Below are 57,322 nucleotides of genomic sequence, written 5' to 3'. Positions count from 1 at the left end.
TGGCTAAGGGCCTGCGTCATCAGGGCGTAGCAGCTTTAGCTGCACCAATTGCTTTCCGCACTCTGGACGATGTATTTGCCCGTGCAGCTGAAAAAAATGAAGAGCCATTTATTCTGTTGCTTGATGAGCTGCAGGATCCGCAGAACGTGGGTGCGCTTATCCGCAGTGCTGACGCTGCAGGCGTACATGGTGTATTGATGCCGCGTCGTCGCAGCTGTCCGCTCAACGCTGTTGTTGCCAAAATTTCAGCTGGTGCGGTGGAATATGTACCGGTTGTACAGATCGGCAATATTGCCCAGACCATCGAAGAGCTTAAGCAGCGTGGCTGCTGGGTTGTGGGCGCTGATATGGATGGCGTTGATTTTTATGCCGCCAATATGACCGGGCCGATTGTACTGGTGATTGGCGCTGAAGGCAGAGGCTTAGGCCGACTGGTTAAACAAAAATGTGATGATGTTGTCAGCATTCCGATGAATGGCGGCGTTAATTCACTGAATGCATCAGCAGCAGGTGCTGTTCTGATGTACGAGGTAGTGCGTCAACGACATCAATTCTAAAGAGGTGAAGGCATGGGCGAATATCTGATAATTGATGGGTATAATGTAATTAACGCCTGGAAGGATTTTGCCCAACTCCGCCAGGAAAACCTGGAGCATGCACGCGAGCTTTTGGTAGCGGGTGTGGCAGAATATGCTGCCTTTAAGGGGTATCGTGCCATTGTAGTTTTTGATGCGCAGGAGGTGGCAGGCGTTGCCGCATCCGAAAAGATTCATGGCATTGATGTTGTGTTTACTAATGAAGGTGAAACAGCAGATTCCTGGATTGAACGACGTACTTATGAGCTGCGGCACGTACAGGCCAAGGTTTTTGTTGTCACCAGTGACTATGCTGAGCAGATTAATATTTTGGGAGCAGGTGCCTACCGTATTTCCTCCCGAGAATTCCGCGAGCAGTATTATAAGGCTAAAAAGGAAATTGCCAATCGTCTGGCTGTCCCCAGACGCGCCTTAAACAGAAACGAGCTTGGTGGCAGGGTGAGCGGTCATGTGCTGGCGCATTTGGAAAAATTGCGCCGGGATAAAAGTTGACGTAAAGCACTGCTCGGGATATAATAAAAATACTAACGCTTTTGTTATGAAAAATTTGCGATAACTGTTTTGCAAGACAGTGGCAGATAGATAAATAGACGGAGGATATGCTATTGATGGCTACAGATACTGTAATGCAAAACGATCCTAATGACGCTTTTGCAAAAATGACTGATGAGGAAATCGTTTTAGAATCACAGCAGCATGATAATGTTTTAGCACAGGAATATCTGCTGCATAAATACAGAAACTTCGTCAGAGCTAAGGCTCGCAGCTATTTTTTAATAGGTGCAGAGCGCGAAGACATCATTCAGGAAGGCATGATTGGTCTGTATAAGGCTATTCGTGATTTCCGTGCTGACAAGCAGGCTTCGTTCCGCGCGTTTGCTGAGTTGTGTGTAACAAGGCAGATTATTACAGCGATAAAAACTGCTACCAGACAGAAGCATATTCCTCTCAACTCCTATGTATCGCTTAACAAGCCGATTTACGAGGAGGACAGTGACCGTACATTGCTGGATGTCATCAGTGGTGTTAAGGTTGCTAATCCGGAGGATATGATTATCAGCCGTGAGGAATTCAGCGATATTGAGAGCAAGATGAATGAAATTCTCAGTGACCTGGAATGGAAGGTTCTGATGAGCTATCTTGATGGCAAATCCTATCAGGAAATTGCTGCTGAGCTGGGGCGTCATATCAAATCTATTGATAATGCGCTGCAGCGTGTAAAGCGTAAACTTGAAAAATATATCATCAGCAAAGGAGACATTACTGACCTGCGTACAGTTTACAGCGGACTGCTGGCGATTGATCCGTATGAGCGTTTTAAGAATAAAAATTCCTGAAACTGCGGATAATTGATAAAACTGTAACAAAAATATACATCATTTTGAAATTTTCAGAATGGTGTTTTTTTATTAAGAGGATTTTACGCAAGTACAGCGAATAGATATATTAACAAGTTAGTAAAGCAAAATTGACACTTCGGTGTTAGAGGAGGTTTTTCAAATGAATCAAGTTGAAGAATTAGTGAAGGTTGTAGCAGAGGCTCAGGCCGACAAAGGAAATGTTGTTATTGTTACCGGTAAACCGGGCAGTGGCAAGAGCAAAGTTTTACGTGAAGCTGCAGAATCTCAAAAATGGACCTACGTTGACTGCCGTATGCTGATCAGCGAAGAGTTTTTGGCTATTCCGGCTGCTGACAGAGGTTTGTATGCTCCGGATATGTTTGCGGACATTCTGGCAAGCTATAATGCTGATGTTATCATCCTTGACAGACTGCAGACCTTGTTTGTACCCGTATTCCACATCAACACTGACAGCCTGATGCGTAAACTGAGCAAAAAGTTTACCATCGTAACCGCATGGCCCGGATACATTGATAACGGTAACCTGTGCTATGACAAATTTGATGGCACTGAAGCTATCCGTATCAGCCCCGATGGCTTTAAGATCTGGAACGTAGAAGGTTAATAGTTAATAAGCGGAGGCTTGATATGGAGCAGAAAAAACGTCGCTTTGCTGTTTTGACCGGCGGAGGTGACTGCCCGGGATTAAACGCTGTAATACGTGCAGTTGTAAAAACCTTCCTGCAGAACGATTGTGAGGTTTATGGCGTACTCAATGGCTTTAATGGTCTGATAAACGATAATCTGAAATTAATGGATTATGCTGCAGTATCCGGCATTTTGCCGCGTGGCGGAACAATTTTAGGCACTACGAACCGTGATAATCCCTTCCATTTTGCTGTTGAAGAAAATGGTGAGCTTGTATATAAGGATATGCGCGAAAAGGTTGTTGAAAACCTGCGCAAATACGATATAGAGGCCTTGGTTGTTATCGGCGGCGACGGTAGCCTGAATATTGGTGCTGAGCTGGCGCGTGAATGCGATATTAAGGTTGTTGGTGTGCCTAAGACTATTGATAACGATTTGCCTTGCACGGAGCGTACCTTCGGCTTTGACACTGCTATGGCGATGGCTACAGAAGCGCTTGACAGGTTGCATACTACAGCTGAATCGCATCACCGTGTTATGGTGCTGGAGGTCATGGGCCGCTATGCTGGCTGGATTGCTTTGCACAGTGGTATTGCCGGCGGTGCTGACGTTATTTTGCTACCGGAAATTCCTTATAAGCTGGAACCGGTGATTGCTAAGATTCAGGCACGTAAGGCTGCCGGCAAGAATTTCAGTATTGTAGTTGTTGCTGAGGGAGCACGTCCTGAAGGTGGCGAGATGTCAATTGCACGTATGGTTGAGGGCAGCTTTGAGCCAATCCGCCTTGGCGGTGCAGGCGAAAAGGTGGCGCAGGCCATTGAAGAGCAAACTGGCATTGAATCGCGTTGCACTGTATTAGGTTATTTGCAGCGTGGTGGTTCGCCTACAGCGTTTGACCGTGTACTGTCGACGCGTTATGGCGTGGCAGCGGCGGAGGCTTGCCTGAGACGTGAATATAATGTTATGGTATCCTTATATCATGATCAGATTGTTACCGTCTTTATTCAAAAGGCTGCTTCCAAACCGCGTCAGGTTCCTGTAGACAGCGAAATAATTCGCACAGGACGCCAGCTGGGATTGTGCTTTGGCGATTAATTTAAACTTGATTAATAGATTTAACCCCAGATTAAGATAAGAATTTTACATTACAGAGGATGGTGTTAGCGCCATCCTCTGTTTTTTATCAGGAAGCTTTAAGAAGTGTGAAAAATTTTAAAAAATAGTGAGATTTAATTGCAGTTAAGCGCGATTCAGAGTATAATAAAAAGGCTTAGTGTTTGCGAAAGGGAGTAAATCATGGACTTAAATTTAATTGCCGTTATTGTGGGTATTGTTGAAGGTCTGACTGAATTTTTGCCGGTTTCTTCTACCGGTCATATGATTATTGTCGGTCATGTATTAGGATTTGAAGGACAGCTGGCAGATGTTTTTGATGTGTTTGTACAGTTGGGCGCTATCTTATCTGTTGTTTTTATTTATAAAGAGCGTTTTGCCAGATTCTTTACTAAAGATGGCTGGGATATCAACAAGGGGCTTTCTGTCTGGCACGTAGCTGCCGGTATCGTGCCTGTTATGCTGGTAGCCTTCTTTCTGTATCACTATATCAAGGAGTATCTGTTTTCTCCTTTTACGGTAGCAATAGGCCTTTTCCTGGGCGGTCTGCTGCTGATGTTTGCGGAATATAGAACTAAAGGCCGTGAGGCTGAACTTGTTGATGATGTTGATAAAATTTCTATCCGTCAGGCAGTATGGGTTGGCATTTATCAATTCCTTTCCCTGTGGCCTGGTTTTTCCCGCAGCGGCAGCACTATTGCCGGTGGTCTTTTGGTTGGTCTTACTCGCAGTGCCGCAGCAAATTATACCTTTGTAATTGCTGTGCCGCTGATGTTTGTGGCCTGTATTTATGATCTGATCAGAAACCTTCAGTATCTTTCTGCAGGTGATCTGCAGGTATTGGCAATAGGCTTCGTTGTGTCGTTTATCGTTGCTTATATTTCGGTATTATGGTTCCTGAAATTTTTGCAGAATTCCAAGCTGACCAGCTTTGCCGTTTATAGAATACTGCTGGCCGGTGTAACCTACTGGTATTTCTACATGTAAGCCTGCTCTAAAATCTTTGTTTGCGAAAGTATTGACAAAACAGGCTTTATCCTTTATAATAATAAAAGAATTTTGTGCTGGCATAGCTCAATTGGCAGAGCAGCTGATTTGTAATCAGCAGGTTGTGGGTTCGATTCCTATTGCCAGCTCCAATGAATTTTCGCCGTCAGATGTTTATCTGGCGGCGTTTTTGTTTTTCCTGTAAAAAAATAACTGCTAATTCACAGCGAATTAGCAGTTATTTGCTTTACAGCTTATTCTTCTTCAGCAATTTTTCCTTTGAGATCGTGGTCGGTCATTGCGCAAACGCAGGAGTCGGACCAAACGTTTTCAGCGGTTTCAACCATATCGATGATGGTGTAAATCGGCAGGATGATACCCATGATACCGATAGGAGCGCCAATGCCGCTCATCAGAGACAGGGTGAGGAAGTAGCAGCCCATCGGTACGCCTGCGTTACCAACAGCAGCCAGTACAGATACCAGCAGCCAGGTAAGCATGGTGGTCATGGACAGCTCAAAGCCTGCATTCTGCATAACGAAAATGGAAGTGATCAAAATGAAGGCAGCGCAGCCGTTCATGTTGATGGTGGTGCAGATAGGCAGTACAAAGCGGGAAACAGCTTTGTTAACCTTCATGTTTTGTTCAGCGGACGCCATAGTTACAGGCAGGGTGCCTGCGGAGCTCTTGGTGAACAGTGCAACAGCGACTGCCGGAGACATTTTCTTGAATACATCAATCGGGTTCAGGCCTCTTGCAAGCAGGAAGATAGGCAGAACGATGAAGAACTGTACACAGTTGCTGGCCATGATAACCAGAGTATATTTGCCCAGAGCGCCAACGATTACGCCGGCTTCAATCTGTGCGGAAAGCTGACCTGCGAATGCCAGAATACCGAGAGGCAGTACGAACAGCAACGCTTTAATAAGAGTGAACAGCAGCTCCTGGAAGCCTAATACTGCTTTCAGCAGAGCTTCTCTGTTTTCGGTTTTAGGCATAAATGCCAGACCTAAACCCATAGCAGCAGCAATCAGCATTACGGAAAGCACGTTGCCTGCGAGGAACGGCTGCAGCATGTTGTTAGGAATAACATTTAAAATGTGGTCATAGTAGCTTAACTTGCCAAGATTTTGCGGTACATTGGACATGCCGCTGCCAACAATTTCTGCCGGCAGGTTGCCGGGAGCTACCCAAAGGTAAATAGCAAGACCGATGCCTGCTGCACAAACAGTAGTCAAAAAGGTGTAAACTACAGCGTGACCAAAAATCTGACCGGTTTCTTTTTTGCTTCCCAAAGCAGCCAATGTAGTAATTACGGCTAAAGCAATGGTAGGTACGGCGATAAATTGGAAGAGGCGTGTGTAAACGGTAGCGATGAAGTTGAACAAGTCATTCAGGGGTTTGATTCCTAAATAACCGAGAATGGCACCGACTACCAGTGCGCCCATCCAGATAATAAATTGACTTTTGTTGTTTTGTGATTTGTTTTGATTTATCACTTTTTGTGCTAAATCCTTCACATCTGCATTTTGCTGCATTATATCCCTCCTAAAATAGGTGCTGTCAGATTTTTAGAATTTCTGTCAGCCAATACTCCCTAGGTTGCTTTGTGGCATACCTAAAGAATATTATAGCATTTTCTGAAAGATTTGTAAATTTCAATTTAGCAGTCATTAATGATATTTGAATATGGGATGTTTGTATTTAGGCTTACTGTTATTTATTGCAGCAAAGCACGTTTTAAGAGCAGTAGGATGTATACTTAGGTCAGAACAAGACGTTATGACGCTGAAATAGCATTTTCATTGCATTTTCATGCCGTTTATGGTAATCTATAGTATATTAAAAACGTATAATTTTTTACATAACTGCTATATAAGCAGCATGTTTATTTTTGAAGGAGAGTGAAGGATTGATGCAAAATAATGCACAAGAAATGGTGCTCGTAATTGACTTCGGCGGGCAGTATAACCAGTTAATCGCAAGACGCGTACGTGAAAGCGGTGTGTACTGCGAAATCGTATCCTATAAGCATAGCCTGGAAGCAATTAAGGCTAAAAATCCGAAGGGTATTATTTTTACCGGTGGTCCTAACAGCGCTTATCTGGAGGATTCTCCTACTATTGATCCGGAAATCTATACCTGGGGCGTGCCTGTTCTGGGCATTTGCTACGGCAGCCAGCTGATGATGCATATGCTCGGCGGTCATGTATGCGTAGCTCCCGAGCGCGAATACGGCAAAACTGTTGTTGATCTTGACACCACCAGCCCGATGTTTGCTGGCCTGTCTGAGAAAAACGTATGCTGGATGAGCCATAACGATTATATCGAAACTGCAGCTCCTGGCTTCAAGATTGTTGCAAGCACTCCGAACTGCCCGGTTGCTGCTGCTGAGGATGAAGCACGTAAATTGTATTGTGTACAATTCCATCCCGAGGTTCTGCATACCGAAAACGGCACCAAGATGCTGAGCAACTTTGTTTACAATGTTTGCGGCTGTGCAGGAACCTGGAAAATGGATTCCTTCGTAGAGCAGACTGTTGCTGAGCTGAAAGAAAGAATTGGTGACGGCAAGGTTCTGTGCGCTCTGTCCGGCGGTGTTGATTCCAGCGTTTGTGCTGCTATGCTGGCTAAGGCTATCGGCAAGCAGCTTACCTGCGTATTTGTAGATCACGGTCTGCTGCGCAAAAACGAGCGTGAAGAGGTTTGCGCTGTTTTCGGTGAAGGCGGTCAGTTCGATATCAACTTCATCTGCGTTGACGCACGCGAACGCTTCTACAGCAAGCTGGCTGGCGTAACTGCTCCTGAAGGCAAACGTAAAATTATCGGCGAAGAGTTTATTCGCGTATTCGAAGAAGAAGCTAAGAAAATCGGCGCTGTTGACTATCTGGCACAGGGCACCATTTATCCTGACGTTGTAGAAAGCGGCCTCGGCGGTGAATCTGCAACCATCAAGAGTCATCACAATGTTGGCGGCCTGCCTGACTTTGTTGATTTCAAGGAAATTGTTGAGCCTCTGCGCGACCTGTTCAAGGATGAGGTTCGTCAATCTGGCCGTGAGCTTGGCCTGCCGGAAAATCTGGTAGCACGTCAGCCGTTCCCGGGACCCGGTCTGGCAATCCGCATTATCGGCGATGTAACTCCGGAAAAGGTTGCTATCGTACAGGATGCAGATGCAATTTATCGCGAAGAGGTAGACAAGCTGCCGATGAGCGAGCGTCCGAGTCAGTATTTTGCAGCTCTGACCAATATGCGCAGCGTCGGCGTTATGGGTGACGAGCGTACCTATGATTATGCTATCGCTCTGCGTGCGGTAACTACTACCGACTTCATGACTGCAGAAGTAACCATGCTGCCGCCGGCAACTATTACTACTGCGGCTAATCGTATCGTTAATGAGGTTAAGCACATCAACCGCGTACTCTTTGACTATACCACCAAACCGCCTGCGACTATTGAGTTCGAATAATATTAATAAAGCCCAGAAGCCTTATAAATCGAAGGTTTCTGGGCTTTGTGCTTGCAAAATGCTTGCAGTTTGAGGAAAATGCAACGAATAAACAAGCAAGGAGCCGATAAGGCTCCTTATTTTTTGCACTTTGTATGAGCATTTGAAAATCAACCATTCGGAGTTCCAATTCTTGCTCAATTTCATCAGCACGGTTAAGTAAAAATGCTTTTGTCGTTTCATCTGGAGAAAATTGAGCTTCATCTCTTAAATGGTCGATGATTACTTTACTATCTGCCAATTCCTTTAGAAAATGCTTAAATACAGGAGAATCAAAGGATATGCTCAGAGTATTTATGTCAAATTTTCCATCAGCATCTTTGTTACCATGAAACTGAACTTTGCCAACTTTGGAGATAGCAAATAGATAATGTGCAACTTCTCCAATGGTTTCTAAATGAATGTTTTGAAAAGAGGTGATACTAATATTTGGCTTTTTCTTTTTGTCAAGAGTTTTGAAAAGCTCCTTTTTTTCAGTGTCAAGACTTTGGAAAATCTCTCTTTTTGACTGTCAAGTACTATGGGTACAGTATAAGAGTACATCAATGATTTACAAAAGAACTATTATTGGAATAAATTTTTGGAACGAAAACGCCAAAAAGAATCCTATGTTTTGGAAAAAGGAATTGAAAATATTATGGCGTGGAAATCGCAGCTTCATACATTACTTGACACCGAAAATCTGTAGGTCAACATTATTAGCAAGCATGGGGAAATTATATACACTCGTGCCATTTTCCCACTTGTTAGCCGCTACAATGGGGAACTGCCCCTGATACCACCAGCCATAACATTTTGCAAAACGGCAAAACGATTATCTCACAAACAGTGCAACAAAAAATAAATCGCTGACAAGCAATTTTGTAATGTCCTCACGGTGAGGAAGTTTTGAAAGGAGAGTTCACTATACTGATAGAACGTGCAGTTGAAATACGATGATGAAATATGATAAAATAAAATTGACAAATCGGAATTTATTAAGGAGGATATGGATGAAACTGTTTTTATGTTCGCACTTTTCAAGTGTAGGAAGTTTGATAAAAGAAGAAATTGATAACAAGAAAGTCGCATTTATTCCCACAGCTTCGCTGCGTGAAGGCTATACCGGTTATGTCGGCTCGGCTCGAAAGCTATTCAATAAACTGGGAGCAGCCGTAACGGAAATTGATATTTCAACGGAGGCTTATTCAACGATACAGTCTGTTTTTGAAGATGCGGATGTGATATATTTTACCGGCGGAAATTCTTTCTTCCTTATGGACCAGCTCCGTAAAACGGGAACGGATGAGCTGTTGAAGAAAGAATTGGCAAAGGGAAAACTGATGATCGGTGAATCGGCAGGTGCGATTATATGCGCTCCAACTATCCAATATATTGAACAAATGGATGAAAAGCCGGAGGACTACTCACAAGAAGATGATGCAGGGCTTGATTTGATTGATTTCTATGTTCTTCCGCATTATCTTACAGCACCATTTAAGAAAGTTACCGAGAAAATAATGACTGAATTTTCGGATTTGAATCTATGCCCAATTAACAACCGTCAGGGAATTGTAATTGATGGTGAAGGTTCAAAGGTTATTTGCAAAGACTAATTTGAAAATTCCAGTTTGTTGAACCAAATAAAAGTGGACTTGACTTATTCAAATCCCAAAAGCGATGTGTTTAAATTTTACATGCATTGCTTTTGGGATATTCTCTTTAATGCTTTCATCGGCTTGTTCAAGCCATAGTTCTTCGGTTTCTTTGTCAAATGCTTTCAGTTTGGCATGCTGTTCCGGCGATAAGCCCTTATATCGTTTCTCAAAATATTCTGCTCGTTCTTCCGGTGTTTCTTCTAGGTCTGTGAAGCCTGCAACATCTGTTGGGAAATAGTAAAAACTAATCCCTTAGCTGTGGGTAGAAAACTCATAGCTAAGGGATTTTTGCGTTTGTACATATTTATACGCTGGTCATATCCTGCTTTTTGCTTTACAATAATATTAAGATTGCCCAAGAGGAAAAGTGTTTGATAAAGCAGCTGCAGATAAATTATTATATGTATGCACAAAGCAAAGGAGGACGAAAAATGTCAGATAAAATGGAGGTTTATTATTTCAGTCCCACGGGAGGAACGAAGAAGGTAAGCGATATTTTTGCCGCTGCCGTAGGCAAAGAGGCAGTATGGCATGATTTGGGAGATAAGCAAACGCCGACGGAGCAACCGCAGGGTGAGCTGATTATTGTTGCAGCACCTGTATTTGCCGGACGAATTCCTTCTGTCGTGCGCGAAAAAATAAAAACGCTTGCCGGTGAGGGAAAGCAGGCAGTAACCATCGCTGTTTATGGTAACAGGGCCTATGAAGATGCTTTGCTGGAGATGAATGACATTCTGATTCAAGGCGGCTTTACGGTAATAGCGTCTGCAGCATTTGTGGCGCAGCATTCTATTGTGCCGGAGGTTGGCGCAGGCAGACCGGATGCGGAGGATATAAAAGAAATCCGTACATTTGCCGAAGCTGTGAAACGCAGTACTTCCGCAGAAAATGTTCATGTTCCGGGCAATCGCCCCTATAAACCGGGGATGAATGTGGCGGCAGCGCCGCTTTCGCTGCCATTCTGCACAGCGTGCGGTGCATGCGCAAAAATCTGCCCGACGGATGCTATAGCAAATGAGGACGGAAAGATGGCTACGGATACAGCAAAATGTATTCTTTGCATGGCCTGTGTTCATGCATGTCCGAAGCAGGCAAGAATTCTTCCGCTACCATTGCAGCAAAAAACCGATAACATGCTTGCTGCATTCAAGGATGTCAGAAACAAGAATGAGGTGTTTTTCTAAGAGCTTTTGCTTATATGCGCTTTAACGGCTTTTTAACATACAGAAATGCCGTTGCTTTTGCCAGCAGGCGCAATTTATGCTACAATATAATATCATGATTATTTAAGAGCGGAGAGTAGCGATGATAGCTAAAATAATTATAAGCGCCAACGAAGACGAAACCCGTATGGGGTTGCTGGAAAACGGAATATTGATGGAATATCTGGTAGAGCGCAAGGAAGAGCAGCATCTTGTAGGCAGTATATTTAAAGGCAAGGTCTGCAATGTAGTCCGTGGCATTCAGGCTGCCTTTGTTGATATCGGCCTGGAGCAAAATGCATTTCTGTATCTGGGCAATAAAAAGAATGTTACAGAAGGACAAAGCCTGATAGTGCAGATATCTAAGGATGCACGCGGTACTAAGGGACCTACTGCTACCCGCGAAATTACCTTGCCAGGACGCTATGTGGTGTTGCTGCCGCAGGCGGATTATGTGGGCATTTCGCGTAAGATTACCGATAAGGAGGAGCGCGAGCGTCTGAATACGATTTGCGAGGGCGTGCGTCCTGCAGGTATGGGAATTGTGGTGCGCACGGCGGCAACCGGTGTTGCGCGTGAGCTTTTGGAGCGCGATGTGCAGGAGCTGGCGGCTGACTGGAAGGTGTTGGCGGCACGTGAGCGTGTAGCGAAGGCTCCTTGTCTGCTGAGGCGTGAGCTTGATCTGCCTATCCGTATTGTGCGCGACTATCTGCGTCCGGAGCTGACGGAGATTGTGATTGATAATCTGCCGATTTATAAGCGTGTAGAAGAGCTGCTGACCGAGATGCCGCAGGCACAAGATATCAGGGTGACATTGTATCAGGGACTGGAGGATATCTTTGAATATCACAAGCAGGGAGAAGCAGTTGCCGGCATAAGCGACAGACAGGTGACGTTGCCGAGCGGCGGTTACCTTGTTATCGACCACACTGAGGCGATGACGGTTATTGACGTTAACAGCGGTAAGTTCAGCGGTCGTGAAAATCTGGAAGAAACGATTATGCAGATTAACCGTGAGGCGGCGTTGGAGATTGCGCGTCAGCTGCGTTTACGTGATATAGGCGGCATTATCGTAGTAGATTTTATTGATATGCATACCGATAATCACAAAAGAGAGATTATGAACTCTCTGCAGCAGGCGCTGAAGGGTGATAAAATGCATCCTAAGGTGCAGGATATCACGGTGCTGAATTTGGTGGAGATTACCCGCAAAAAATCGCGTCAGAATTTATCAAGTGTATTATATACTCCCTGCCCGGTATGCAACGGCAGCGGACGTGTGCAGAGCAGAGAAAATCTTTCTTTGGAAATTAAGCGTCGTCTGCGTACCTTACTTAAGCGCCGCAGCAGCTCAAAGAATCTTTTGATTACCGCTAATCCCTGGCTGGCAGAGTGGCTTGTAAGCAAGGATTTGCGTGCCTGGGAACGGGAATTGGCCTGCACCTTGAAGGTTGAGGCAGATGCTTCCCTGCATGTAGAAAGTTTTATGATTTTAGACAACAGTGGTGTTGACAAATAGCAGACATTAAGGTAAAATATTCCAGTATGGACTGATTTGGTCCGTCCCCAACCGCGCAGAGAGGTTCTGAAAATCCCTGGCGTCAGGGTACCGTATTTGGCGAGTCTATCATTAAGGGAGGTGCAATAGATGTACGCAATTATCAAAACCGGTGGCAAACAATACCGCGTAAGCGAAGGCGAAACTCTGCAAGTTGAAAAACTGAACGCAGAAGTTGGCGCTGAAGTAGTTTTTGAAGAAGTTCTGACCGTTGTAAATGATGCTGATGTTAAGATTGGCAAGCCCGTAGTTGAAGGTGCAAAAGTTGTTGCTAAAGTTGTTGAACACGGCAAAGCAGACAAAATTTTCGTTTTCAAATACAAAGCTAAATCCAACTACCGTAAACGTCAAGGTCATCGTCAACCGTTCACTACTGTTGAAATCACCGCTATTAACGCATAATTTTTATGGTAAGTGTTGATTTATTCAGGAACAAGCAGGGTATGATTACCGGCTATAAGGTCAGTGGTCATGCAGGTTACAGCGAAGAAGGCTCAGACATTGTCTGCAGCGCGGTTTCCGCTCTGACGCAGGCTCCCTTGCTTGGCTTGGAAAAACATTTGAAACTCAATCCGTCCTATGTCGTTAATCAGGAGGACGGAATCTTCGAGGTAGCATTGAACAGTGCTCCTACCGACCTGACAGAGGCTATATTGCAAACCATGATTTATGGAGTGGAATCAATAGCGCGTCAGTGTCCGCAATATGTTCGCATTCAAGAACATAGGAGGTGAAAGTAATGTTTGAAATTATTCTGCAATTACATGCACATAAAAAAGGTACTGGTAGCTCCCACAACGGTCGTGACTCTAACGCACAACGTCTGGGTACCAAAGCTCATGACACCCAGCTGGTAACCGCTGGCAGCATCATCGTTCGTCAACGTGGTACTAAATTCCATCCGGGCAACAATGTTGGCATGGGCAAGGACTACACTATTTATGCTAAGGTTGAAGGTCGCGTTAAATTTGAACGCAAAGGCCGCGACAAACGCCAAATCAGTGTATATCCTGTTGAAGAAGCAGCAATGTAATCTTCATAAAAATTACTCCGTAACCCTTGGGTTACGGAGTTTTTTGTATTTCCGGCACTAGATGAAAAAATGCTTCCCCGCAAAGGGAAGCATTTTGGTTTTAGTAACAGATTATTTTGCCGCGCGGTAGATATTTTCCATATCTTCAATAGTCAGCACCTTAAACTGGCCGATGGTGCGCGTATTCATGAAGCTGCATTTATATGCCAGCTCTTTGATTTCCTCTTCTGTAAGGTCCTTGCCTGTCAGTTCGTGAATGCTGGTAGGCATACCGATATGACGGAAGAAGCTTTCCATTGCAGCGATACCTTCCAAAGCTGTAGCTTCGGGATTGCGGAAGTTGTAGGGAATATGGAAAACGTTAGCTGCCAGCTGGGCAAAGCGGCCGATGTTTTCTTTATAAACATAGCGTGCCCAACTTCCCCATACTGCTGCAAGGCCTGCGCCGTGAGCAACGCCGAACATGCTGCTCAGCTCGTGCTCCAGCTGGTGGCAGGACCAGTCGCCGAAGGTGCGGTCACCGGTGGTTTCGTTGTGTGATAGGGTACCGCTCCACATGATTTCGGCGCGGGCGTCGTAATTATCCGGCTCCTTGAGTGCAATTTTAGCATAGCGCATAACATTGCGCAGCAATGTTTCGGCGATGCCGTCGATTAGTGCCAGCTGATGTGTGGCAGGAGCGGTAAAATAACGCTCCAGGGTGTGCACCATGATATCAGTGCAGCCGCTGGCTGTCTGGTAGGCAGGCAGCGTATAGGTAAGCTCAGGGTTCATAATAGCGAATTTACAGTAGCCGTAATCGGTAGAAAGGCCACGCTTGAGCATACCGTCTTCGTTGGTGATAACGCTGCAGTTGCTCATTTCGCTGCCTGCTGCCGCAATAGTCAGCACAGCGCCGAGCGGAGCGCAGGCGGTAATCTCTTTTTTCTTAGCATAATAATCCCAAACATCTCCAGGGTTAGCCAGGCCGTAGCCAATGCCCTTGGCACTGTCGATAACACTGCCGCCGCCGACTGCGAGAATAAAATCAACGTTCTCCTCACGGCAAAGCTCTACGCCCTTCTTAACCATGGAAAGCTGCGGATTAGGCACAACGCCTCCAAGCAGTACGTATTCCAGCCCTGCGTCCTGCAGGCTGGCGCAGACGCGGTCCAGCAGACCGCTTTTCCTGGCGCTGTGACCGCCGAAGTGTACGAGTACCTTGTGGGCACCGTAATATTTACACCATTTACCTGCTTCATTTTCGGTATTTTTACCGAAGATTATCTGTGTAGGTGCGTGAATCTGAAAATGATCCATAATATCAGCTCCTTGCGAGTAATAAATTAGCATTGACTAAATGCGATAGAATAATAACAAAAAAGACTGCCTAGTGTCGTAGGCAGTCTCTCTCAAAACAAATCTGGAGAGGACTGAAATACGGCTATCAGAAATCTCTCGTTCTTTGCTTATTATAGGAAATTATTTTTTCTTTGTCAATTTATTTTAAGTGTAAGGCTTAGCGCTTCTTTAATCCCAGTATTTCTTCCGGCAGTTGTGCCAGCGTAATGGCTGCAAAAACCAGAGCACAGCCAAAGATTTCACGGCTGCTCATAGCCTGTTCCAAAATAAGCCAGCCGCTTACCAGTGCGAAGGCTGATTCCAGACTCATCAGCATGCAGGCAACAAGGGAGCTGACATGTTTTTGACCGACAATCTGCAGCGTGTAGGCTACACCGCTGGACATGATACCGGCGTAGGCGATAGGTGCCCAGCCTGCAATAATATTGCTCATGGATGGTGTTTCGAAAATAAACATCAGCACACCGTTGACAACGGTGCAGGTCATAAATTGTATGAGTGACAGGCGCACGCCATCAAGATTTTTAATGATATTTTCTATGGCGATAATCTGTGCGGCAAAGCAGAAAGCGCAGATGAGGGTGTATAAATCACCTTTGTTGATAGAGAAGCCTTCGTTGATGCAGATGAAGTACATGCCTACGGCTGCTACAAAAACGCTGAGGCCCTGCAGCAGGGAAACGGAGCGACGGTAGAAGATATAGCTCAAAACAGGTACCAGAATGATATAGAGTGCTGTAATAAAGCCGCTTTTGCCTACGGTGGTGTACATTATGCCAAGCTGCTGGAAAAAGCAGGCGAGTGAGAGGAAAAGACCACAGGTGATGCCGCCCTTAAGCAGACGTTCTTTATAAATAGGGTCATCACTGCCTAAAACAGTAAAGCGCTTACCTGCCACTTTGTCGAACAATAGACAGCAGCCAAATAAAAAGACAGTAGCTAAAACACTGCGCGCGCAGTTGAAGGTTAACGGTTCGGCGTAATCGCCGCCGACGCTTTGCGCGATAAAGGCAGTACCCCAGATGAAGGCACACAAGGTGAGCATGAGAACGCCGCGTGTACTGTGATTATTTGCTGATGAATTATTCATAAACAACACCCCTATAACAAAACAATAAGATGAAGATAATTATACCATATTTTGCAATGCGTGTACAAAGGTAACAGCTTGAAAAATCGCTGCTGAAGGGATAATTTTTAGCTGTTTTTCTGCGGAACATTTCCTCTCGCAGGACTTTTTTGTAAAGCGATTAGCTGAAAATAGGAAAAATAAGGCGAAATGCTAAATTGGCGAAAAAATCGTCTACAAAGAATTTTATCAACATATTGATGAATTTATCTTTGACACCTACGACATATTGTGGTAGAATAAAGCTACAGAAAATGCTACGCTGAACCGTAGCTGTTTTTTATGATTAAGACAAGGCTTTGACCGTTACGGTCAGAGCCTTGAATAACGTATAGGTGTATTTTAAGAATAACTTATGGATTTTTGCTCTTAGTTATTATACGAAGATATTGATTTATAACTTTGATTTTTACAAGAAAGGATGCTGAAAGGTTATGAAAGTAATTAAGCGCGATGGCACAACAGTAGATTTTGATGCCGCAAAGATTGTCGTTGCTATTCAAAAAGCCAATGCTGCCGTAGAACCGGAATTTCGTATTGAGGAGGATAAAATCCAGGAAATTGCGGATAGCGTACAATCTCGTAACCGTATGCGCCTGCTTGTAGAAGACATTCAGGATATGGTAGAGCATAGCCTGATGGATGCCGGTAAGTTTGAATTGGCCAAGCAGTATATTATTTACCGTTATAAACGTGCTTTGGTGCGTAAGGCTAACACTACCGACGATTCTATTCTGTCCTTAATCCGCAACAGCAATAAGGACGTAATGGAAGAGAACAGTAATAAAAATGCAACGATGGCTGCTACTCAGCGCGACCTGATTGCCGGTGAAGTTTCCAAGGATTTGACAAAGCGTATCATGCTGCCGGCAAAGATTTCCAAGGCGCATGAAGAAGGCGTGCTGCATTTTCATGATGCTGACTATTTTATTCAGCCTATTTTCAACTGCTGCCTGATTAATATCGGCGATATGCTGGATAACGGCACGGTTATGAACGGCAAAATGATTGAAAGCCCTAAAAGCTTCCAGGTTGCCTGCACCGTTATGACACAGATTATTGCATCCGTTGCTTCCAGCCAGTACGGCGGTCAGTCTGTTGATATCCGTCATCTGGGCAAATATCTGCGTAAGAGCTACGAAAAGTTTAAAAAGAGCATCAAGGAAACCTCCGGAGGCAACATTGATGACGAAACTCTGGAGCGTCTGACAAATGAGCGCCTGCGCTACGAGCTGAAGGGCGGCGTACAGACCATTCAGTATCAGATCAATACCTTGATGACCACTAATGGTCAATCTCCGTTTGTTACCCTGTTTTTGAATCTGCAGAAGGATGATCCGTATCTGAAGGAAAACGCTATGATTGTGGAAGAAATTCTGCGTCAGCGTCTGCAGGGCATTAAAAATGACAAGGGCGTTTATGTAACCCCGGCCTTCCCGAAGCTGGTTTATGTTCTGGATGAGCATAACTGCCTGAAGGGCGGCAAGTACGATTACATTACACGTCTGGCAGTAAAATGCAGCGCTAAGCGTATGTATCCCGATTACATCAGCGCCAAGAAGATGCGTGAAAACTACGAAGGCAATGTATTCTCCCCGATGGGCTGCCGCAGCTTCCTGTCTCCGTGGAAGGATGAAAACGGTAACTATAAATTCGAAGGTCGCTTCAATCAGGGCGTAGTTTCTCTGAACCTGCCGCAGATTGGCATTGTTGCCAAAGGCGATGAGCAGAAGTTCTGGAAACTGCTGGATGAGCGTCTGGAGCTGTGCTTTGAAGCTCTCATGTGCCGCCACAATGCACTGAAGGGCATCAAGAGCGATGTCAGCCCTGTACATTGGCAGTACGGTGCTATTGCCCGTCTTGGTAAGGGCGAAACAATAGACAAGTATCTGGAAAACGGTTACTCTACTATCTCTCTTGGTTATATCGGTCTTTATGAGCTGACCAAGCTGATGAAGGGCGTAAGCCATACCGATCCTGCAGGCGAGGATTTTGCCCTGCGCGTTATGAACCGTCTGCGCGGTGCCTGCGATAAATGGAAGGCACAGACTGGCCTTGGCTTCGGTCTGTACGGTACACCGGCAGAAAGTCTTTGCTACCGCTTCGCACGTATCGACAAGGAACGTTTCGGCACGATTGAGGATGTTACCGATAAGGGCTACTATACTAACTCCTATCATGTTGATGTACGCGAGAAGATTGATGCTTTCAGCAAATTTAAATTTGAAAGCCAGTTCCAGAATATTTCCTCCGGCGGTGCGATTTCTTATGTAGAAATTCCTAATATGCGTCACAACACCGAAGCATTGGAAGAGGTTGTCAAATTCATTTATGATAACATCCAGTATGCAGAGTTTAATACCAAATCCGATTACTGCCATGTTTGCGGCTTTGACGGTGAAATTACCATTAATGATGACAATGAGTGGGAATGCCCCGCATGCCACAACAAGGATCACTCCAAGATGACGGTTATCCGCCGTACCTGCGGTTATCTGGGAGAGAACTTCTGGAATGTAGGCAAGACCAAGGAAATCAAAGCCAGAGTAATGCATCTGTAATTTGCGAGGTGAGGGCGTATGAATTACGCAGAAATAAAAAATCTGGATATTGCTAACGGACCGGGTTTGCGTGTATCGTTGTTTGTCAGCGGTTGTACGCATCATTGCAAGGGCTGCTTTAACCCGGAATCCTGGAATTTTAATTACGGCCAGCCTTTTACGGAAGCAACGCAAGAGCATTTGTTGGAGCTGTTGGATAACGAGCATATCCGCGGTCTGTCGCTTTTGGGCGGCGAACCCTTTGAGCCTGCTAATCAGGCAGCACTTTTGCCGTTCTTGCGTAAGGTAAGGGAACGCTTCCCCAAGAAGGATATCTGGTGCTACAGCGGTTATAATTTCGAAAAGGATATGCTGACCGGTAATCTCGGTCCTTGGGAAATCACTGAGGAAATGTTGTCCTACATTGACGTACTGGTAGACGGAGAATTTAAGCTGGAGCTGAAAAATCCTAATCTGCGCTTTCGCGGCAGCGAAAACCAGCGTGTAATCCTGGTGCAGGAATCGCTGAAGGCAGATGGCATTGTACAATGGGATGATGGCGAAGGCTTAAGCATCTAGCAATATACAAAACAATAAACAGCAAAGCTTCCCGGCATAAAGATGCAGGGAAGCTTTGTGAAAGAAAATAGCATTGTCGGTCTTAGCAGGACTGACAATGCTATTTTAGTTGTGTGCGTAATGATTGTGGGATAACTGATTCAATAAAGGCTTTAACTATTGCCGGATCAAAATCAAGGCCTGCCTTGTTCTGCAGCTCGATGATAGCGTCGGCGTGAGTTTTTTGCCAATGCTGGGTGCAGGGGTTAAGGTTGCGGTCATAATAGTTGGCAACAGCAACTATGCGTGCACCGATAGGAATATTTTGTCCCTTAAGGCGTTTGGGATAACCTGTACCATCCCATTTTTCGTGGTGGGCGCGGATGATATCGCTGATGGTATCAAAGCCGGGAATGTTCTCCAGCATGCTGGAGCCTGCAATGCAGTGACGTTTATAAATAGACTGCTCGCGCGTAGAAAGAAACGGCAGCTTAGCCAAAATAATATTGGGTACGGAAAGCTGACCGATATCGTGCAGCAGTGCTGCTGTTTTTATCTGCGAAACCTCGCTGGCAGGCAGACCTAGCTTAGCTGCCGTGCTGGCAGAATAATTGGCAACCTGCTGGCTATGCAGATAAATTTCCCTATTTTTAATTTCCAGCATTCTTAAATAGAACTCGCAGATATCCTTCGTCAGGCGAGCATCTGCAAAGTCCAGGCATTGTGGTATAGCAATCATAAAGCATATTTCCTTTTTATCCGTTCAATATCGAGTACAAATAGTATAGCACTTTTTGACAAAAGATAAAAGTATGCAGGCCGATTGACTTGCAAAAAAATTTTTTAGCCATTATAATAAATAGGACAACTCAGGTCTGTGGTTGCAAGTCGATGCCAGTTGCAGGCGAAACGATCCACGTAAGCAGCAGAATTTTGCTGTGAGCACGGTGCAGCTTAGAAGTAAGTCCTGCCGCAAAAAAATTATGGGCGAGAGAGGTAGTAGTGGGGAGCGCAATGCTTAGGAGCGAACCTTCCAGCAGGCGAGTGTGGGGGCGAAAACCAGGTCAGCTGAGTTGTTTTTTTGTTACCTAAATTACAGTTTGCTGCATTTTGAAAAAAAATGCAGCAAATTTTTATTTTTATACCGATTTTTTTCATAAAAATACTTTACCTTGCGGGAATTTAGGTATATAATGTACGTATCTCAAAATGGCTTACAATATCGAAAGGGGAAATTGATGATGAAGAAGATTTTATTTTTAGTTATGGCAGTTTTGGCTGCTGCGTCTATGATGATTGCCGGCTGTGGCGGTGGCGATAAAAAAGCCGCTGAACCGGAAAAGGTACTGCGTGTTGGTACAGAACCGACCTTTGCACCTTTTGAATTCCAAAAAGAGGGCAGCAAAAGCTATGATGGCTTTGACATGGATCTGGCACGTGCTATCGGCAAGCAAATGGGCTACAAGGTTGAAATTGTCAGCATGGGCTTTGATGCTTTGATTCCGGCACTGAACTCCGGTAACATTGATGTTGTTGCTGCAGGCATGAGCATTAACGAAGAGCGTCAAAAGGCTGTTACCTTCTCTGAGCCTTATTATACTTCTGGCCTGATCGTTATGGTAAATAAGGACAACAACGAAGTTAAGAGCGTTAAAGATCTGGAAGGCAAACGTATTGCCTGCCAAATCGGTACCACTGGTGAAAAGAATGCAAGAAAAGTTGCTAACGCTAAAGTAACTGCTTTCAACACTAATGATGAAGCTGTTATGGAACTGAAAAACAAAGGCGTTGATGCGATTATCAATGATAGTCCTGTTGTTGGTTATTACCTGGCACAGGGTGGCAACAACAGCATGAAGACTGTTGGTGATATCATGGAAGCAGAGCAATATGGTCTGGCTGTAAAAAAAGGTAATGATAAGCTTGCGGGCGAAATCAACAAGGCTTTGGCTGAGTTGAAGAAAAATGGTGAATATGACAAGATTTACAAAACCTGGTTTGGTGAAGTAAAGAAATAATATTTTGTTCACTACGGAGCACGACAGGGTTTAATTGCCGGACGTGCTCCGTTTGATATTAAAGAATTAGAGAAGAAAAAATGAGGGGGACCAACAAATGAAAAAGGTATTAGTATTTTTAATGATGGCTATTATGGCCTGCAGCATGCTGCTGACCGGCTGCGGCGGTGAGGAAAAAAAGGCTGCTGACAGCGCAAAGGTTTTGCGTGTCGGCACTGAGCCTGTATTTGCACCGTTTGAATTTCCTAAAGAAGGCAGCAAGGATCTGACCGGCTTTGATATTGAACTGATTGAAGCTCTTGGTAAGCAAATGGGCTACAAGGTTGAAATGGTAAGCATGGGCTTCGATGCTCTGATTCCGGCGCTGAATTCCAACAATATTGATGTTGCTATTGCCGGTATGACCATTACCGACGAGCGTAAAAAGGTTGTTGATTTTACTGAATCCTATTACACCTCCGGTCTGATGATCATGGTACGTAAAGACAGCAATGTAAAATCCATCGATGATTTGAAGGGCAAAACTATTGCCTGCCAAATCGGTACTACCGGTGAAAACAAATCCAGAACTGTTGAAGGCGCTAAGGTAAAGGCATTCAATACTCAGGACGAGGCTTCTCTGGAGTTGAAAAACGGCGGTGCTGATGCTGTAATCGGTGATGCACCGGTTATTGAATACTATATGACCAAAGCAGGCAAGAACTTTGCTAAAACTGTTGGTGAAAGAATGGAAGCTGAGCCTTACGGTATTGCTGTTAAAAAAGGCAGCAAGCTGGCTGGCGATTTAAATAAAGCTTTAGCTGAATTGAAAAAGAGCGGCGAATATGATAAGCTTTATACTAAATGGTTTGGAGAGAAAAAATAAGCAGTAGTTATCTCCGGCCTGAAACTAAGAATTTAGAAGGGATTGGGAGAATATGAATTTTGAGCTTATGGCAAATTCGTTTCCGCTTTTGCTGGCCGGTGCCGCTATTACCGTAGAGATTACGGCGATGAGCGTTACCTTCGGTCTGTTGATTGGCTGCATGATCGGTATTGCGCGCTTGTGCAGCATTAAGCCGTTGCGTTATTTTGCCAATGTTTATGTCGATTTTATCCGCGGCACCCCGCTGTTGGTACAAATCTTCCTCGTGTATTTTGCATTGCCGAATATTATCGGCAGCCGTGTTGATCCGTTTGTGGCAGCAATTTCCGCCTGCTCTATCAACAGCGGTGCGTATGTTGCCGAAATCTTCCGTGCCGGCATTCAGTCTATCGACAAGGGCCAGATGGAAGCAGGACGCAGCCTTGGTATGACCTGGGCGCAGACTATGCGCTATATCATCATGCCGCAGGCCTTCAAGCGCATCATTCCGCCTCTGGGCAATGAATTTATTGCGATGCTGAAGGATTCCTCTCTGGTTTCCGTTATCGGCTTCGAAGAGCTGACTCGTCGCGGTCAGCTGATTATTGCCCGTACCTACGCTTCCTTTGAAATCTGGATGGCTGTAGCTATTATCTATCTGATTATGACCTTTGCCGTTGCAAGGTTTACCGGTTATCTGGAGCGGAGGTTTGACACGAAATGAGCAAGGAAATGATTGTAATCAAAGATTTGAAGAAAAGCTTTGGTGATTTGCACGTACTCAAGGGCGTAAACTTGACGATTGCGGAAAAAGAGGTTGTTGTTATCATCGGCCCCAGCGGCAGTGGTAAGAGTACTCTGTTGCGTTGTATCAACTTTTTGGAGGAGCCTACCGGCGGCAGCATCGTTATCGACGGTATTCCTCTGAACGGTGAGGCTAATATCAACGAAATCCGTAAGGAAGTCGGCATGGTATTCCAGCGCTTTAATCTGTTCCCGCATATGACTGTTATGCAGAATCTGATGCTGGCACCGATGAAGGTGCGTGGCGTTTCTAAGGATGAAGCAGAAAAGACTGCGCATATGTACCTGAAAAAGGTTGGCATGGAAGACAAAGCCAACAATTATCCCGACCAGCTCAGCGGTGGTCAGCAGCAGCGTGTTGCTATTGCGCGTGCGCTGTGCATGAAGCCGAAAGCTTTGCTGTTTGACGAGCCTACCAGTGCTCTTGACCCGGAAATGGTTAACGAGGTTCTGGACGTTATGAAGCAGCTGGCTAACGAAGGCATGACCATGGCTGTTGTTACTCACGAAATGGGCTTTGCCCGTGAGGTTGGCGACCGTGTATGCTTCGTAGACGGCGGCAAAATTTTGGAAGAAGGAACTCCTGAGGAGATTTTTGGCAATCCGAAAGAAGAACGCACCAAAAACTTCCTGTCTAAGATTTTATAATTACTTGATTTTTATTAAAAGCACATCTGTAAAGGTGTGCTTTTTTCAACTAATCATCATTTATGGAGTGATAACTATGCAAATGCAATTCGACGGAAAACAATATCCCTACGCTTCGCGCCGTCGCGTAGTTTATGGCAGACGCGGGATGGTTTGCACCTCGCAGCCATTGGCATCTCAGGCCGGCCTGCAGATTTTGCAGCAGGGCGGCAACGCGGTAGATGCCGCCATAGCCACAGCAATTTGTCAGACCGTAGTGGAGCCTACGAATAACGGTCTGGGCAGCGACTGCTTTGCGATTGTCTGGGTAAAGGATAAGCTTTATGGCATCAACGGCAGCGGTTATGCGCCGCAGAACCTGACGGCGGAGGTAGTGCGTGCTGCAGGACATACAGATAAAATGCCGTTCAGAGGCTGGCAGGCTGTGACGGTTCCGGGGGCGCCTTCAGCCTGGGCGGAGCTGCACAAGCGTTTCGGTCGTCTGCCCTTTGCACAATTGTTTGCACCTGCTATTGATTATGCGGAAAACGGGTATCCTGTTTCGCCGATAGTAGCACGCTTCTGGCAGGATGGAATTGAGGCACTTGCGCCGTATAAGGATAATCCTGCTGTGGCACCTTGGTTTGCAACATTTGCGCCTCAAGGGGTGGCACCGCGTACAGGCGAGCTGGTGCGCTTGCCTGACCATGCCAAAACACTGCGCCTGTTGGCGGAAAGCTATTGCGAAAGCTATTATCGCGGTGAGCTTGCCGAAAAAATTGTCGACTTCAGCGAAAAGACCGGCGGTTGCCTGACTTTGGCGGATTTGGCTGATTATCGTGCTGAATTTGTTGAACCGGTGCATATTAATTACCATGGCTATGATGTGTGGGAGATGCCGCCTAACGGTCACGGTATTACGGCGCTGATGGCTTTGAACATATTGAAGGGTTTTGATTTTGACGGACGTGACAGCGTAGCAACGCTGCATAAGCAGATTGAGGCTATGAAGCTGGCCTTTGCCGATGGTATGCAGTATATTGCCGACCCGCGCTATATGCGCACGAAGGTAGAGGCGATGCTGAGCGAGGAATACGCTGCCAAACGCCGTGCGCTGATTGGCGAGCAGGCCTTGCTGCCGGAAGCAGGCAAGCCCTTCTGCGGCGGTACTGTTTATCTGTGTACTGCAGATAATGAAGGAAATATGGTTTCCTTTATTCAGAGCAACTACAAAGACTTTGGCAGTGGCGTTGTGCTGCCTGGTTATGGCATCAACTTTAATGATAGAGGAGCAGGCTTTAGCCTGGACGAATCTTCGGATGATTTCCTGCTGCCGCGTAAGAAGCCTTATCATACAATTATCCCAGGCTTTTTGACTAAGGACGGTGAAGCAGTTGGTCCGTTTGGTGTTATGGGTGCCTATATGCAGCCGCAAGGTCATGTGCAGGTGTTGATGAATACAATTGATTTTCTGCTGAATCCTCAGGCTGCGCTTGATGCGCCGCGCTGGCAGTGGATTGACGGACGCGAGGTGTGGCTGGAGGACCGCTTTGCGCCGGAGGTAGTGGAGCAGCTGCGCAAGCAAGGTCATGAGGTGCGCGTTATGAGCGATTACACCAGCTTTGGCAGGGGCGAAATCATTTGGCGCTGCCCTGACGGCGTACTGGCGGGCGCAACGGAGCCGCGTGCGGACGGAACAGTGGCTGCCTGGTAATTTTATAAGTTTTGGTGCATTAATATGATACTTTTCGCTGCTTGCAGTATACATGTAATTATCATCAAGCTGCTCTTCTGAGAATGGGCATGCGTAGGATACTGCAATAGTAACCTTGCGGTAACTAGCGCACGTGAAAGTGCGTACTTTACAGGACTGCAATTTGGTACTATGATATGTATAGATGATGCGCATTGCATCACAAGGAGGTTAACAGATCATGACACAAGAAACTTTGAATTTTGTAAAAGAACAAACTGAAGCTTTGATTGCTGCTCCGAGCTGCAGCGCTGAAGCAAAGGCTGCTGCCGAAAAATGGCTGGCTGCTGTTGGTACTGCGGAAGAAGCAGATGTAACCAAGGCTTATATTGCAGAGCTGGAAGCAGACATCATGCCGATTGATGGCCTGATTGCTTTTGCTGGTTCCGAAGCAGGCGTTGGCGTTTTCGGCGCTGAACTGGCTAAAAATATTTTGGCACATGCTAAGGAAATCAAGGCTGCCGGTGCTGCCTATTGCGATTGCCCGGCCTGCGCTGCCTGCAAAGCAATTCTGGATAAAAAGGCTGAGCTGCTGTAATTAATCTTCAAAAATAATATTAACCGCCCGTGTCTCAGGTGAAGGTGAGATGCGGGCGGTTATAATTTTCTTTCAAAAAAATGCTGCTTGCGGTATAATATAAAAAATACTGAAGGAGGGAAAAGCATGGATAAGTATATAATTATGAATAAAAATATTCCGTTGGTTAAGACAACGATGTCCGCTGCAGGTTACATAACCGAAGTGCTGCAGGTATATAATCCAGAAGCCTTCCCTGTAGGTATTTTTACCGATGATTTCAATAAGCTAGTGGATAGATTAAATCAATGGTGGTGTAGCCGTATTATTCCTGCCAGTCGCGACGGATTGCGGTATATTTTGCATTTGTATGATGTAGAATCTCCGGCGGTTTTGAGCAAGCGCAGCTTGGGGTTGAGTCTGTCCGATCAATATTGGCTGAAGCCTGTTGGCAGTGAGCTGACATGGCAGGAGGTTAACTTTTTCATTAACGATTTAGGAGAAGCTTTTTTCCAAAAGGAATCCTCCAGGCCTGCAATAAACCCATTTACGCCGGATGCTTCAAGCAATGGCTGGCTAAAGAAAAAATGGGTAAAAATTCATGGCGTTACGTATCTTGCCAAAGCAGGTTCCGTGCCGCTATTGCAGCAACCATATAATGAAATTGTTGCCGCTAAGGTAGCGGAGGCTTTGGCGATTAAGCATGTTCCCTATAAGCTTATTATAGAGGATAATCGCCCGCTGTGTCTGTGTCCTAATTTTATTACTACGGAAACAGAATTTGTGCCTGCTTATTTTGTAAAGGATATTCTTCCAAGGTCTAATAATGATTCTGCTTACGGACATTTCCTCAGATGTTGCGACTATTTGCAAATACCTGATGTTGCAAGCTATTTGCAACAGATGCTTTGCCTGGATTACCTGATTGAGAATAGCGACAGGCATTATGGTAATTTCGGTTTTATCCGTGATGTTGATTCTTTGAAGTTCCTAGGTCCGGCACCGTTATTTGATAATGGTACAAGCCTGTGGTGTGAATCCTTGAATAGCGAAATAGGAACAGCGCTACCTGCTATGCCGTTTAAGGATTCGCAGAAAAAGCAGCTTACCTTAGTTAAAGAGTGTTTTGTTGATATTAATGGTATTGATGCTTGCGCTGAGATAGTACGCAATACCTTATCGATAAGTCCGTATTTGGATAAAGAGCGCGTTACGCGTATCAGCGAAGCAGTTGCTAATCGTGCGCGTGGACTGAAGAATTATTTGAGCAAGCTAAACTGAAAATGAGCATCAAAAAACCGCTAAAGCCTTTCAAAAGCCTTAGCGGTACTTTTCTGTTTGGTGCGCCTGAGAGGAATCGAACCTCTGCACACGGTTCCGTAGAAATAGTATGCTTGTTATGTAACGAATTTCAAAGCTATAAACTGCTGGTCTTTAGCTGTTGGATATAGTATAATAAACATAGAAAAAGTGCTACCGATAGGCGGTTGCCTTTAGAAAATGTTAGTTGAAAATAACCGCTCGTTTTCCTAGGACGGGGCGGTTATTTTTTTACCGAGTCGGTGCGCCTGAGAGGAATCGAACCTTTGCACATTGTTACAGAGAAATAGCAAGCTTGTATTGTAACGATTTTCGAAGCTATAAACTACTTGTCTTTAGTTGTTGGATATAGTATAATAAACATAGAAAAAGTGCTACCGATAGACGGTTGCCTTTTAAATCATGTAGTTAAAAAATAACCGCAAGTTTGGAGACTGGGCGGTTATTTTTTTGCGTTTTTACCGAGTTCATAGCCGAATTTGACACAAGCCAAACCGAAGCCTAATAATGCGAGGACTTCAAGAATATTCATCGGCGCCACCCTCTTTCTTGTAGATTTCCATAAGGATATGGATTCTTGCAATAGGAGAGCCGCAAAGCCCTCCGAGGAGAGCAACCGCCTACCGCTGTGGTAGTACTAACTAATTTTAACATATGTTTGCAGAAAAGTGAATATAGAGGAATATAAAACCGGTCGATAATATTAGTGCATAAAAAATCCCTTCCCAAACAAATGGAAAGGGTACTTTTCTTTGTGGTGCGCCTGAGAGGAATCGAACCTCCGCACACGGTTCCGGAGACCATTGCTCTATCCACTGAGCTACAGGCGCAAAAACTACAATGGAATTATACCACAGATGTGAAACTTATGCAAAGAAAAGCCTTCTTTTTTGTCTTGTGCGCGCTTATATGTTACAATAATATTATTAATTTAATAAGCATGTATTACCTTGGACATGCGCTTTGAATAGAGGTTGCTTATGAAAGATAAAAATCCGTATTGTCTGCTGGCCTTTGCAATTGTACTTATCTGGGCGTTGTGGAATTACAGCGTCAGCCTGCATTTGCTGGGCAGCTTATATGATATCATTCTTCCGTTTGTCATTGGCGGTTGCATGGCTTTTATCGTCAACGTGCTGATGAACAAGCTGGAGCAATATTGGCGCAGGATTTTTAAGCAGAGCGTCGTGTCGCGCTTTGAACGTCCCGTTTGCCTGCTTTTAAGCCTTGTGATTATCATTGGCTTTTTAGCCTTCTTTGTGCTGACGATTGTGCCCGAGCTGCACGCCAGTATGAAAATGCTCGTTAAGATGCTGCCGCCGGCGTTGGCCAAGCTGAATATTTATCTGCAGCAGAAGGCGCAGGAGCTTTCCTTCTCTGCAGACGAGCTGGCTGTGGTACAGGCGCAGGCTAAGGAGGTTTATCAGACGCTGCTTAATTATTTGCAGAACAACAAGCGCTTACTGCTGGAGCAGACGTTTTTGGCAACAGCCTCACTCTTTGAGGTGCTCGCCAACTGTGTTATCGGTTTTGTTGTAGCAATTTATTGTCTGCTGGAAAAGCATCGCCTAGTGCGCAATTTTAAACGGGTAATTTTTGCCTTTTGCTCGAAGGAGCGCGCTGCTTATATCCTGCATGTTTTGCAAACGGCGGAGCAGATTTTCCGCGGCTTTGTAGGTGGGCAGCTGGTAGTGGCGCTGCTTTTGGGCGTGATGTATTTCGTCGGCATGAAGCTTTGCGGCTTTCCCTATGCGACAGTGATTTCGCTGCTGGTAGCGGTGCTGAGCCTGATACCGATTCTCGGTACCTTAATCAGTGCTCTTATCGGCTGTTTTTTAATACTGGTGGCCGCACCGGAGAAAATTTGGTATTTTATCATATTATACATTGTGCTGCAGCGCATCGAAGCTGATTTGCTTTATCCTAAGATTGTGGGCAAGGCTGTCGGTCTTTCGGAGCTGTGGGTGCTGGCGGCGGTGACGATTGGCGCGAGCCTTGGCGGTGTTGCCGGTATGATTGTCTGCGTACCGCTGTTTTCCGTACTTTACGCTTTGCTGGCTGAAAAAGTTAAGCATCTGCTGGCAGAGAAAAATTTACCTAATTTATAAGATTTGTTAGGCACTTGGCGCTAAAAGTGCTATAATAATAAATTGATTGTAAGCCTGTTATCTGCAGGCAGCCTTGAAGATGAAAAGGAGATTTTATGATTACAATACGAGATAAGGTGCGTTTTGTTGAAACTGATATGATGGGTGTTGTGCATCATGCCAACTATCTGCGCTGGTTTGAAATGGGACGTGTAGCATATCTGCGTGCCTGCGGTATTTCCCTGGGCGAGCTGATGGCTGATGGCGTTATTTTCCCGATTACCGAGGTACGCGCCAAATATAAAAATTCCTGTACCTTTGATGATGATTTTGAAGTACAGGTAAAAATGAGTGCCTTTAATAAAGCAAAAATGGAATTTGATTATACTGTTATCCGTCTGCGCGACGGTGCTGTAGCGGTGGAAGGCCATACGCGCAATGTGTTTACCGATAATGAAGGTCACATTGTCCGTCTGAAGCCTGAATGGTATGATAAAATTCAGAAGGTATATGCAGCGGATAAGGCTGCGGAGGAGATGTGAGAGTATGGAAAAGTATAAGATTGTTCCTGTGCCGACAAGAATTTTGACTCATCACGATGATATCTGTGATGCTATTTTGGAATATGCCAAGGATAAAATCGGCCCTAATGATGTTGTCTGCACTGCCGAAAGTGTAGTAGCAATTACCCAGGGCAGAGCAATGCGCTGTGAGGAGTTCCATCCGGGGCCGCTGGCTAAGGTGCTGTCGCATCTGTTCCCTGCTAAGGGCAGTATCAGCAGCTGGTACAGCATGCAGTCTTTGATTGACGCAGAGGGCGGTGCGCGCGTTCTGTGGGCCGTAATTTGCGGCTTTGCTGCTAAATGCGTAGGCGTAAGCGGTACCTTCTACCGTATGGCAGGCAAGCAGGCTCGCCTGATTGACGACGTTACCGGCACGATGCCTCCGTATGACAAGCATATTGTTTACGGTCCGGCAGAACCGGAAAAGGTTGCTGAAGCTATTACCAAGGCCTGTGGCTGCTATGGCGCTGCTATTGCCGACGTTAACGATTTGAAGCGCTCTGCAGTGCTTGGCTGGTCTAAGGGCGTTGATCCGGATAAGGTTGCGGAAATCCTCATTGATAATCCCTTTGGCAACGGCAGTGAAAAAACACCAATCTGCATTATCAAGGATTATCATAAGGCGTAAGGAGGAAGCAAGATGCTGATGACGATTGTGGGAGTCCTTGTAGGACTGTTTATTTTGGGCGTTATAATTGTAGGTGTATATATTTCTATGCAGGGTGATGCTGTAATGCGTCTGCTGGTAAAGCAGCGCACTAAGGCTGTTTTGGATAAGGTATATGCCGACAGAATTGATTTTTCCTTAGAAGTACCTTTTGATAACGTAGGCAAGCAGGAAGGTACTATTCTGGATGCTTATATGCGTATTTATCTGCCGCAGGAGCAGTATAGTGATGTGTTGCTGCGTGGCAAGGTTAACCGTGAGGGCTATCTGCGCGAGGATGATTATTTTGAAGCAATGCTGGTTCCGGCAGGTACCGGCGAAAAGTTTGTCCTGCGCTTTGAGGCTTATGCCAAAAACGGCAAGAGCTTAGAGGAAGCAATGGAAAATATTCCTGATGTTGATGTTGCTTTGTTTGCTGATTGCCGCGGTCGCCGTGAGCTTTATACCGTAAAAGAATACTTTACTCTGACTGCGGATGAAATGCGTGCATTGGTAAAATAAGCTGACGCTTTTATGCACTGTCTTTAAAATTATATAAATGATACTTTATGATGGATGCTTCTCTGCTATAGGAGAGGCATCCATTTTTCTTTGCCTTGGAAGTGCTGAAGATAATCTGCAAAAATAATTCAAAAAAATGCGGATTTTTGCTCAAAAATGATTGATTTTGCGTGAAAATGGTTATATAATATCTGCAAGAGGAGAGATGCTCATGTTAACGCAAGAAAGATTTGAAGAAATTGTCCGCATTGTCACGCGTGACGGTGCGGCGACAGTACCGGAGCTGGCAAGGCTTCTGGAAACCTCTGAGTCCACTATCCGCCGTGATTTGGTGCAGTTGGACAGCTTGGGCAAGGTACGCAAGGTGCATGGTGGTGCGACTGCCGTGCGCGAGGCGGAGCCTGTGCAGGAGCGCAATATGCAGGAAAAATACAGTCGTAACATTGAAGATAAGCGTACAATTGCTGCGTATGCGGCAACGCTGGTGCGTCCCAACGATTTTATTTTTCTTGATGCGGGCTCGACAACCGAGCAGCTGGCAACCTATCTGACGGAGAAGGATGCTGTTTATGTAACGAACGGTATTACGCTGGCACAGAAGCTGGCTCAGCGCGGCCTGAAGACACTGCTGCTTGCAGGACGCGTAAAGGCGACAACTGATGCGGTAATCGGTACGGAAGCGGTTGCTTCCCTGCAGCATTATCATTTCAGCAAGGGCTTTTTCGGAACCAACGGTATTACGGTGGAAGAGGGCTTCACTACTCCTGATATAGAGGAGGCCATGAATAAGCGCGTGGCGATGGAGCATTGCCATAAATGCTATGTGCTTGCAGATGCCAGCAAGTTTGAGGCACTGTCGAATGTGTCCTTCGGCCCTTTGTCCAAGGGCGTGATTATTACAGCTGCGCAGGAGGGCTTGAACGTTAAGCCTTATAAGCAGCATACGGAGGTGATTGTGCTTTGATTTACACTGTAACCTTTAACCCTTCCTTGGATTATGTGGTAAAGGTTGATAATTTTGCGGTAGGCGAGATTAACCGCACCCAAGTAGAAAATATATATCCGGGTGGCAAGGGAATCAATGTTTCGCTGGTGCTGCAAAATTTGGGGCTGCAATCGGTAGCTTTGGGCTTTACAGCCGGCTTCAGCGGTGCAGAAATAGAACGCCTGCTGCAGGAGGCAGGCTGCCGCTGTGATTTTATTCAGGCCAGTCAAGGCTACTCGCGCATTAATACGAAGATTATTTCGGACTCGGAAACGGCGCTGAACGGTCAGGGTCCGCAGCTGAGCAAGGAGGAGCTGCAAAAGCTTTTCACCAAGCTGCAGGGACTGACGCAGGATGATATTTTAGTTTTGGCAGGAAGCATACCCGCTTCGCTGCCGGATGATATTTATGAGCAGATTCTGGAGCTGCTGCAGCCTGCTTGCACACGGGTTGTGGTAGATGCTACCGGCGATTTGCTTCTCAAGGTGCTGAAATATAAGCCGTTTTTAATCAAACCAAACCATGAGGAATTAGGAAAGTTCTTTGGCCGGGGACCGCTGCTGAATGAGGAGGATATTCTTGCTGCTGCGCTGAAGCTGCAGCAGCAGGGAGCACGTAATGTGCTGGTTTCGCGTGGAGCGGACGGTGCTGTACTGTTGGACGAAAATGGCAGGCAGCATATGATGGCTTCACCGAAGGGTAAGCTAGTAAACTCTGTTGGTGCCGGTGACAGTATGGTGGCAGGTTTTTTGGCAGGCTATCTCAAAACGCAGGATTATGAGGAAGCGCTGCGCTTGGGCGTAGCCACAGGCAGCGCAAGCGCGTTTAAGGATTGGCTGGCAACACGTGAGGATATTGATGAAATTATTTTACAGGGCGTGACTAATAAATAAAAAAGAAGGGGCAAAAAAAGATGAAAATAGTTGATTTGCTAAAGGTAGAAAGCATTGACCTGAAAGCGCAGCCTAAGGATAAGGCAGCAGCGCTGGAGCATTTGATTACGCTGATGGAGAGCGGCGGTAATCTGCTTGATAAGGATGAATACAGAGCTTGCGTGCTGCGCCGTGAGGAGGAGGGCAGCACAGGTATCGGCGAGGGCATTGCCATTCCGCATGCCAAGACGAGTGCGGTAAAGGCACCGGGACTGGCAGCTATGCTGGTAAAGGACGGTGTTGACTTCGACAGTCTGGACGGAGAGCCTGCGAAGCTGTTCTTCCTGATTGCAGCACCTGATACGAAGGATAATGTACATCTTGATGTGCTGAGTCACCTGAGCATGCTGCTGATGAATGATGACTTTCGCAGTGAGCTGCTGAATGCCGGCAGCGCTAAGGACTTTTTGTCAGTTATCAACAAATACGAAAACGAAAAGTTTGAGGACGAGGAAGAAGCAGCACCGGCAGCGGAGCCTGCGCAGCAGCGCAAGGTGCTGGCTGTTACTGCCTGCCCGACCGGTATTGCACATACCTATATGGCAGCAGAGGCTTTGCAGGAGATGGCCGGTAAGATGGGCGTTGCAATGAAGGTTGAAACCAATGGCAGTGGCGGCGTAAAGAATAAGCTGACGGCGGCAGAGATTGAAGAAGCCGAAGGCATTATTGTGGCTGCTGACAAGAACGTGCCTGTAGAGCGCTTTGCAGGCAAGCCTGTTATCTTCGTTAAGGTAGCTGACGGTATCAACAAGCCGAAGGAGCTTATCGAGGAGATTCTGAGCGGTAAGGTTCCTGCTTACGCAGGCAAGGGTGGCAGCGAAACGACCAGTGACGTGGCAGATGCTGAGGAAAGTCTGGGGAGACAAATTTATAAGCATCTGATGAATGGCGTTTCGCACATGCTGCCGTTTGTAATCGGCGGTGGTATTCTTATCGCGCTGGCTTTCCTGTTCGATATGGAATTTGCCGGTACGGCTAAGTTTGGCAGCGGCACGCCGTTGGCAGCCTTCTTCAAGAATATCGGCGGTTTGGCGTTCAGCATGATGATGCCGATTCTGGCAGGCTATATCGCTATGAGTATTGGCGAGCGTCCGGCACTGATGCTTGGTATCGTAGGCGGCTTTTTGGCAGCCTCCGGCGGCAGCGGCTTCTTCGGCGCGCTGTTTGCAGGCTTCATCGGCGGTTATCTGATTCTGGCACTGCGCAAGGTATTCAGTGTACTGCCTGACAGCCTGGAAGGCCTGAAGCCGATTCTGCTGTATCCTGTTATCGGCCTGCTGCTTATGGGCGTATTGATGACCTACGTTATTAACCCGCCGACTGCAGCCTTCAACCAATGGCTGGCAGGTGCGCTGGCAAGCATGAGCACAACCAGTAAGGTAATGATGGGCTTTGTATTGGGAGCTATGATGTCCATCGATTTCGGCGGTCCTCTGAACAAGGCAGCTTATGTATTCGGTACTGCTTCCCTGGCTGCTGCCGACGGCAGCGCTGTAAGCAGCGAGATTATGGCTGCGGTTATGATTGGCGGTATGGTTCCGCCGCTGGCAATTGCACTGTGCACTATGCTGTTTAAAAGTAAATTTACTTCTAAGGAGCGTCAGTCCGGTGTGACCAACTTTATCATGGGCCTGTCCTTCATTACCGAAGGTGCAATTCCTTTTGCAGCAAGTGACCCGCTGCGCGTAATTCCGACCTGCGCTTTGGGCAGTGGTGTGGCCGGTGCTTTGTCCATGGCCTTTGGCTGCAGCGTCCCGGCACCGCATGGTGGTGTGTTCGTCTTTGGCGTAGTGCAGAACTGGCCGATGTATTTTGCAGCTTTGGCAGCAGGCAGTGTGCTGGCAGCTGTGCTTATGGGGTTTGTTAAACAGAACGTAAACGAATAATAGATAGAGAAAAAAAGATAAAAACAAAAATAGGATTTTAGGAATTTAGCGGCAGAATATTGTTATTAGTGAAACGGAGGAAATAAAAATGCAACAATTTACTTATGTTATTACTGATGAGGCCGGCATCCATGCACGTCCGGCAGGACTGCTCGTGAAGGAGGCTGCCAAATTTGCCAGCAGTACCACCATTGCCAAGGGTGCCAAAAAAGGCGATTTGAAGCGTATCTTCGGTGTTATGGCCCTGGGCGTTAAAAAGGGTGAAGAGATTACTGTTACCTGCGAGGGTGCGGATGAAGATGCAGCGGCAGCAGCTTTGGAGGCTTTCTTCAAAGCTAACCTGTAATTTCGCAGTAAGAGTGATTTTTCGCGAGGTGATAAGATGCTTTCATTAAAGGGTAAGGGCGTTTGCGGTGGCGTTACGCTGGGAACCTTGGCTGTATTGCGTCGTAATGCGGCAGCAGTTAAACGCCGTAAGGTGCAGAATGCCGAGACTGAGGTTGCACGCTTTCAGGCAGCACGTCAGGAGGCTATTGCTAAGCTGGCAGAGCTTTATGAAAAGGCTGTTGTAGATGTAGGCAAGGATAATGCCGCTATTTTTGAAATCCATCAGATGATGCTGGAGGACCTTGATTATATTGAGTCCGTAGAGGGTATTATCCGCACGCAGCAGGTTAATGCGGAATATGCGGTACAGACGACGGCCGCCAATTTTGCAGAAATTTTTTCTTCGATGGAAGATGATTATATGCGTGCACGTGCTGCCGACGTCAAGGATATTTCCAACAAGGTGCTTGGCTGTCTGGGTGATGGAGGCAGCAGCTGGGAAAGCGGCAGCGGCAGCTATATTCTGGCAGCGGATGACCTGGCACCCAGCGAAACTGTGCAGCTTGATAAATCGTGTGTACAGGGCTTTGTGACGGCAGCAGGCAGTGTAAATTCCCATACGGCAATTCTGGCGCGTACGATTGGCATTCCGGCGGTTGTCAACACAGGCAGCGGCATCGGTGAAGAATATGACGGCAAGCTGATAGCGGTTGATGGCTATACCGGCGAAGTTTTCGTTGATCCTGATGAGGCTACGTTGGAACGCATCAAGGCAAAGATGGAGCAGGATGCACAGCATAAAAAGCTCTTGGAGGAACTCAAGGGCAAAAAGAGCATCACCGGCGGCGGTCAGCAGGTGCATGTATATGCTAACATCGGCGGCACGGGCGATTTAGCCAGTGTACTGGCGAACGATGCAGAGGGCATCGGCCTTTTCCGCAGCGAATTCATTTACCTGGAAAGTAAGGATTATCCGACTGAAGAGCAGCAGTTTGAAAAGTATAAGCTGGCAGCGGAAGCAATGGCCGGCAAACGCGTAATTATCCGTACGCTTGATATCGGTGCCGATAAGCAGGCTGATTATTTTGAACTGCCGCAGGAGGAAAATCCGGCGCTTGGCTATCGCGCTATCCGTATCTGTCTGGAAAGACCGGAGCTGTTTGCTACGCAGCTGCGCGCTATCTGCCGCGCTTCCGCCTATGGCAAGCTGGCGGTGATGTTCCCGATGATTATCAGCGTAGAAGAGGTGCGCAAGGCACGCAAAATTCTGCGCGAGGTGCAGGCAGAGCTGAAATATGCAGGCGTATCCTACGATTCGAAGATGGAAGTCGGCATTATGATTGAAACGCCGGCGGCAGCGCTGGTAAGCGCGGAGCTGGCGAAGGAAGTTGATTTCTTCAGCATCGGTACGAACGATTTGAGCCAGTATACCTTGGCGATAGACCGCCAGAACCAGCGGTTAGAGCCGTTCTTTGATGCACACCATCCTGCAATTTTGCGCCTGATTGAAATGACGGTGCAGGGAGCGCATGCAGCAGGCATCTGGTGCGGCGTCTGTGGCGAGCTAGGCGCTGATTTGAGCCTGACGAAGGAATTTGTACGCATGGGCATGGACGAGCTTTCCGTAAGTCCGGCAACCATTCTGCCGCTGCGCAAAAAAATCCGCAGCCTGTAATTTTTACTCATACTCATATTTCTATATAACGCATGAAAATACCCCTGATAATGCGTGAGCAGTATCAGGGGCAGCTTTCGGCGGCAATGCTTTGTTGTTGCTTTGGGGAGAACTGGTTGTATGACTGGTTCTTTTTTTGTATACGAAGGATTATTTTTTATCAGAAAAACAAAAAAACACCGCAATTTCTTGCGATGTCAATCTCAAAATGGTGACCTCGGCAGGACTCGAACCTGCGACCTTTTGATTCGTAGTCAAACGCTCTATCCAGCTGAGCTACGAGGCCAACAACAGTATTTATTTTAACGGCAAATCGATATTTTGTCAATACTTTTTTTAGAAAAAATCTTGACTGTTTTTGCTTGTCGGGCTATAATTTAGCTAATATATCTGTGGCTGCTTTGCAAGGAAGCATCAGGAGGCGCATATGAGGTCTGCATAGGGATGCTTGCCAGTATGGGCGATGGGGAATTGTAATGACAGCACAAATGGTTTTGTATTATATGTTGTTGAAGTCTGCACGATTAGGTCTGATGTGAGGCAGTATAGGGATACTGCCAGCAATGACGTTGTATTTCTTTAACAGGCATGTATAATTTAAAGGAGGATTTTTTGTGCCTGTTTCTTTAGTCATCTTAATATTGTACATTGTTGCTTTGTTCGCTATCAGCTGGTATGCTAAAAAACGTAGCGAAGGAAACAACGAAAACTTTGCTCTTGCGGGACGCAGACTTTCTGCGCCTCTGATTTGTGTTACTATCATTGGTCTGGCTGTCGGTGGTGCGTCGACTATCGGCGTTTCCGAGCACGCCTTCCGTGTTGGTCTGAGTGCCGGCTGGTATACGATTGCCTGGGCCTTGGGTGCGATTGTTATGGGCCTGTTCATGGCAAAAAAATATCGTGAGCAGAACATTACGACTATCACCGAGCTTATTGAACGCCATCATACTAAGGGCGCGGTAATTTTAGGCGTTTTCTGCCAGATTGTTATTCAATTGGTAATCATCAGCCTGCAATACATTGCCGGTGGCAGTATTCTGCACGCAATCCTGCCGGATATCTTTGATTTCCACACTGGTATGATTGTCAGTGCCATCACCTTTATCGGTATTACCTTTATCGGCGGTATGTGGTCTGCTTCCTTGTCTAATGTATTGAACATTATCCTGATTTACGTTGGTATTTTAGCGGCAACTATTATTCAGTTCAAAAAAATTGGCAGCATGGATCATTTGGCTGCTGCGTTACCGGCTAATGTACCCTGGTTCAGCTTCATTGATGGTGTTGGCCCTGTAACCATCACCAGCTGGGTTGTAACCTTGATTACCGTAAATCTTTCTCTGCAAAGTATTCTGCAGATTTCTTTGGGCGCTAAAGACGCTGCAACTGCTAAAAAAGGCTTCGTCTGGGGCGGCATTCTGATGCTGCCGGTAGGCGTTCTGGCTGCCTTCCTTGGTCTTGTTGCCAAGGCTATGTATCCTGATGCGCAGGCTGCATTGGCGCTGCCGCAGGTTATCGTAGGCCTGCAGCCGGTGTTGGCAGGTGTTACGCTGGCAGCTTTGTGGGCTGCGGATGTATCTACCGCCTGCAACCTGCTGTTGAGTGCTGGTACCCTGTTCTCCAGTGATATTTACAAGCGCTTCATCAATCCGCAGTGCGACCAGGCGCGTCAGCTGCTGATGACACGTGCCTGCATCATTATCAGCGGTATTCTTACCTTGGGACTTGCTATGAGCGTATCTAGTATTTTGGGTACGATTATGATTGGTCTGTCTTTGACTGCTGCCTTCAGCGTTATCGTAATCGTAGCGCTGTTCTTCCCGCAGTATGCTTCTAAAGCCGCAGGCTTCTGGACTCTGCTGGCAGGTTTGGTGCTGCTGGTGCTGTGGCAGCTTACCCCGGCAGTACGCATTTTCCCGAATGTAATCTACATGGAATGGCTGGTATGTATTGCTGCTTATGCTATTGTAGCTGTTATTTGCCCAGCTAAAAAAGCTGTTGCTGCCGAAAGCAACTAAATAAAAAGTATATTTGAAGCTGAAAAGCCATCTCCGTTGTTCTTGAGGAATACGGAGATGGCTTTTTGATTATAAGGTTAACTATTTCCTGTAAGCAAAAATCCCGTTCACAGACTTGCGTCGTGTAACGGGATTTTTTTGCACTACGAATGAAGCGTGACCTGATTAATCAGAGGACATTGTCACGCTTGGGGAAATTAAACGATTTTTTCGCCGTGATAGCGTTCACCATCATTGTCAGGCAGCAGGCCGTAGCGTTCGGTCCACAGAGTTTTGTATTTCAGCGCCTGGGCGTGGATAGCGGCGATACCTTTTTCGTCCAAGGTTTTGATAACCTTGGCAGGAATGCCGGCAACCAGGGAGTTCGGCGGTACGATGGTGCCTTTGGTTACAACAGCACCGGCAGCAACGATAGAGCCGTGGCCGATTACAGCGCCGTCAAGTACGGTAGAATGCATGCCGATGAGGCAGTGGTCCTCAACGGTGCAGGCATGCAACAGAGCGCAGTGGCCTACAGTTACATAATCACCGACGATGCAGGCGTAGTTATCAGCAACGTGCAGCACGCTGTTGTCCTGGATATTGCTGTAGCGGCCAACCTCGATGCGGTTAACGTCGCCGCGGATAGTAACGCCGGGCCAGACGCTGGCGTACTCCTTAAGCTCAACCTTGCCAATCAGTGTGGCAGTATTAAAGGCGTAGGCCTTCTCGTCAATTTTGGGGGCTTGTGCTTCAAATTTAAAAATCATGGTATCACCACTTTCTATAAATTGGCTGCCTTCGCGGCAGTCTTGAAAGATAAACAATTTCTTCTCACACTATTATTATCATATGAGCAGATAATAAAGTCAAGGCGTTCACATTTATTTTGCAGATGTGAAGGATTGGATTTAGTTGTGGGTGGGCGATAGAAAAAATTTTTGTGTTACCTTGACAGATTTACTGATTCGCTATATAATAACCACACAGCACTTAGACAAGCTGTATACATTTGTTTATATAAGAATTTTAGGCTATTATAATGATATTTTCTTATGCGAAAATTTCATTATAATAGCTTTTTTTGTTGCGTTTTTCGCATATTCAGTGTTTTAAAGAAAGGATGATTCTTATATGGCAAATTATTGTTACACAAATTTATACGTTTATGGTCCTCAAGAGGAGCTGGCAAACCTCTTTAAAAAGCTCAAGCGCTGGACGCGCAAGGATGAGCGCAAACCGAAATCTGCCTTTGGCTGCGGCTGGCTCGGCTTCATCGCTGAGGGCGCCGGCATCCAGGCCTTTGATCTCCGCGCTGGCGTTGAAAAAATCCAGTTCGACGGCAAAGGACAGCTCTTTATCAAGTATATATCTGCAGACGGCCCGCAGCCCGCTTTCTGGGAGGCGCTGGTGCGTAAGTTCGCACCGCGCAGCTGGTCCTGCTACCTGGCGGAGGAATCCTGCACAGGCTTGTATCTTACCAATGATACATTGAAGCGGAAAATTACCGCAGATTACGCCATTCCCGGACGTTGCGCCGATGGTTCCTACACCTCGTCGTTGGTTCGCCGCAGCACTTTCTACACGCAGTCAGCGTTGCGCGAGCTGCTCAGCAGCAGATATGGTGCCGGCAAGAGCATGGACGAGCTGGTGAAGCTGGCCTTGCAGGATGGCCTGCCTGTGTATGAGGTAAAGCGAGAGGCTTGATGGGTGCAAGAAGCGGCAGCTTTGGGGGCTGTCGCTTACCATAAAAATAAGCGCAAGTCTAAAAGGCTGTTTTAGGCGAGTAGCTTTGCAACTTCAAGTTGTTGGCACAGATTAACTTAAAAGCAGAGAAAAAACTCAGTCAGCTTATTAGCCTAGAAAAACAGACTATATACCTAAAAAATGATTTATATAAACTGCTAATATAATATAGAGAAGTTTTAGCAAGAGGTGATGACGTTGTTTGCTGCGCGTTACAAGAATATTGGATTGAAAATAGCATATTACAGAAAAAAGAGAGGCTATACGCAAGCAGAGTTGGCCGAGCGGATTGGCATGAGTGTTGCCTATCTTGGGCAGATTGAGCGAGGGAACAGAGGCAACAGCTTTTCTTTGGAAACTCTGTATCAGATTGCTGATGCGTTGAAGATTGATGTTAATTTGCTGATAAAAAATGAAATGTTGGCTTGATAGGTGGTAGTGCAACTTCTAATGAGAAACTAATGTATATAGAAAAACTAATATATACAGCAAACCATAAAATATATTAATTTAAGGAGTGATTTTCAAATGGCTAATTATCCGGAAGATTTACGTGAGCGACTTAAAAGAAAGTATGAGGAAAACGAGCATACGGTTGTAAAAATTGCTTTAGTCGGGCAGCCTGGTGCAGGTAAGTCGAGCGTCATTAACAAGTTGATAGGTAAAAATTTATTTAAATCAGGAGTATATACAGATACTACAGTTGACAGTCAGGAGGAATCATGGGGAGCATTGAGAATCGTTGACTTGCCAGGTTATGACACAAAACAATTTCCGTTTGAAGACTGGTGCAAACAATTTTCTGTAGAAGACTATGATTTGTATCTATTTGTGTTTGCCGGTAAATTACATGATGCCGATGGAAAGTTATTTAAAAAATTTAAGGAATGGAATCAATCTAGGAAGCACCCTTATTTTATTGTGCGCAATAAGGAAGATGATATATGGGATGGTGAAAGAACTCTAAAAGAGCTGAAGAAAGAAATCGTTGAAGATGTTTATTCCAAAGTAGGGGCTACAGACATAAAAGTTTATTTTACAAGCTGTAAAACTGGTGCTGGGTTCAAAGAATTAAAAAACGACATTTTGGCTTCCGGCATTGATGATGTAAAGAAGGATAAAATTATTGCGGCCTTTAAAGCAGATAGTATTAAGGATTTAGATAGAAAAAGAGCAAAATGCCTAGATGATATTAATATGTATGCTTGGGCTGTAGCTGTGAATGCTTTGAATCCAATTCCTGGTGTTGACGTTAGCTTTGATTTAGCAGCTTTTTATAAGATGGCTAAAGAAATTAGAGAAAGCTTTGGGCTTGATGAAACAGTTATAGAGAAATACATGACTGTATTGGGACCGGTAGGGAAAAAACTTGCAGATGAGGTGCTTGCATATCTTACCAAAGAAGGCATAATGTGGGTTATCAAGCAAGTAGCTGGGCAATATGCTAAAAAACAATTTGTAAAATATATTCCTTTTGTCGGGCAGGCAGTAGCAGCTTGTGCTGGTTTTGCTATGACCAAAACATTAGGAACATATTATATAGATAATTGCTTTGAATTAGCGAAGGAAATTCTTGAATATGAAGTAATGAATAGCAAAGATAAAATGAAAAAATGAAAAGCAGTAATGTCTGCAGGAGTTGTCAGCAGTTATCTTCGCTATGATTCGATAAGAATATTGTAGCATCAGGGAGTCCTTAGTGGTAGACGATATTTAGTTTTCAAAGAACAAAATTTACGTTGTAGGCATGGCGGCTTTGGCTTACAAACATATTATACGAGGAGAGATTTACTATGAAAAAGCTAATCACAATTATTCTTACTACTTTGATATTTATTATTGCAGGTTGTGGAAGTTCTACACCGTCATATCAACTTCCTGTTGATAATAAAAATCTTGCCTCATATCTTGCTGATGATCAAATATATGCTTTTTACTGTCCAAACCTTGAAAAAGACATCTGCTATCAATCTGTTATGTACAATGATGCAGATGCTATCAAAAGCGTTACTACAATGGGAAGTGCATTTAATAACTATGGTCTTAGTGCTTCCTGGTTAAAAAAGGATTTGATAAAAAAAACTTGCACTACTATAGTTAGTATATCTGATATACTACAAAGACAATCACATACAGATATACCTAGTGGTCATAACTTAAAAGCATTTAAGTATTATTGTTTTCCGAATGGTGAAGTATCTATCATCGGCTATTACAAAGATGACTGTATTTTACTCATACAGGTATCTGAAAACGATAAATATACGACAGTAAAATGTGATGGTATTCATAGAGAAGCTGCTTCTGCAAGTAACATGGAAATGTTCAATAAACGTGAAAAGTAGTATCAATCAAGCTGTAAGGATATATTGAAGAAAAGTTTTCTGCTGTATCACATTGAACGTACAACCAAGTTGCGATTAGTGTATAAAAACTAGGGTTGAGAATACTTGAAGTATGTATTATTTTGTCATCTATCTGCTGGCGCTGTGGTGCGGCATGGCGGTAGAGGTACGCATGCTTTGAGCTTGACTGAGCAGGTGGAGAAAATGCTCCACTTGCACCACTTTTTTCAGCCTTTTTGCTAAAAAATCAGTGGCTCGAAAATTTTAATATAATATAAATAAAAATCTCTTGAAATAGCTATAAATGCTATAAAATAAAGGATTAGAACCCTTACGAAGACTTTACTTACAGGGATATATATTATGGTTAATGGCGCAGTTTTTCTTCTTGCTCCAAAATTAGTGGTTCAAGTGGTGCAAGTGGCGCAGAATAAGAAAAGCAAAAAATCTCAAAAACTTCTTGACACATCTGATATTTTGTCGTATACTAAACATAGCGTAAAAGCGCTACCTATAATTCAACCATATAAGAATTATAAGATGTCATTACGGGAAAAATCTAAGATTGTGTGTACTAGTAGTGTGTATGCTATTAGTGTACCCAAAAATTGATTCCCATAATGGCTTTTTTTATTGCCTTTTTCTAGCCTATTTAAGTGTTATAAAGAAAGGATGATTCTTATATGGCAAATTATTGTTACACAAATTTATATGTCTACGGTTCTCAAGAGGAGTTGGCAAACCTCTTTAAAAAGCTCAAGCGCTGGACGCGCAAGGATGAGCGCAAACCGAAATCTGCCTTTGGCTGCGGCTGGCTCGGCTTCATCGCTGAGGGCGCCGGCATCCAGGCCTTTGATCTCCGCGCTGGCGTTGAAAAAATCCAGTTCGACGGCAAAGGACAGCTCTTTATCAAGTATATATCTGCAGACGGCCCGCAGCCCGCTTTCTGGGAGGCGCTGGTGCGTAAGTTCGCACCGCGCAGCTGGTCCTGTTACCTGGCGGAGGAATCCTGCACAGGCTTGTACATTACCAACGATAAATTGAAGCGGAAAATCACCGCAGATTACGCCATTCCCGGACGTTGCGCCGATGGTTCCTACACCTCGTCGCTTGTTCGTCGCAGCACCTTCTACTCTGAAGGAGCTATGCGCGAGCTGCTCGTCAGTAAGTACGGTATCGGCAAGGCCATGGCCGAGCTCCTGGAGCTGGCCAAAAAGGATAACCTTCCTGTCTACAAGGTGAAACGCGTCGACTAGGACGCAGGGCTGCCACGCAAGTGGCGGTCTTTTTATATTTGGAAACAATTTGCCAATACTGCTTGCGCAAATTCCTCCAAACGCCGTATAATAGATGAGAGTTTGAAAATCAGAGGTTTATATGAAGAAAAAATATCTATATTTACTTTTGCGCGTGCTTTGAGCTTGACGGAGCAGATGGAGCGAATTTACAGGGGCAAAAAGCATTAGTTACAGGTAGGCGCTCATTGATGCGCAGATGCCTTTTTTATATAGAAGATAGATACGTCTAGTAAAAAACAAGACATATTATAAACCCAAAAAAGCAGACTATATACCTAAAAATCAATTTGTATAAACTGCTATCATTATATGTAAAAACAATCTTGGGGTGATGATATTGTTTGCTGTGCGGTATAGAATATTGGTTTAAAAATAGCATATTACAGGAAGAAAAAAGGCTATACGCAGGCTAAACTGGCGGAGCAGATTAGTATGAGTGCTGCTTATCTTGGGCAGATTGAGTGAAGAAACAGATGCAATAGCTTTTCGCTGGAAACGCTGTACCAGATTGCTGATGCGTTGTAGATTGAGGCTGAGCTGTTGTTGAAGGATGAAATGTAGAAGTCTATAATTAAAGCAAAATGTGTATAGTTGTTTAGAAGAAAAGAGGGATATTTTTATGGCTTTACAGCAGGATTATCTAAAGTGTATTGAGAAGCTTGCAGAAATTAAAGAACTTTATAGTTATCCGGATTTTGATGCAGATTTAAAAAGATTTAGGGAGCGGCTATTAGATAAAGAGTTTCGTATTGCTGTTGTAGGTGAGTTTAGTTCGGGAAAGTCTACGTTTATTAATGCTATTTTGGGTAAAGACATTCTTAATCATGCGACAACAGAAACGACAGCAGTTGTTACTAGAATCATTAATGTTCCAGAAAATGACACCAGAGTAAATAAGGGAAATGTGTATTTTAAGAATGGTAAAATATTAACATTAGATAATTTCTCTAAACTTAAAGAATATACAACAACCTTGAGCGTTAACTATAAAGTTGTAGATGAAATTGAACGCGTTGATATATTTGTTCCAACTTTTAATAGTAGTGCTGATGTCATTATTTTAGATACTCCTGGCCTCAACGGAATGACAGACGGGCATCGTGAGATAACGATTGATATTATTAAGAGAGCACATGCATGTATTTATTTGCTGCAAAAGCGCGGATTAACAGAAACGGATATTACTTTCATTAAATATCTGCTGAATTACCAAAGAAATTTTATTTTTATTCAGAATTTTATTGATGAACTTAGGAGTGATGAAGGAGAAACAGCAGAAGAAAAAGTTTTAGAACAGAAAAAGCTTCTGGAAAAGAATATATTTGCTGAACAAAAAAATGCTAAATTTTCCATTTGTGGTATTTCTGCTTTATTGAAGCTTGCGAGTGCAGATTTTGATATTCCGAGACTGTATACAAGTAGTACACATGACTTGACAGAAGCAGAACGAAAAGATCTTGCACAAAAGTCTAGGTTTGATTCTTTTGAAAAGATAATGGAAGCTCAATTTAAGGAAGAAAATTTAACCTCTTTACAATATGGGGATACTGCTTGGGCAATTAATAATTGGCTGCAAGAGCTTTTGAAATATATAGAGCTAGAGCACAAGCATGCAGAAGATGTGTTGAAAGAAGCTCAAGAGCAAAGCTCTATAAAACGATTAGAGTTGTTAAAAAATAAAATAAATAATAATATTCCGAAGCATAAAAAGTATTTGGAAAACTACATTGTAGATAAAGTAAGGTATATCAGCAAAGATAACTTAAAAAATATAGAAGATAGTATTAATAGAATACTGAGAGAAACATTTGCTAAGATAAATAGCTGTAAAAAAATAAATGAATTAGATAAGGTAAATGAGGAACTGACGAATAATATAAATAATAGTCTTGATTTACTTAATTCTGAAGTTATTACTAATTTAAAAAATAGCTTTGGTGCCTTATACCAAATTGTCTTAGCCCAAGTATCCGAGTATAGTGGCATAAAATGCAAAGATTTTCCTAAGCTGGAAATATACAATGAAAGAAGCAAGCTTAGTTATAATAATGTCATTAATGACAGGGCTCATAGATTGCAGAGGCAATTAGAAGAAAGTAGGGAAGCAGAGTTTAGCCTTCAGGTAGAACAAGAGAGAATAGAGAGGGATACTATCGATGCTGCCAAAGAAGTAAATTATTGTAGGCAAGAATTAGCTGATAGAAAGAAAAAAAAGCAAGATGATTTAAACAGGTTGGGAAGAAGGCCTGATAAGAGAGAATATGAGGAAGAATACACCTATTATAGAGATAGAACAGGCTTTGGTTCTTCTATAACAAATTGGCTTTTGGGACAAAAGAAATGTACTGGTTATCGTACTGTACAGGATGATAGTGCAGGAAAGGCGTGGGATGCAAAAAAACAAGAAATATTGAATATTGCTATAAAAGCTATTGATCGGATAACAAGCCAAAAAGGTGCTGCAGAAAGAAGACTTACGCGACTTAGCAAAGAGAAAGAATCTCAAGGTGCAATTTTAGCAAGAATAGCTAAGGAAATAGAAGAATTGAATCGCCAACTGGAGATTCAAAAAGCTACAGATGAGCTTGCTATGAAAAAAGCAGAAAGAGAATATCTTTATAATCGCATAAAAAATATGGAAGACCATGTTAAAAAGTATTTTGATGAAATAGCGAGTCGGCAAATACAGGATAATATGGATAATGAATTAAAGAATCAACGAAAGAAGCTTATTGCTTGGGCCTTAGAAAGATATAGGGAGGCTGTTCAGCAAAAGCTTTCGTGGGTTGAACAATGTAAACTAGAAAAAGCACCAGAATTACAATCATCAATAAGTAATCTAAAGTCTGTAATAGAAAAAATAAATGAAATTATTAAAAATACGAGGTGTAAAAATGTATAACTATTTACAAGATTACAATAAACGCAAACAAATAGTAGTGGATTATATTAATAGAACCATAGATGTATTAATAAAACAGGGGAAAAGTGAATCTGCAGATAATTTGAAGAAGTTAGTAGATAATGTGGAAAAAGGGTTATTTAGCATTGTGCTGGTAGGTGAATTTAGCGCTGGAAAATCTACTTTTTTAAATGCTCTGATGGGAATGCGTATACTGCCGTCTTTTACAAGTGAAACTACGGCTACCGTTAATTTTTTACGTCATTCTACAGAAGCACCTAATGGAGAAGCAGGAATTGTTTACTATAATGATGGTCATCAAGAAGTGCTTAAAGAGCTAACTCTGGATAGTGTTGCTAATGTTGTTAGTACGAAAAGCAATATGGGAAAGGAGGGCGTTGCGCTTTCTGTAGATCATGTTGATCTTTTTTTGGAGTCTGAGTATTTAAAAAATGGCATCATGCTAGTAGATAGCCCGGGTTTAAATGGTATAGCTGCTAACCATTTGGAAATCACTCGTAGGCAGATTGAGAAGTCACATGCAGCTATATTTATGTTTAGTGCAGATCATCCAGGTTCTAAAAGTGATTTTGAACATTTGGAAGAGTTAAGGAGCAAGTCGAAAAACATATTTTTTGTGTTGAATAAAATAAATGTAATCAATCCTTCTGAAAATGTTACTGTTGAAAGTGTAATAAATGATTTAAAGGATAGCTATCATAAAAAATTTCCTGAGGAAAATGAGATTCCCGAAATATGGCCTGTAGCAGCTAACGCAGCCCTGGCTGCCAGAGATAAAAACTACCAATATCAAAATGGTGAAGTAGTAACAACTAAGGCTAGACGCTCTGAACTTGAAGAAATCTCTAAGATGAAGGCTTTTGAAGACAGACTTATGGAATATCTTACAACTGGAGAACGCACACGTGACCAGCTGCTTGAGCCGGTAAATAAGTCTATAGAATCACTTAAACGTCTTAAGGATACTTTAGACGATGAAAAACAGGGCCTTAGCAATAAAGAAATAGCAGAAGATTTTTTGAAAGAAAAGGAGGCTGTAGAGAAGCAGCAAAAGGAATTGGAACGCAATAAAAAGAGTATATTAGAGCCTATTCGCGGAGAAATAGTTGCATCTATTAGTCGTATGAAAAATGCTATCGGTAGCAATATTGAGAGGATTCAAGAAAATATTAGTGACGAAATCAAGCTATTGGATGATCCGGAGGAGTTGTGTAATTTTGCTGATGATTTAGAAGATATTCTTGATAGAAAATATAGGCATTTAATTAGAAATATTCAAGATGATGTATACAGTGAGATTCTTGAAATAGCTCAGAATAAATGCTATGACTATTTATCTGACTTAGATCAAAAGTTTAATGCTATACACGATGCATCTTTAGATATTAATTTAAATAAGCGTTTTGAAATTAAAGAAATAAATATATCTGCTAATATTCAGAGCTTTAACAATCAAATAGAAGAGCTTGAAGCTGAAATAGCTAAAATCAATAATGGGACAGAAGATTTACAGCAGAAAATATCCGCAACAAGCCGTAAGGAATCATTAATAGATGACTTAAAGAGTAGAAAGCGGGAACTGCAAGAGCGAAGAAATTATATTATTGATAACTTCCCTATTCCTCCTAAAGAAATAAGCTACGGAACAGAAGAGTATTATCGAGATAGAAAAGGTGTGTTTGGTGTTATTGTTAAAGTTTTTTGTGGAAAAAAGAAGGATACTCAAACAGTGAAGCGCATATACAGTGAAGCACATGATAATGCAATTGAGGAAAGAGATGGTAAAATCGAAATAATTAATAGAGAATTAGAAGAAATAAATATAGAACTTACTAAAATTAATAATCCGGAATTGGATAGCAGTTATTTTAGAAGCTTGCTTGAAAGAAATGACAAGCAAAAAGATGCTTTGTTCGAAAAAATTCAAGATTTAAACGAAAAAATTCAAGATAACATAAATGCCAGTTCTAAGAAAGAATGCAGGTTGCTAAAGAAGCAAATCAAAAAATATGTTGAGGAACGTAGTGATGATTTGGAGAATTTGTTAAAAAAAGTATTAGACGGACAAAAAAATAAGTATCTAGAAGCTGTTAAGGAAATCGTTGCTAGAAGCATTGATAACGAATTGACTGAGTGCGAAGAAAGGCTTGCTCATATTGTTAACGTTATTCATACTAATGGAAAGGACAGAGATAACAGACTCAAGGAAATAGAGACTTCTTTGGAGGAGATTGGCAAATTGATGGAAGCGGGGATTGATTTAAAAACTGAGTTGCAAAGCAGCCTTCAAGGATATATTAGACAAAGTAGCATTATAGGAGGGAAATACTGATACCATGGAAAATTTGGATTTCAATACGTTAATAGAGACAGCACAATATCTTGATTGCGCCAGAGATAGGGAAGTATTGGAGAATATGAAAGCGGTTTACGAAAGCGGAGAATATTTTGTCGCTTTTGTGGGGCAGTTTTCTGCTGGCAAATCCTATCTCATTAACAATATCATTGGAAGAGCTATTTTACCTCAGGGGACAATGGAAACTACGCCTTTGCTGACATATATACGCTATGGAAAGCAGGAAAAAGCGATAGTGGTTTCTACAAATGGCAGTAAGCAGGAGATCAATATAGAAGAAGTGGCTGATATTATTCAAAAGGGTAATGAATCTGCCTATAATATTAAGGATTTAGAGCATATAGAAATCTTTGTAGATAGCGACATGCTAAAGTCAGGCTTAATTTTACTGGATACTCCTGGTGTAAATACTTTGATAGAACGCCATGAACAATTATTGGCACAATCTTTAATTTTAGCTTCAAGGATTGTGTATGTTACTGGTAATGCTCCGTCTAAAGTAGATATAGAAAAGCTTAGCTATATGCAGGAGCATGGATTTAATCTGGCGTTCGTTCGAACTCATTGCGATTTGGTTAATACTGCCGAGGAAAGCATCAATGAATTAATTGCCAATGATGTACATATATTGCAGCAGGAGAAAATTTGTATTGGTGCTATTTTCCACGTATCTAATATTCCAGGAGCTTCTAGGTATGATAATATAACTTCAATACAAGATGTATTAAAGAATTTAGGAAGCGATGTAGAAAAATACCGCTTAAAAGATTTTGCATATCAATTGGCGTTTTTTAAGCAGAAATATAGTAAAAGATTATCAGAAGCTGTTTTGAACCTGCAATTAAAGCAGAGAAATGCATTAGATGAAATTAATAGAAAAAAACAAGATGCCGAGAATAGATTGGATTGGTTAAAGCAGAAATGTGATACTGAGCGGAGCAACTTACAGGAGCAAGTTGCAGCAGATGTAAGAAGATTAAAAAAATCTTACCGCAACGCCATTGAAGGCTATGTTGATAGTGCAGCAGCTGAAATTTCTGAAGCTAGAGATATTGACAATGTCAATGAAATGAAAGCCCTTTTGAGCAGATTACAACATCAGACAGCAGCGCAGGCTATTAATTACCTTAATAGCAATGTTACGCCTCTTTTGGCAGATATTAATAAAAATGAGGTTTTTACAACAGCTGATATGGAGAATCTGGAAGTTCCTGAAATAGATAATATGGATGAACTTGTTGCTTGCAGGAATGATGAATTGGTTAATTTAAAAAATAACCTTTCAAATATTTGCGATGCCAAGGAAACATTAGCTTTTAATATTCAACAGGCCGAAAACTCACCTGAATATTTGGAGTTAGTAAACTCTTTAAAAGAATTGAATAAACAGCTTCAAGAGATTAGGGCTGAGGATTCTGCACTTGGTGAGTATATTCCTGAGATGATACAGGTTATGCCTGAAGGCATGCAGCCATCTGATGTAGGTAAGTTTGTAGGTAATATAGCAGATTGGGCTATGATTTTACTGCCATCAGGTGCTCTAACTAAATCTGGAAAAGTCACTAAATATATGGGGAAGCTCGTTGGTGTGACGGAAAAGGCTTCGAAAATTATTCAAAAAGGTAAAGGTACTGCTGATATATTGAATAAGCTAGGAAATATGGGCAAGGTATATGCAACTAAAAGAAGAATTGTAAAGGCAACAAAGATTATTGAAACTGGCAGAAATATCTCTAACCAGATCAGACAAAATGATACTACAGGGATGCTTGATTATCTTACGTTAGAATATTGGGGACAAAAATTAGGCAGTTGCTTTGATGCTCCTCCCAGGTTGGAGGAAAATTTAGAGTATCGCAGTATTTATATGCGTCAAAAAGAAGAGCTGAGAAAAAATATGCTAGCAGTTCAACAGAAGGCCTATGAAGAAAAATGTCAGCTTGGACTGTTCAGAAATGAACAGGCGAAGCAAAAAGCATATATGGAAAGTTTATGCGTAGATGAAAAACGGCTTGAAGAGCAAATAGCAGGTAAAGAAGCAGCTATTAAAAAAGAAGCTAAAAATGCAGCTTTAAAAAAATGGCGTGAAAATACAAGAATTTTATTTGAAAAATCTATGTTGGCAACGTTGCCTGATTTAATAGAAGACTATCTGGATTCTGTAACCGATATGGTAGAGTTGTATGTGAATAAGAAGCTGGAGTCAAAAATGCTTTTAATCAGTAAAGAGCAAAATAAATTAGAGGAGATTTTGCTGCTTAGTCCGGAAGAGGTAGCTGTGAAGCTTCAAGCTGCTTTAGAGCTTAAGTCGAGATTGGATAATAACAATGAAACAGAAATGTGTTAAGTATTTGGAGCAATGGCTTTTCGTTGGAGATAATTCTCGCTATGTTTTTTTGAAATGGCTGCTGGAAAACGTTTCTTTACAGCCGATAAGCACTCTGTCCAAACATAATATTGTGTTAAAATATGGCTTTAAATCAGAGGTTCACGCAGATAAGGACAAGTTGTTTTTTCAATGTTCTAAAACACTGCCTTGTACATATATATATTTTCCAGCAGAGAATTTTGAGATGGAGGAAATAGACGTTAAAAATATCATATTTTTTGAAGAAGCACCTTTCTGCAGGGAGTCTACATATAAAAAAATAGAAGAGCTTAGACGAAAATATCAAGGCAGTCATATTTGTATAGCTATTATGGATTTGCCACGGAATCAAGCTTATTCAGATCTTTTAAAGGCTGGCGAGGATGTTCAACAGGCAAAGAGAAAGTATTCTGATTTAGGGTATTCTATTATTACTGTAACCAGTGCTAATGATATTGCTAAAGTTTTTGGATGGAAGGAAGCTTCGTTATTGTATTGGCAGCAGCAGCTTGTCAGGGATATGGATGCATTTGCAGAAGGTATAAAAGATCTGGAGGCAGACTTTGAGTTTATACTTGAAGATTTAAGATTTGATGACGGAATCTTATCCATAAAATTTAAGGATGCCTTGACTAGCTATAGCTTATTTGCGATGGCAGTACATTTGAAAAAACCAATATGGCAGTATTTTTCTATGCTAGCTGAAGAGAAACTGTTTCCTGCTACCAAGAAGGGGGGAGTATATGAGTTTATAGACATCTATCTTGAAAAAATGGATGACAGCAAATTGTGTTTTTGCGATAAAGACACGGAGATAAATTTGGCTGCTGATAAGCTTAGGAGCTGCTATAGAAAAAAATTTAAGAATTCACGTTTTACAAAAGTTTCTATAGGCAGGTGCTTAACGGAAGCAGAATATAATAAGGCTGTAAATGATAAAGGCAACGAGTTATATGGTATGCGGGCAGAATTTACTGTTCTATTTAACAGCTTTGTCGAAAATGACATAACTGATATTTTAAGCAAAAGGCTGATGCAGAATTATAAAAGGATGAGAGGTTTATTAAATGAAAGGTAGTATTTTGTGTGCTGGAGCTTTGTTGGGCAGCATTTTTACGGTATATTCATTAGTGCATCCTATGGATGGAGTTTATGGTTATATTTTGGTTATCTTTTTATCAGCGGCTAGTAGTATATTTTTAAAGCTTGGAATTGATAATATTTATGCTGCTATCGAGAATCAAAATGAGCTTATGAAACAAGCTCTTTCGAATAAAGATGATGTCGTGAAGCTTGTTGATGAAAAAATAAAAGAAGTTTCTTCAAAACTACAGGAACAGCAAATACAAAGCAGTCAGAATAATGCTGCTGTTATGGAAAAGCTAACTTCTTTGATAGAATGTGTTCAAGAAGAAAGAAAGCAATGTGAAAATGCTAATCTGATTTTGCTTGAACGATTTAGTGGAATTGATCAAAAGCTGATTCAATCCAATAAACTTATCGCTAGCAAATTAGATGATCAGATTGGAATGGTAAATAAGATTAGGAGGGAAGTTGAGGATAAGTTCAATAAAAAATCCGATGCTATAAAACAAATCAGCGACCGCAACAAAGCTTCTTTGGATAGCATTGAGAGCCAGCTTAGTGTCTTGGATAAAATAAATGAAGTTGCTGGGAAATGTGCTAAAGAAATAAAGAGGCATAGAGATGAATTTGGTGATTTTATAGAAGATATTGAAGAAGACTGCGGACAATTGAGCGAAAATATTGAAAAAAGCTTGGCGGAAATTAAAACTCAAAATACTAATTACATCGAAGAATTGGAAGGGCTGCGCAAGCATTATACTAGTTTATCCGAAAAGGATATGGAAATTTTATCGAAGCTGAGTTTGGAATTGAAGTAGTATGGAGATATTTTATGCAAAATGTGGATGTAGAGTGTTGTGCCGTTAAGGCACTATTAGCAAAAATTGAAAAAAAATACTATACGAAAGAAAAGTTTTACGTAATTCTGCTTGCTGGAGATAAAAACGCTTATAAGAAAATAGAAATAGCTGATGCTGTTAAGCATATGGTAGATGTATGTCTGGTGTTTGGTGATAGTAAAAGAGCCTTGAAATATTTGCAGGTTTTATTGAAAATATATAAGAATATTTTTGATGATAAGAAGCTGAAAGTTTATTTTGAAGGCGTACATAGGTGTATTGCAAAATAGTTTATTGACTAACCTATGCAAAATACATTAATATTGAATGCAGACGAATATATTGCTTACTATGCAAGCGATTGGCTGCCATGCAAGTGGCGGCCTTTTTACATTTACAAAACTATTTATCAATACTGCTTGCGTAAATTCCTCCAAACGCCGTATAATAAATGAGAGTTTGAAAATCAGAGGTTTATATGAAGAAAAAATATCTATATTTACTTTTACGCGTGCTGGTCTATCTGTTGGTGCTGGGGGCAATTTTATATGGCCTGTACGAATCGCCGTATAACCCGCATCCGCACAGTGCTGAGGATATCCGCCGCTGGGTGGTGGGCTTCGGCGTGTGGGCACCGCTTATTTATGTGGCGGTGTATACCATTCGTCCGCTGCTTTTATTCCCGACGCTGCTTTTGAACCTGAGCGCAGGCGTGCTGTTCGGTCCCTGGTGGGGCATCTTATTCCTGCTTTTGGGTGGCTTTGGCTGTGCAAGCTTTTGCTATCTGTTGGGGCGCTTTGGCGGCGGTAATTGGCTGCTGCGTAATTTCGGCGGCAGCTGGGGTGAACGCCTGACGCATTATCTTGTAGGCAGCGGCAGCTTTAAGAAGATGATTGTTTTGCGTACAGTGCCGATTTTTCCTTATGATCCGGTGAGCATTATTGCCGGCAGTGTGCGCCTGCCGTTCAAGATTTATGCGGCAGCAACAGTTCTCGGCATGCTTCCGGGGGCAATTGCTTATAACTTTCTGGCAGATGCTTTTGGTACGACGCGCTTTTATGCGGCGCTGGCGGTGACGCTGCTGGCCTTTGGTATACCGCTCGTTTGGTGGCAGAAGAATTCTGCGGCTCAGGCATTGGGTAGCTTGAAAAATTTTGGTAAAGGCAGTGATGATAATGGCAAAGAATACAGAGATTGAATTGAAGCTTTTGCTTAGCAGAGAAGGCTTGGAGAAAATGCTGCAGCTGGACTTTATGCAGCAGGCCATGCGCCCCGGCAGCTACAAAAAACGCCGTCTGGTAAGCACCTATTATGATACAGAGGATATGGCACTGACGCAGCATGGTATTGCTTACCGCGTGCGCGATAAGGGCGACGGCAGCTTTGAGGCGACGGTAAAGACTTCTAAGCAGAGCAAGGATGGCTTGAGCGAGCGTCTGGAGCTGAACCTGCCGCTGCAGGAGTTCAAGCCTGAGCTGAATGGCTTTGCAGCGCTTGGACTTGGCTACGAGCTTAGCGAGCTTGCTCCGGCAGGTGTACATGCCTTGTTTACGGTTGACGTAGAGCGTATAACCTATATTCTGGATTACGACGGCGCTGTTATTGAGCTGGCAATTGATAAGGGTGCAATTCATTGCGGTGAGCAAAGCGACAGCATTGATGAGGTCGAATTTGAGCTTATGAGCGGCACTGTAGACGCGCTGTTGGAGCTTAAGGACAGAATTGCTTTACAGGTGGAGCTGCGTGCGGAGGAACGCAGCAAGTTTGCACGTGGCCTGGCACTTTTGCAGGCGAAATAAGGAGCAGGACGATGGCGGAATTATTACATTACCTGCATCAGCATAACGAACAGGACACTTCATTTGTCAATTATTATGGCTATGAGCAGGCACAAAAGGTCTGCCGTTTTCATAGCAGCTTCCCGGAGTATACGGTTACGCCCTTGGTGCGGCTGCAAAATCTGGCGCAGCTTTTTGGCGTTAAGGATATTTATGTTAAGGATGAAAGCTATCGCTTTGGCCTGAATGCCTTCAAGGTCTTGGGCGGCAGCTATGCTATTGCCTGCGAGCTGGCCAAACGTCTGCAGCTTCCGGTGGAGGAGCTTACCTACGCTAAGCTGATGGCGCCTGAGGTGAGACAAAAGCTGGGCGAGCTTACCTTTGTTACGGCAACAGATGGCAATCATGGCAGAGGCGTTGCCTGGACAGCTAACCGTCTGCAGCAGAAGGCTATCGTGTTGATGCCCAAGGGAACGGAACTGGCGCGTCTGGAGGCAATCAAAGCCTTTGGTGCTGAAGCATATATTACAGATGTTAATTATGATGACACTGTACGCCTGGCAAGACAGGTGGCTGCCGACTGCGGCGGTATCATGGTGCAGGATACGTCCTGGGAAGGCTACGAAGAGGTACCGCTGCACATTATGCAGGGCTACACTACTATGGGTTATGAAATAGTGCAGCAGCTGCAGGATGTGCGTCCGACGCATGTTTTTCTGCAGGCAGGCGTAGGCGCAATGGCCGGTGCTGTTGCTGCCTTTCTGGCTGATTATTATAAAGAAGCTAAACCGGTTATCACCATAGTAGAGCCTGAAAAGGCTGACTGCATTTTCAGGACAGCTAAGGCTGATGACGGAAGGCTTCATAATGTTACAGGCGATTTGGCTTCCATCATGGCCGGCCTGTGCTGTGGCGAACCCTGCAGCCTTGCCTGGGAGATGCTCCGGCGTTATGCAGATAATTTTGCTTCTATGCCGGATGAATTTGCTGCCTATGGCATGCGCGTGTTAGGCAATCCCTTAAGTGGTGATGCTGCTATTGTTTCCGGTGAAAGCGGCGCAGCAGGTCTGGGCTTTGCCCTGCTGGGCCGTAGTGACGCACAGGCCAATGCTCTTCTGCAGCTTGATGAAAGCTCTGTTGTGCTGTGCATTTCTACCGAAGGTGATACGGCGCCGGCGAAATACAGAAGCATTGTCTGGTCCGGAGACTATAGCCTGGATAAGCTTTCATGTGTAAAAAAATAGCTTAGTGATGTGGCTTACAGCTGTTTTGAAAAATAATGCAAATAAATTTAGGAAAAGCTGTTGACAAACTGGCCTAAATCCTGTATAATTCTTTTTGTCGCAAACGGATGGGTTCCCGAGTGGTTAAAGGGAGCAGACTGTAAATCTGCCGCGTTTCGCTTCGTTGGTTCGAATCCAACCCCATCCACCAACTTAATATCGCGGGGTGGAGCAGTTGGTAGCTCGTCGGGCTCATAACCCGAAGGTCGGTGGTTCAAGTCCGCCCCCCGCAACCAACTAAATATTGCTGATGTAGCTCAGTCGGCAGAGCGTATCCTTGGTAAGGATAAGGTCACCAGTTCAATCCTGGTCATCAGCTCCAAATGGCGGCGTAGCTCAGTTGGCTAGAGCATGCGGTTCATACCCGCAGTGTCCGCGGTTCAAATCCGTGCGCCGCCACCAATTAGCCACTAAACCTCATTTAAATAAATGAGGTTTTTTATTTTATTTGCTGCAAGCAGCAGGATTTTACTGCGAAAGAGCGAATATTATAAGATAGGTCTGGTAGACCTGCTATTTTTAAGTTGATGTATTGATTGGAGGAATTTCAAAAATGGCAAAAGCTAAATATGAAAGAACTAAACCGCATCTGAATATCGGCACCATC

At 43.8% G+C, this 57,322-nt stretch carries 54 protein-coding genes and 7 tRNA genes (1 of these 61 cut by a window edge); 53 read left to right on the top strand and 8 right to left on the bottom strand.

Translation table 11 applies throughout. From position 1 onward, the window contains the following. The 7 genes from rlmB to Q0612_RS00845 form a co-directional block, all read left to right on the top strand. Positions 1-557, top strand: the 3' portion of a protein-coding gene (gene rlmB / locus Q0612_RS00875) for a 23S rRNA (guanosine(2251)-2'-O)-methyltransferase RlmB (protein WP_298879543.1). The gene continues 190 nt to the left of window position 1, outside the view; the window shows 557 of its 747 coding nt (coding positions 191-747); the start codon falls outside the window, past its left edge; the stop codon is at positions 555-557. A gap of 12 nt (positions 558-569) precedes the next feature. Beyond that, positions 570-1,088, top strand: coding sequence for an NYN domain-containing protein (locus Q0612_RS00870; protein WP_293827987.1), 519 nt, complete (start codon positions 570-572; stop codon positions 1,086-1,088). A 107-nt stretch (positions 1,089-1,195) separates the two neighbouring features. Beyond that, complete coding sequence (gene sigH / locus Q0612_RS00865) at positions 1,196-1,933, top strand: RNA polymerase sporulation sigma factor SigH (RefSeq protein WP_366517712.1); 738 nt, start codon at positions 1,196-1,198, stop codon at positions 1,931-1,933. 163 nt (positions 1,934-2,096) lie between these two features. Further along, positions 2,097-2,561, top strand: a complete 465-nt coding sequence (gene brxF / locus Q0612_RS00860) for a BREX-3 system P-loop-containing protein BrxF (protein WP_021720626.1) — start codon at positions 2,097-2,099, stop codon at positions 2,559-2,561. 23 nt (positions 2,562-2,584) lie between these two features. Next, complete coding sequence (locus tag Q0612_RS00855; protein ID WP_293722834.1) at positions 2,585-3,679, top strand: 6-phosphofructokinase; 1,095 nt, start codon at positions 2,585-2,587, stop codon at positions 3,677-3,679. Between the two features lie 201 nt (positions 3,680-3,880). Then, complete coding sequence (locus Q0612_RS00850) at positions 3,881-4,684, top strand: undecaprenyl-diphosphate phosphatase (RefSeq protein WP_298879532.1); 804 nt, start codon at positions 3,881-3,883, stop codon at positions 4,682-4,684. A 76-nt stretch (positions 4,685-4,760) separates the two neighbouring features. Further along, positions 4,761-4,836, top strand: a tRNA-Thr gene (locus tag Q0612_RS00845). 102 nt (positions 4,837-4,938) lie between these two features. Here Q0612_RS00845 and Q0612_RS00840 read toward each other — a convergent pair. Continuing rightward, positions 4,939-6,222: a dicarboxylate/amino acid:cation symporter gene (locus Q0612_RS00840; RefSeq protein WP_298879529.1), complete on the bottom strand. Its 1,284-nt coding sequence runs from the start codon at positions 6,220-6,222 to the stop codon at positions 4,939-4,941. A 377-nt stretch (positions 6,223-6,599) separates the two neighbouring features. On the opposite strand from Q0612_RS00840, the gene guaA reads away from it, so the two are divergent. Then, complete coding sequence (gene guaA / locus Q0612_RS00835) at positions 6,600-8,153, top strand: glutamine-hydrolyzing GMP synthase (protein WP_293813509.1); 1,554 nt, start codon at positions 6,600-6,602, stop codon at positions 8,151-8,153. On the opposite strand, the gene Q0612_RS00830 is transcribed toward guaA, so the two are convergent. Then, a complete protein-coding gene (locus tag Q0612_RS00830; RefSeq protein WP_298879526.1) occupies positions 8,137-8,433 on the bottom strand; it encodes a hypothetical protein in 297 nt (98 codons plus the stop codon). The two genes, guaA and Q0612_RS00830, sit on opposite strands and share 17 nt — an antisense overlap. A 751-nt stretch (positions 8,434-9,184) precedes the next feature. On the opposite strand from Q0612_RS00830, the gene Q0612_RS00825 reads away from it, so the two are divergent. From Q0612_RS00825 to rpmA, 6 genes are all read left to right on the top strand, one after another. Next, entirely contained in the window at positions 9,185-9,787 is a 603-nt protein-coding gene (locus tag Q0612_RS00825; protein WP_147563796.1) for a Type 1 glutamine amidotransferase-like domain-containing protein, read from the top strand. 473 nt (positions 9,788-10,260) lie between these two features. Beyond that, the gene (locus Q0612_RS00820; protein WP_298879514.1) at positions 10,261-11,013 is read left to right on the top strand and encodes an EFR1 family ferrodoxin; all 753 of its coding nucleotides are present in this window, start codon (positions 10,261-10,263) and stop codon (positions 11,011-11,013) included. Positions 11,014-11,134: 121 nt separating this feature from the next. After that, the gene (locus Q0612_RS00815; protein ID WP_298879513.1) at positions 11,135-12,550 is read left to right on the top strand and encodes an Rne/Rng family ribonuclease; all 1,416 of its coding nucleotides are present in this window, start codon (positions 11,135-11,137) and stop codon (positions 12,548-12,550) included. A gap of 129 nt (positions 12,551-12,679) precedes the next feature. Next, positions 12,680-12,991 (top strand): 50S ribosomal protein L21, encoded by a 312-nt coding sequence (gene rplU / locus Q0612_RS00810; RefSeq protein WP_009145437.1) that lies wholly within the window; start codon positions 12,680-12,682, stop codon positions 12,989-12,991. A 5-nt stretch (positions 12,992-12,996) separates the two neighbouring features. Then, positions 12,997-13,323 (top strand): ribosomal-processing cysteine protease Prp, encoded by a 327-nt coding sequence (locus Q0612_RS00805; protein ID WP_293689802.1) that lies wholly within the window; start codon positions 12,997-12,999, stop codon positions 13,321-13,323. A 5-nt stretch (positions 13,324-13,328) separates the two neighbouring features. Further along, a complete protein-coding gene (rpmA, locus tag Q0612_RS00800; protein ID WP_021720615.1) occupies positions 13,329-13,622 on the top strand; it encodes a 50S ribosomal protein L27 in 294 nt (97 codons plus the stop codon). Between the two features lie 111 nt (positions 13,623-13,733). On the opposite strand, the gene Q0612_RS00795 is transcribed toward rpmA, so the two are convergent. Further along, the gene (locus Q0612_RS00795; RefSeq protein ID WP_298879508.1) at positions 13,734-14,921 is read right to left on the bottom strand and encodes an iron-containing alcohol dehydrogenase; all 1,188 of its coding nucleotides are present in this window, start codon (positions 14,919-14,921) and stop codon (positions 13,734-13,736) included. A 199-nt stretch (positions 14,922-15,120) separates the two neighbouring features. Beyond that, a complete protein-coding gene (locus Q0612_RS00790; RefSeq protein WP_298879505.1) occupies positions 15,121-16,053 on the bottom strand; it encodes a DMT family transporter in 933 nt (310 codons plus the stop codon). Between the two features lie 473 nt (positions 16,054-16,526). Here Q0612_RS00790 and nrdD point away from each other — a divergent pair, with 473 nt between their 5' ends. Further along, positions 16,527-18,653: an anaerobic ribonucleoside-triphosphate reductase gene (nrdD, locus tag Q0612_RS00785; RefSeq protein WP_021720612.1), complete on the top strand. Its 2,127-nt coding sequence runs from the start codon at positions 16,527-16,529 to the stop codon at positions 18,651-18,653. Between the two features lie 18 nt (positions 18,654-18,671). Then, positions 18,672-19,211: an anaerobic ribonucleoside-triphosphate reductase activating protein gene (gene nrdG / locus Q0612_RS00780; RefSeq protein WP_298879501.1), complete on the top strand. Its 540-nt coding sequence runs from the start codon at positions 18,672-18,674 to the stop codon at positions 19,209-19,211. Positions 19,212-19,311: 100 nt separating this feature from the next. On the opposite strand, the gene Q0612_RS00775 is transcribed toward nrdG, so the two are convergent. Next, entirely contained in the window at positions 19,312-19,929 is a 618-nt protein-coding gene (locus tag Q0612_RS00775; RefSeq protein WP_293828020.1) for an HD-GYP domain-containing protein, read from the bottom strand. A 499-nt stretch (positions 19,930-20,428) separates the two neighbouring features. On the opposite strand from Q0612_RS00775, the gene Q0612_RS00770 reads away from it, so the two are divergent. From Q0612_RS00770 to Q0612_RS00740, 7 genes are all read left to right on the top strand, one after another. Next, entirely contained in the window at positions 20,429-21,208 is a 780-nt protein-coding gene (locus Q0612_RS00770) for a basic amino acid ABC transporter substrate-binding protein (RefSeq protein WP_367181672.1), read from the top strand. Positions 21,209-21,305: 97 nt separating this feature from the next. Further along, positions 21,306-22,073: a basic amino acid ABC transporter substrate-binding protein gene (locus tag Q0612_RS00765; protein WP_298879493.1), complete on the top strand. Its 768-nt coding sequence runs from the start codon at positions 21,306-21,308 to the stop codon at positions 22,071-22,073. Positions 22,074-22,125: 52 nt separating this feature from the next. Beyond that, entirely contained in the window at positions 22,126-22,776 is a 651-nt protein-coding gene (locus Q0612_RS00760) for an amino acid ABC transporter permease (RefSeq protein ID WP_009146117.1), read from the top strand. Positions 22,777-22,784: 8 nt separating this feature from the next. Then, positions 22,785-23,504, top strand: coding sequence for an amino acid ABC transporter ATP-binding protein (locus Q0612_RS00755; protein WP_044484609.1), 720 nt, complete (start codon positions 22,785-22,787; stop codon positions 23,502-23,504). An 82-nt stretch (positions 23,505-23,586) separates the two neighbouring features. After that, complete coding sequence (locus Q0612_RS00750) at positions 23,587-25,197, top strand: gamma-glutamyltransferase family protein (protein WP_367181674.1); 1,611 nt, start codon at positions 23,587-23,589, stop codon at positions 25,195-25,197. Between the two features lie 220 nt (positions 25,198-25,417). Next, positions 25,418-25,774, top strand: coding sequence for a molecular chaperone Hsp90 (locus Q0612_RS00745; protein ID WP_298879486.1), 357 nt, complete (start codon positions 25,418-25,420; stop codon positions 25,772-25,774). A gap of 126 nt (positions 25,775-25,900) precedes the next feature. Continuing rightward, positions 25,901-27,034 carry a hypothetical protein gene (locus Q0612_RS00740; RefSeq protein WP_298879483.1) on the top strand — a complete coding sequence of 378 codons (1,134 nt, stop codon included), beginning with the start codon at positions 25,901-25,903 and terminating at the stop codon, positions 27,032-27,034. Between the two features lie 794 nt (positions 27,035-27,828). On the opposite strand, the gene Q0612_RS00735 is transcribed toward Q0612_RS00740, so the two are convergent. After that, positions 27,829-27,903, bottom strand: a tRNA-Arg gene (locus Q0612_RS00735). A gap of 150 nt (positions 27,904-28,053) precedes the next feature. Here Q0612_RS00735 and Q0612_RS00730 point away from each other — a divergent pair. The 9 genes from Q0612_RS00730 (at position 28,054) to ptsP (ending at position 36,696) form a co-directional block, all read left to right on the top strand. After that, complete coding sequence (locus tag Q0612_RS00730; protein ID WP_298879480.1) at positions 28,054-29,181, top strand: AI-2E family transporter; 1,128 nt, start codon at positions 28,054-28,056, stop codon at positions 29,179-29,181. A gap of 95 nt (positions 29,182-29,276) precedes the next feature. Next, positions 29,277-29,702 carry a thioesterase family protein gene (locus tag Q0612_RS00725; protein WP_009146111.1) on the top strand — a complete coding sequence of 142 codons (426 nt, stop codon included), beginning with the start codon at positions 29,277-29,279 and terminating at the stop codon, positions 29,700-29,702. 4 nt (positions 29,703-29,706) lie between these two features. Then, positions 29,707-30,351, top strand: a complete 645-nt coding sequence (locus tag Q0612_RS00720) for a coenzyme F420-0:L-glutamate ligase (protein ID WP_210684837.1) — start codon at positions 29,707-29,709, stop codon at positions 30,349-30,351. A gap of 12 nt (positions 30,352-30,363) precedes the next feature. Beyond that, positions 30,364-30,891, top strand: coding sequence for a hypothetical protein (locus tag Q0612_RS00715; RefSeq protein WP_021719924.1), 528 nt, complete (start codon positions 30,364-30,366; stop codon positions 30,889-30,891). A gap of 211 nt (positions 30,892-31,102) precedes the next feature. Continuing rightward, positions 31,103-31,855, top strand: coding sequence for a DeoR/GlpR family DNA-binding transcription regulator (locus Q0612_RS00710; protein WP_298879472.1), 753 nt, complete (start codon positions 31,103-31,105; stop codon positions 31,853-31,855). After that, positions 31,852-32,769: a 1-phosphofructokinase gene (gene pfkB / locus Q0612_RS00705; RefSeq protein WP_298879469.1), complete on the top strand. Its 918-nt coding sequence runs from the start codon at positions 31,852-31,854 to the stop codon at positions 32,767-32,769. The genes Q0612_RS00710 and pfkB overlap by 4 nt, the downstream gene beginning before the upstream one ends. Positions 32,770-32,789: 20 nt before the next feature. After that, a complete protein-coding gene (locus tag Q0612_RS00700; protein WP_298879467.1) occupies positions 32,790-34,694 on the top strand; it encodes a fructose-specific PTS transporter subunit EIIC in 1,905 nt (634 codons plus the stop codon). A gap of 88 nt (positions 34,695-34,782) precedes the next feature. Beyond that, a complete protein-coding gene (locus Q0612_RS00695; RefSeq protein ID WP_293828058.1) occupies positions 34,783-35,040 on the top strand; it encodes an HPr family phosphocarrier protein in 258 nt (85 codons plus the stop codon). A 36-nt stretch (positions 35,041-35,076) separates the two neighbouring features. Further along, complete coding sequence (gene ptsP / locus Q0612_RS00690) at positions 35,077-36,696, top strand: phosphoenolpyruvate--protein phosphotransferase (RefSeq protein WP_298879459.1); 1,620 nt, start codon at positions 35,077-35,079, stop codon at positions 36,694-36,696. A 209-nt stretch (positions 36,697-36,905) separates the two neighbouring features. Here ptsP and Q0612_RS00685 read toward each other — a convergent pair. After that, positions 36,906-36,982 (bottom strand) — tRNA-Arg (locus tag Q0612_RS00685). A 328-nt stretch (positions 36,983-37,310) separates the two neighbouring features. Between Q0612_RS00685 and Q0612_RS00680 the strand changes: the two genes are divergently transcribed. Then, complete coding sequence (locus Q0612_RS00680) at positions 37,311-38,714, top strand: sodium:solute symporter family protein (RefSeq protein WP_298879456.1); 1,404 nt, start codon at positions 37,311-37,313, stop codon at positions 38,712-38,714. Positions 38,715-38,911: 197 nt separating this feature from the next. Here the strand turns inward: Q0612_RS00680 and Q0612_RS00675 are convergent, their stop codons facing one another. Next, positions 38,912-39,463 carry a gamma carbonic anhydrase family protein gene (locus tag Q0612_RS00675; protein ID WP_293696430.1) on the bottom strand — a complete coding sequence of 184 codons (552 nt, stop codon included), beginning with the start codon at positions 39,461-39,463 and terminating at the stop codon, positions 38,912-38,914. A 364-nt stretch (positions 39,464-39,827) separates the two neighbouring features. On the opposite strand from Q0612_RS00675, the gene Q0612_RS00670 reads away from it, so the two are divergent. From Q0612_RS00670 to Q0612_RS00580, 20 genes are all read left to right on the top strand, one after another. Continuing rightward, positions 39,828-40,400 carry a hypothetical protein gene (locus Q0612_RS00670; RefSeq protein WP_298879452.1) on the top strand — a complete coding sequence of 191 codons (573 nt, stop codon included), beginning with the start codon at positions 39,828-39,830 and terminating at the stop codon, positions 40,398-40,400. 231 nt (positions 40,401-40,631) lie between these two features. Continuing rightward, positions 40,632-40,868, top strand: coding sequence for a helix-turn-helix domain-containing protein (locus tag Q0612_RS00665; protein WP_293725145.1), 237 nt, complete (start codon positions 40,632-40,634; stop codon positions 40,866-40,868). A gap of 99 nt (positions 40,869-40,967) precedes the next feature. After that, positions 40,968-42,056, top strand: coding sequence for a GTPase (locus Q0612_RS00660; protein WP_298879447.1), 1,089 nt, complete (start codon positions 40,968-40,970; stop codon positions 42,054-42,056). Between the two features lie 176 nt (positions 42,057-42,232). Continuing rightward, complete coding sequence (locus tag Q0612_RS00655) at positions 42,233-42,784, top strand: hypothetical protein (RefSeq protein ID WP_293725133.1); 552 nt, start codon at positions 42,233-42,235, stop codon at positions 42,782-42,784. A gap of 363 nt (positions 42,785-43,147) precedes the next feature. Continuing rightward, a complete protein-coding gene (locus Q0612_RS00650) occupies positions 43,148-43,396 on the top strand; it encodes a hypothetical protein (protein ID WP_298879443.1) in 249 nt (82 codons plus the stop codon). Between the two features lie 71 nt (positions 43,397-43,467). After that, positions 43,468-44,040 carry a hypothetical protein gene (locus Q0612_RS00645; protein ID WP_298879440.1) on the top strand — a complete coding sequence of 191 codons (573 nt, stop codon included), beginning with the start codon at positions 43,468-43,470 and terminating at the stop codon, positions 44,038-44,040. Positions 44,041-44,442: 402 nt separating this feature from the next. Further along, positions 44,443-44,547, top strand: a complete 105-nt coding sequence (locus Q0612_RS11890; protein ID WP_367181673.1) for a helix-turn-helix domain-containing protein — start codon at positions 44,443-44,445, stop codon at positions 44,545-44,547. Positions 44,548-44,701: 154 nt separating this feature from the next. Next, on the top strand, positions 44,702-46,984 hold the full coding sequence (locus tag Q0612_RS00640; protein ID WP_298879437.1) for a dynamin family protein: 2,283 nt from the start codon (positions 44,702-44,704) through the stop codon (positions 46,982-46,984). Then, positions 46,977-49,337: a dynamin family protein gene (locus Q0612_RS00635; RefSeq protein WP_298879434.1), complete on the top strand. Its 2,361-nt coding sequence runs from the start codon at positions 46,977-46,979 to the stop codon at positions 49,335-49,337. The genes Q0612_RS00640 and Q0612_RS00635 overlap by 8 nt, the downstream gene beginning before the upstream one ends. A 4-nt stretch (positions 49,338-49,341) precedes the next feature. After that, entirely contained in the window at positions 49,342-51,708 is a 2,367-nt protein-coding gene (locus Q0612_RS00630) for a dynamin family protein (protein WP_298879429.1), read from the top strand. Beyond that, positions 51,689-52,807, top strand: a complete 1,119-nt coding sequence (locus Q0612_RS00625) for a hypothetical protein (RefSeq protein WP_298879424.1) — start codon at positions 51,689-51,691, stop codon at positions 52,805-52,807. Before Q0612_RS00630 ends, Q0612_RS00625 begins: the two co-directional genes overlap by 20 nt. Then, positions 52,797-53,633 carry a hypothetical protein gene (locus Q0612_RS00620; RefSeq protein ID WP_298879421.1) on the top strand — a complete coding sequence of 279 codons (837 nt, stop codon included), beginning with the start codon at positions 52,797-52,799 and terminating at the stop codon, positions 53,631-53,633. The genes Q0612_RS00625 and Q0612_RS00620 overlap by 11 nt, the downstream gene beginning before the upstream one ends. Positions 53,634-53,647: 14 nt before the next feature. Then, positions 53,648-53,944 carry a hypothetical protein gene (locus Q0612_RS00615; RefSeq protein WP_298879418.1) on the top strand — a complete coding sequence of 99 codons (297 nt, stop codon included), beginning with the start codon at positions 53,648-53,650 and terminating at the stop codon, positions 53,942-53,944. Positions 53,945-54,132: 188 nt separating this feature from the next. Continuing rightward, the gene (locus tag Q0612_RS00610; protein ID WP_298879415.1) at positions 54,133-54,852 is read left to right on the top strand and encodes a TVP38/TMEM64 family protein; all 720 of its coding nucleotides are present in this window, start codon (positions 54,133-54,135) and stop codon (positions 54,850-54,852) included. Beyond that, complete coding sequence (locus Q0612_RS00605) at positions 54,830-55,453, top strand: CYTH domain-containing protein (protein WP_298879412.1); 624 nt, start codon at positions 54,830-54,832, stop codon at positions 55,451-55,453. Before Q0612_RS00610 ends, Q0612_RS00605 begins: the two co-directional genes overlap by 23 nt. 11 nt (positions 55,454-55,464) lie before the next feature. Continuing rightward, positions 55,465-56,676, top strand: coding sequence for a diaminopropionate ammonia-lyase (gene dpaL, locus Q0612_RS00600; protein ID WP_298879410.1), 1,212 nt, complete (start codon positions 55,465-55,467; stop codon positions 56,674-56,676). A gap of 105 nt (positions 56,677-56,781) precedes the next feature. Continuing rightward, positions 56,782-56,866: transfer RNA gene (locus Q0612_RS00595), tRNA-Tyr, on the top strand. A 9-nt stretch (positions 56,867-56,875) separates the two neighbouring features. Then, positions 56,876-56,951: transfer RNA gene (locus Q0612_RS00590), tRNA-Met, on the top strand. A gap of 10 nt (positions 56,952-56,961) precedes the next feature. Further along, a tRNA-Thr gene (locus tag Q0612_RS00585) sits at positions 56,962-57,037 on the top strand. A gap of 3 nt (positions 57,038-57,040) precedes the next feature. Next, positions 57,041-57,117, top strand: a tRNA-Met gene (locus Q0612_RS00580). Positions 57,118-57,322: the final 205 nt, after the last annotated feature.

This window comes from uncultured Phascolarctobacterium sp., from assembly GCF_937920985.1.
In the GTDB taxonomy this organism is placed as follows: Bacteria; Bacillota; Negativicutes; order Acidaminococcales; family Acidaminococcaceae; genus Phascolarctobacterium_A.
Note: the sequence above shows the minus strand (reverse complement) of the source record. Positions and strands in the feature narration are given on the sequence as shown.

What these genes read in the sequence shown, in the direction of transcription:
- Q0612_RS00790 (WP_298879505.1), bottom strand. Translation starts at nt 16,053, where the DNA reads ATGAATAATTCATCAGCAAATAATCACAGTACACGCGGCGTTCTCATG.
- Q0612_RS00855 (WP_293722834.1), top strand. Translation starts at nt 2,585, where the DNA reads ATGGAGCAGAAAAAACGTCGCTTTGCTGTTTTGACCGGCGGAGGTGAC.
- Q0612_RS00610 (WP_298879415.1), top strand. Translation starts at nt 54,133, where the DNA reads ATGAAGAAAAAATATCTATATTTACTTTTACGCGTGCTGGTCTATCTG.
- Q0612_RS00750 (WP_367181674.1), top strand. Translation starts at nt 23,587, where the DNA reads ATGCAATTCGACGGAAAACAATATCCCTACGCTTCGCGCCGTCGCGTA.
- Q0612_RS00870 (WP_293827987.1), top strand. Translation starts at nt 570, where the DNA reads ATGGGCGAATATCTGATAATTGATGGGTATAATGTAATTAACGCCTGG.
- rpmA (WP_021720615.1), top strand. Translation starts at nt 13,329, where the DNA reads ATGTTTGAAATTATTCTGCAATTACATGCACATAAAAAAGGTACTGGT.
- Q0612_RS00840 (WP_298879529.1), bottom strand. Translation starts at nt 6,222, where the DNA reads ATGCAGCAAAATGCAGATGTGAAGGATTTAGCACAAAAAGTGATAAAT.
- Q0612_RS00670 (WP_298879452.1), top strand. Translation starts at nt 39,828, where the DNA reads ATGGCAAATTATTGTTACACAAATTTATACGTTTATGGTCCTCAAGAG.
- Q0612_RS00825 (WP_147563796.1), top strand. Translation starts at nt 9,185, where the DNA reads ATGAAACTGTTTTTATGTTCGCACTTTTCAAGTGTAGGAAGTTTGATA.
- Q0612_RS00805 (WP_293689802.1), top strand. Translation starts at nt 12,997, where the DNA reads ATGGTAAGTGTTGATTTATTCAGGAACAAGCAGGGTATGATTACCGGC.
- rplU (WP_009145437.1), top strand. Translation starts at nt 12,680, where the DNA reads ATGTACGCAATTATCAAAACCGGTGGCAAACAATACCGCGTAAGCGAA.
- Q0612_RS00630 (WP_298879429.1), top strand. Translation starts at nt 49,342, where the DNA reads ATGGAAAATTTGGATTTCAATACGTTAATAGAGACAGCACAATATCTT.
- Q0612_RS00795 (WP_298879508.1), bottom strand. Translation starts at nt 14,921, where the DNA reads ATGGATCATTTTCAGATTCACGCACCTACACAGATAATCTTCGGTAAA.
- Q0612_RS00730 (WP_298879480.1), top strand. Translation starts at nt 28,054, where the DNA reads ATGAAAGATAAAAATCCGTATTGTCTGCTGGCCTTTGCAATTGTACTT.
- Q0612_RS00605 (WP_298879412.1), top strand. Translation starts at nt 54,830, where the DNA reads ATGGCAAAGAATACAGAGATTGAATTGAAGCTTTTGCTTAGCAGAGAA.
- Q0612_RS00625 (WP_298879424.1), top strand. Translation starts at nt 51,689, where the DNA reads ATGAAACAGAAATGTGTTAAGTATTTGGAGCAATGGCTTTTCGTTGGA.
- Q0612_RS00650 (WP_298879443.1), top strand. Translation starts at nt 43,148, where the DNA reads ATGGTTAATGGCGCAGTTTTTCTTCTTGCTCCAAAATTAGTGGTTCAA.
- Q0612_RS00850 (WP_298879532.1), top strand. Translation starts at nt 3,881, where the DNA reads ATGGACTTAAATTTAATTGCCGTTATTGTGGGTATTGTTGAAGGTCTG.
- Q0612_RS00765 (WP_298879493.1), top strand. Translation starts at nt 21,306, where the DNA reads ATGAAAAAGGTATTAGTATTTTTAATGATGGCTATTATGGCCTGCAGC.
- Q0612_RS00700 (WP_298879467.1), top strand. Translation starts at nt 32,790, where the DNA reads ATGAAAATAGTTGATTTGCTAAAGGTAGAAAGCATTGACCTGAAAGCG.
- brxF (WP_021720626.1), top strand. Translation starts at nt 2,097, where the DNA reads ATGAATCAAGTTGAAGAATTAGTGAAGGTTGTAGCAGAGGCTCAGGCC.
- Q0612_RS00665 (WP_293725145.1), top strand. Translation starts at nt 40,632, where the DNA reads ATGACGTTGTTTGCTGCGCGTTACAAGAATATTGGATTGAAAATAGCA.
- Q0612_RS00715 (WP_021719924.1), top strand. Translation starts at nt 30,364, where the DNA reads ATGCTGATGACGATTGTGGGAGTCCTTGTAGGACTGTTTATTTTGGGC.
- sigH (WP_366517712.1), top strand. Translation starts at nt 1,196, where the DNA reads ATGCTATTGATGGCTACAGATACTGTAATGCAAAACGATCCTAATGAC.
- Q0612_RS00740 (WP_298879483.1), top strand. Translation starts at nt 25,901, where the DNA reads ATGGATAAGTATATAATTATGAATAAAAATATTCCGTTGGTTAAGACA.
- guaA (WP_293813509.1), top strand. Translation starts at nt 6,600, where the DNA reads ATGCAAAATAATGCACAAGAAATGGTGCTCGTAATTGACTTCGGCGGG.
- Q0612_RS00635 (WP_298879434.1), top strand. Translation starts at nt 46,977, where the DNA reads ATGTATAACTATTTACAAGATTACAATAAACGCAAACAAATAGTAGTG.
- Q0612_RS00675 (WP_293696430.1), bottom strand. Translation starts at nt 39,463, where the DNA reads ATGATTTTTAAATTTGAAGCACAAGCCCCCAAAATTGACGAGAAGGCC.
- dpaL (WP_298879410.1), top strand. Translation starts at nt 55,465, where the DNA reads ATGGCGGAATTATTACATTACCTGCATCAGCATAACGAACAGGACACT.
- Q0612_RS00710 (WP_298879472.1), top strand. Translation starts at nt 31,103, where the DNA reads ATGTTAACGCAAGAAAGATTTGAAGAAATTGTCCGCATTGTCACGCGT.
- Q0612_RS00760 (WP_009146117.1), top strand. Translation starts at nt 22,126, where the DNA reads ATGAATTTTGAGCTTATGGCAAATTCGTTTCCGCTTTTGCTGGCCGGT.
- ptsP (WP_298879459.1), top strand. Translation starts at nt 35,077, where the DNA reads ATGCTTTCATTAAAGGGTAAGGGCGTTTGCGGTGGCGTTACGCTGGGA.
- Q0612_RS00725 (WP_009146111.1), top strand. Translation starts at nt 29,277, where the DNA reads ATGATTACAATACGAGATAAGGTGCGTTTTGTTGAAACTGATATGATG.
- Q0612_RS00615 (WP_298879418.1), top strand. Translation starts at nt 53,648, where the DNA reads ATGCAAAATGTGGATGTAGAGTGTTGTGCCGTTAAGGCACTATTAGCA.
- Q0612_RS00645 (WP_298879440.1), top strand. Translation starts at nt 43,468, where the DNA reads ATGGCAAATTATTGTTACACAAATTTATATGTCTACGGTTCTCAAGAG.
- Q0612_RS00745 (WP_298879486.1), top strand. Translation starts at nt 25,418, where the DNA reads ATGACACAAGAAACTTTGAATTTTGTAAAAGAACAAACTGAAGCTTTG.
- Q0612_RS00640 (WP_298879437.1), top strand. Translation starts at nt 44,702, where the DNA reads ATGGCTTTACAGCAGGATTATCTAAAGTGTATTGAGAAGCTTGCAGAA.
- Q0612_RS00775 (WP_293828020.1), bottom strand. Translation starts at nt 19,929, where the DNA reads ATGATTGCTATACCACAATGCCTGGACTTTGCAGATGCTCGCCTGACG.
- Q0612_RS00815 (WP_298879513.1), top strand. Translation starts at nt 11,135, where the DNA reads ATGATAGCTAAAATAATTATAAGCGCCAACGAAGACGAAACCCGTATG.
- Q0612_RS00655 (WP_293725133.1), top strand. Translation starts at nt 42,233, where the DNA reads ATGAAAAAGCTAATCACAATTATTCTTACTACTTTGATATTTATTATT.
- Q0612_RS00755 (WP_044484609.1), top strand. Translation starts at nt 22,785, where the DNA reads ATGATTGTAATCAAAGATTTGAAGAAAAGCTTTGGTGATTTGCACGTA.
- Q0612_RS00720 (WP_210684837.1), top strand. Translation starts at nt 29,707, where the DNA reads ATGGAAAAGTATAAGATTGTTCCTGTGCCGACAAGAATTTTGACTCAT.
- Q0612_RS00820 (WP_298879514.1), top strand. Translation starts at nt 10,261, where the DNA reads ATGTCAGATAAAATGGAGGTTTATTATTTCAGTCCCACGGGAGGAACG.
- nrdG (WP_298879501.1), top strand. Translation starts at nt 18,672, where the DNA reads ATGAATTACGCAGAAATAAAAAATCTGGATATTGCTAACGGACCGGGT.
- Q0612_RS00620 (WP_298879421.1), top strand. Translation starts at nt 52,797, where the DNA reads ATGAAAGGTAGTATTTTGTGTGCTGGAGCTTTGTTGGGCAGCATTTTT.
- nrdD (WP_021720612.1), top strand. Translation starts at nt 16,527, where the DNA reads ATGAAAGTAATTAAGCGCGATGGCACAACAGTAGATTTTGATGCCGCA.
- Q0612_RS00770 (WP_367181672.1), top strand. Translation starts at nt 20,429, where the DNA reads ATGATGAAGAAGATTTTATTTTTAGTTATGGCAGTTTTGGCTGCTGCG.
- Q0612_RS00695 (WP_293828058.1), top strand. Translation starts at nt 34,783, where the DNA reads ATGCAACAATTTACTTATGTTATTACTGATGAGGCCGGCATCCATGCA.
- Q0612_RS00660 (WP_298879447.1), top strand. Translation starts at nt 40,968, where the DNA reads ATGGCTAATTATCCGGAAGATTTACGTGAGCGACTTAAAAGAAAGTAT.